Annotated in this window: 61 protein-coding genes, 1 pseudogene and 1 other annotated feature (1 of these 63 running past the window's edge); of the genes and pseudogenes, 16 read left to right on the top strand and 46 right to left on the bottom strand. The window is 36.2% G+C overall.

Annotated elements, in window-relative coordinates; translation table 11 throughout:
• The 5 genes in view from ACLRVU_RS13470 to ACLRVU_RS13450 are tightly spaced (at most 13 nt apart) and all read left to right on the top strand, a layout consistent with a single transcriptional unit that may run on beyond the window.
• On the top strand, positions 1-144 hold the 3' portion of the coding sequence (locus tag ACLRVU_RS13470) for a (2Fe-2S) ferredoxin domain-containing protein (protein WP_041138930.1). Its footprint begins 225 nt before the window's first position; 144 of the gene's 369 nt are visible here — the last part of the coding sequence; the start codon falls outside the window, past its left edge; its stop codon occupies positions 142-144.
• Positions 145-157: 13 nt separating this feature from the next.
• Entirely contained in the window at positions 158-1,951 is a 1,794-nt protein-coding gene (locus ACLRVU_RS13465; protein ID WP_412892241.1) for an NADH-ubiquinone oxidoreductase-F iron-sulfur binding region domain-containing protein, read from the top strand.
• A 12-nt stretch (positions 1,952-1,963) separates the two neighbouring features.
• Positions 1,964-3,721, top strand: a complete 1,758-nt coding sequence (locus ACLRVU_RS13460) for an NADH-dependent [FeFe] hydrogenase, group A6 (protein ID WP_412892240.1) — start codon at positions 1,964-1,966, stop codon at positions 3,719-3,721.
• Positions 3,722-3,734: 13 nt separating this feature from the next.
• Positions 3,735-4,622, top strand: coding sequence for a hypothetical protein (locus ACLRVU_RS13455; protein WP_412892239.1), 888 nt, complete (start codon positions 3,735-3,737; stop codon positions 4,620-4,622).
• Positions 4,615-5,328, top strand: a complete 714-nt coding sequence (locus tag ACLRVU_RS13450) for an ABC transporter permease (RefSeq protein ID WP_412892238.1) — start codon at positions 4,615-4,617, stop codon at positions 5,326-5,328. Before ACLRVU_RS13455 ends, ACLRVU_RS13450 begins: the two co-directional genes overlap by 8 nt.
• 6 nt (positions 5,329-5,334) lie before the next feature.
• Here ACLRVU_RS13450 and ACLRVU_RS13445 read toward each other — a convergent pair whose 3' ends face one another.
• The 14 genes from ACLRVU_RS13445 to groES form a co-directional block, all read right to left on the bottom strand.
• The gene (locus ACLRVU_RS13445) at positions 5,335-5,682 is read right to left on the bottom strand and encodes a hypothetical protein (protein ID WP_412892237.1); all 348 of its coding nucleotides are present in this window, start codon (positions 5,680-5,682) and stop codon (positions 5,335-5,337) included.
• Positions 5,683-5,818: 136 nt separating this feature from the next.
• On the bottom strand, positions 5,819-6,043 hold the full coding sequence (locus tag ACLRVU_RS13440; RefSeq protein WP_412892236.1) for an acyl carrier protein: 225 nt from the start codon (positions 6,041-6,043) through the stop codon (positions 5,819-5,821).
• Positions 6,044-6,069: 26 nt separating this feature from the next.
• Positions 6,070-6,468: an MG284/MPN403 family protein gene (locus ACLRVU_RS13435; RefSeq protein ID WP_147550755.1), complete on the bottom strand. Its 399-nt coding sequence runs from the start codon at positions 6,466-6,468 to the stop codon at positions 6,070-6,072.
• 51 nt (positions 6,469-6,519) lie between these two features.
• Entirely contained in the window at positions 6,520-7,251 is a 732-nt protein-coding gene (locus tag ACLRVU_RS13430) for a tyrosine-protein phosphatase (protein ID WP_412892235.1), read from the bottom strand.
• A 425-nt stretch (positions 7,252-7,676) separates the two neighbouring features.
• Positions 7,677-9,113 carry a proline--tRNA ligase gene (gene proS / locus ACLRVU_RS13425; RefSeq protein ID WP_412892234.1) on the bottom strand — a complete coding sequence of 479 codons (1,437 nt, stop codon included), beginning with the start codon at positions 9,111-9,113 and terminating at the stop codon, positions 7,677-7,679.
• A gap of 106 nt (positions 9,114-9,219) precedes the next feature.
• Complete coding sequence (locus tag ACLRVU_RS13420; RefSeq protein ID WP_412892233.1) at positions 9,220-10,185, bottom strand: TPM domain-containing protein; 966 nt, start codon at positions 10,183-10,185, stop codon at positions 9,220-9,222.
• 11 nt (positions 10,186-10,196) lie between these two features.
• A complete protein-coding gene (locus ACLRVU_RS13415) occupies positions 10,197-10,724 on the bottom strand; it encodes a hypothetical protein (protein WP_412892232.1) in 528 nt (175 codons plus the stop codon).
• Positions 10,725-10,741: 17 nt separating this feature from the next.
• Positions 10,742-11,890 (bottom strand): toxic anion resistance protein, encoded by a 1,149-nt coding sequence (locus ACLRVU_RS13410; RefSeq protein WP_412892231.1) that lies wholly within the window; start codon positions 11,888-11,890, stop codon positions 10,742-10,744.
• The gene (locus ACLRVU_RS13405; protein ID WP_412892230.1) at positions 11,891-12,556 is read right to left on the bottom strand and encodes a 5-bromo-4-chloroindolyl phosphate hydrolysis family protein; all 666 of its coding nucleotides are present in this window, start codon (positions 12,554-12,556) and stop codon (positions 11,891-11,893) included.
• A gap of 51 nt (positions 12,557-12,607) precedes the next feature.
• Positions 12,608-13,105, bottom strand: coding sequence for a GNAT family N-acetyltransferase (locus ACLRVU_RS13400; protein ID WP_412892229.1), 498 nt, complete (start codon positions 13,103-13,105; stop codon positions 12,608-12,610).
• A gap of 37 nt (positions 13,106-13,142) precedes the next feature.
• Complete coding sequence (locus tag ACLRVU_RS13395) at positions 13,143-13,799, bottom strand: 5-bromo-4-chloroindolyl phosphate hydrolysis family protein (RefSeq protein WP_412892228.1); 657 nt, start codon at positions 13,797-13,799, stop codon at positions 13,143-13,145.
• Positions 13,792-14,997 carry a 5-bromo-4-chloroindolyl phosphate hydrolysis family protein gene (locus ACLRVU_RS13390; RefSeq protein ID WP_412892227.1) on the bottom strand — a complete coding sequence of 402 codons (1,206 nt, stop codon included), beginning with the start codon at positions 14,995-14,997 and terminating at the stop codon, positions 13,792-13,794. Before ACLRVU_RS13390 ends, ACLRVU_RS13395 begins: the two co-directional genes overlap by 8 nt.
• Before the next feature lie 98 nt (positions 14,998-15,095).
• Complete coding sequence (groL, locus tag ACLRVU_RS13385; protein ID WP_412892226.1) at positions 15,096-16,709, bottom strand: chaperonin GroEL; 1,614 nt, start codon at positions 16,707-16,709, stop codon at positions 15,096-15,098.
• Between the two features lie 11 nt (positions 16,710-16,720).
• Complete coding sequence (groES, locus tag ACLRVU_RS13380; protein WP_147550777.1) at positions 16,721-17,002, bottom strand: co-chaperone GroES; 282 nt, start codon at positions 17,000-17,002, stop codon at positions 16,721-16,723.
• A 256-nt stretch (positions 17,003-17,258) separates the two neighbouring features.
• Here groES and ACLRVU_RS13375 point away from each other — a divergent pair, with 256 nt between their 5' ends.
• Positions 17,259-17,600, top strand: a complete 342-nt coding sequence (locus tag ACLRVU_RS13375) for a hypothetical protein (RefSeq protein ID WP_412892225.1) — start codon at positions 17,259-17,261, stop codon at positions 17,598-17,600.
• Between the two features lie 93 nt (positions 17,601-17,693).
• Entirely contained in the window at positions 17,694-18,563 is an 870-nt protein-coding gene (locus tag ACLRVU_RS13370; RefSeq protein WP_412892224.1) for a YitT family protein, read from the top strand.
• 256 nt (positions 18,564-18,819) lie between these two features.
• Here the strand turns inward: ACLRVU_RS13370 and ACLRVU_RS13365 are convergent, their stop codons facing one another.
• Genes ACLRVU_RS13365 through ACLRVU_RS13320 form a run of 10 tightly spaced genes read right to left on the bottom strand, consistent with a single transcriptional unit; the run spans position 18,820 to position 28,934 of the window.
• On the bottom strand, positions 18,820-19,446 hold the full coding sequence (locus ACLRVU_RS13365) for a V-type ATP synthase subunit D (protein ID WP_147550783.1): 627 nt from the start codon (positions 19,444-19,446) through the stop codon (positions 18,820-18,822).
• 2 nt (positions 19,447-19,448) lie between these two features.
• On the bottom strand, positions 19,449-20,900 hold the full coding sequence (locus ACLRVU_RS13360; protein WP_412096844.1) for a V-type ATP synthase subunit B: 1,452 nt from the start codon (positions 20,898-20,900) through the stop codon (positions 19,449-19,451).
• Positions 20,901-20,914: 14 nt separating this feature from the next.
• Positions 20,915-22,666 (bottom strand): V-type ATP synthase subunit A, encoded by a 1,752-nt coding sequence (locus ACLRVU_RS13355; RefSeq protein ID WP_147550787.1) that lies wholly within the window; start codon positions 22,664-22,666, stop codon positions 20,915-20,917.
• A 32-nt stretch (positions 22,667-22,698) separates the two neighbouring features.
• On the bottom strand, positions 22,699-23,292 hold the full coding sequence (locus ACLRVU_RS13350) for a V-type ATP synthase subunit E (protein WP_147550789.1): 594 nt from the start codon (positions 23,290-23,292) through the stop codon (positions 22,699-22,701).
• A gap of 12 nt (positions 23,293-23,304) precedes the next feature.
• Positions 23,305-23,613 (bottom strand): V-type ATP synthase subunit F, encoded by a 309-nt coding sequence (locus ACLRVU_RS13345; protein WP_147550791.1) that lies wholly within the window; start codon positions 23,611-23,613, stop codon positions 23,305-23,307.
• 21 nt (positions 23,614-23,634) lie between these two features.
• The gene (locus tag ACLRVU_RS13340; RefSeq protein ID WP_147550793.1) at positions 23,635-24,063 is read right to left on the bottom strand and encodes an ATP synthase subunit C; all 429 of its coding nucleotides are present in this window, start codon (positions 24,061-24,063) and stop codon (positions 23,635-23,637) included.
• Between the two features lie 19 nt (positions 24,064-24,082).
• Positions 24,083-25,975: a V-type ATPase 116kDa subunit family protein gene (locus tag ACLRVU_RS13335; RefSeq protein ID WP_147550796.1), complete on the bottom strand. Its 1,893-nt coding sequence runs from the start codon at positions 25,973-25,975 to the stop codon at positions 24,083-24,085.
• Between the two features lie 24 nt (positions 25,976-25,999).
• Positions 26,000-27,553 carry a hypothetical protein gene (locus tag ACLRVU_RS13330; RefSeq protein WP_412892223.1) on the bottom strand — a complete coding sequence of 518 codons (1,554 nt, stop codon included), beginning with the start codon at positions 27,551-27,553 and terminating at the stop codon, positions 26,000-26,002.
• A gap of 16 nt (positions 27,554-27,569) precedes the next feature.
• Positions 27,570-28,607: a V0D/AC39 family V-type ATPase subunit gene (locus ACLRVU_RS13325; protein WP_041138966.1), complete on the bottom strand. Its 1,038-nt coding sequence runs from the start codon at positions 28,605-28,607 to the stop codon at positions 27,570-27,572.
• A 15-nt stretch (positions 28,608-28,622) separates the two neighbouring features.
• Positions 28,623-28,934: a hypothetical protein gene (locus ACLRVU_RS13320; RefSeq protein WP_041138967.1), complete on the bottom strand. Its 312-nt coding sequence runs from the start codon at positions 28,932-28,934 to the stop codon at positions 28,623-28,625.
• A gap of 883 nt (positions 28,935-29,817) precedes the next feature.
• Between ACLRVU_RS13320 and ACLRVU_RS13315 the strand changes: the two genes are divergently transcribed.
• On the top strand, positions 29,818-30,654 hold the full coding sequence (locus tag ACLRVU_RS13315; RefSeq protein ID WP_412892222.1) for an alpha/beta hydrolase: 837 nt from the start codon (positions 29,818-29,820) through the stop codon (positions 30,652-30,654).
• A gap of 11 nt (positions 30,655-30,665) precedes the next feature.
• On the top strand, positions 30,666-32,426 hold the full coding sequence (locus ACLRVU_RS13310; RefSeq protein ID WP_412892221.1) for a putative glycoside hydrolase: 1,761 nt from the start codon (positions 30,666-30,668) through the stop codon (positions 32,424-32,426).
• Between the two features lie 27 nt (positions 32,427-32,453).
• Here ACLRVU_RS13310 and ACLRVU_RS13305 read toward each other — a convergent pair whose 3' ends face one another.
• From ACLRVU_RS13305 to aroF, 8 genes are read right to left on the bottom strand one after another with little or no spacing between them, the layout of a single operon-like run.
• Positions 32,454-33,218: a formate/nitrite transporter family protein gene (locus tag ACLRVU_RS13305; protein ID WP_412892220.1), complete on the bottom strand. Its 765-nt coding sequence runs from the start codon at positions 33,216-33,218 to the stop codon at positions 32,454-32,456.
• Between the two features lie 36 nt (positions 33,219-33,254).
• The gene (locus tag ACLRVU_RS13300) at positions 33,255-33,698 is read right to left on the bottom strand and encodes a GNAT family N-acetyltransferase (protein ID WP_412892219.1); all 444 of its coding nucleotides are present in this window, start codon (positions 33,696-33,698) and stop codon (positions 33,255-33,257) included.
• A gap of 28 nt (positions 33,699-33,726) precedes the next feature.
• Positions 33,727-34,221: a shikimate kinase gene (locus ACLRVU_RS13295; protein WP_412892218.1), complete on the bottom strand. Its 495-nt coding sequence runs from the start codon at positions 34,219-34,221 to the stop codon at positions 33,727-33,729.
• An 8-nt stretch (positions 34,222-34,229) separates the two neighbouring features.
• Entirely contained in the window at positions 34,230-35,357 is a 1,128-nt protein-coding gene (pheA, locus tag ACLRVU_RS13290) for a prephenate dehydratase (protein ID WP_412892217.1), read from the bottom strand.
• Entirely contained in the window at positions 35,354-36,433 is a 1,080-nt protein-coding gene (gene aroC, locus ACLRVU_RS13285; RefSeq protein WP_412892216.1) for a chorismate synthase, read from the bottom strand. The genes pheA and aroC overlap by 4 nt, the downstream gene beginning before the upstream one ends.
• Positions 36,423-37,691, bottom strand: a complete 1,269-nt coding sequence (gene aroA / locus ACLRVU_RS13280) for a 3-phosphoshikimate 1-carboxyvinyltransferase (RefSeq protein WP_412892215.1) — start codon at positions 37,689-37,691, stop codon at positions 36,423-36,425. The genes aroC and aroA overlap by 11 nt, the downstream gene beginning before the upstream one ends.
• Before the next feature lies 1 nt (position 37,692).
• Complete coding sequence (gene aroB / locus ACLRVU_RS13275) at positions 37,693-38,751, bottom strand: 3-dehydroquinate synthase (protein ID WP_412892214.1); 1,059 nt, start codon at positions 38,749-38,751, stop codon at positions 37,693-37,695.
• 11 nt (positions 38,752-38,762) lie between these two features.
• Positions 38,763-39,776 carry a 3-deoxy-7-phosphoheptulonate synthase gene (aroF, locus tag ACLRVU_RS13270; protein WP_412892213.1) on the bottom strand — a complete coding sequence of 338 codons (1,014 nt, stop codon included), beginning with the start codon at positions 39,774-39,776 and terminating at the stop codon, positions 38,763-38,765.
• Between the two features lie 67 nt (positions 39,777-39,843).
• Positions 39,844-40,093: a binding site (T-box leader), on the bottom strand.
• Between the two features lie 239 nt (positions 40,094-40,332).
• Here aroF and ACLRVU_RS13265 point away from each other — a divergent pair.
• Positions 40,333-41,247, top strand: a complete 915-nt coding sequence (locus tag ACLRVU_RS13265) for a diacylglycerol/lipid kinase family protein (protein ID WP_412892212.1) — start codon at positions 40,333-40,335, stop codon at positions 41,245-41,247.
• A 125-nt stretch (positions 41,248-41,372) separates the two neighbouring features.
• On the opposite strand, the gene trxA is transcribed toward ACLRVU_RS13265, so the two are convergent.
• The 3 genes from trxA to ACLRVU_RS13250 are packed head-to-tail and all read right to left on the bottom strand — an operon-like array spanning position 41,373 to position 43,442.
• Entirely contained in the window at positions 41,373-41,675 is a 303-nt protein-coding gene (trxA, locus tag ACLRVU_RS13260) for a thioredoxin (RefSeq protein ID WP_147550841.1), read from the bottom strand.
• Between the two features lie 49 nt (positions 41,676-41,724).
• Positions 41,725-42,531, bottom strand: a complete 807-nt coding sequence (locus ACLRVU_RS13255) for a mechanosensitive ion channel domain-containing protein (protein ID WP_147550843.1) — start codon at positions 42,529-42,531, stop codon at positions 41,725-41,727.
• 35 nt (positions 42,532-42,566) lie between these two features.
• Positions 42,567-43,442, bottom strand: coding sequence for a hypothetical protein (locus ACLRVU_RS13250; RefSeq protein ID WP_412892211.1), 876 nt, complete (start codon positions 43,440-43,442; stop codon positions 42,567-42,569).
• A 141-nt stretch (positions 43,443-43,583) separates the two neighbouring features.
• On the opposite strand from ACLRVU_RS13250, the gene ACLRVU_RS13245 reads away from it, so the two are divergent.
• From ACLRVU_RS13245 to ACLRVU_RS13235, 3 genes are all read left to right on the top strand, one after another.
• The gene (locus ACLRVU_RS13245; RefSeq protein ID WP_412892210.1) at positions 43,584-44,450 is read left to right on the top strand and encodes a DegV family protein; all 867 of its coding nucleotides are present in this window, start codon (positions 43,584-43,586) and stop codon (positions 44,448-44,450) included.
• Positions 44,451-44,546: 96 nt separating this feature from the next.
• Positions 44,547-46,304 (top strand): ribonuclease J1, encoded by a 1,758-nt coding sequence (gene rnjA / locus ACLRVU_RS13240; RefSeq protein ID WP_412892209.1) that lies wholly within the window; start codon positions 44,547-44,549, stop codon positions 46,302-46,304.
• Positions 46,304-47,122: a metallophosphoesterase gene (locus tag ACLRVU_RS13235; RefSeq protein ID WP_412892208.1), complete on the top strand. Its 819-nt coding sequence runs from the start codon at positions 46,304-46,306 to the stop codon at positions 47,120-47,122. The genes rnjA and ACLRVU_RS13235 overlap by 1 nt, the downstream gene beginning before the upstream one ends.
• A gap of 11 nt (positions 47,123-47,133) precedes the next feature.
• Here ACLRVU_RS13235 and pflA read toward each other — a convergent pair whose 3' ends face one another.
• The 5 genes and pseudogenes from pflA to ACLRVU_RS13210 form a co-directional block, all read right to left on the bottom strand.
• A complete protein-coding gene (gene pflA / locus ACLRVU_RS13230) occupies positions 47,134-47,895 on the bottom strand; it encodes a pyruvate formate-lyase-activating protein (protein WP_412892207.1) in 762 nt (253 codons plus the stop codon).
• 78 nt (positions 47,896-47,973) lie between these two features.
• Positions 47,974-48,198: pseudogene (gene grcA3, locus ACLRVU_RS13225) on the bottom strand (autonomous glycyl radical cofactor GrcA3); the annotation flags it as partial.
• Positions 48,199-48,228: 30 nt separating this feature from the next.
• Positions 48,229-48,435, bottom strand: a complete 207-nt coding sequence (locus ACLRVU_RS13220; RefSeq protein ID WP_147550855.1) for a hypothetical protein — start codon at positions 48,433-48,435, stop codon at positions 48,229-48,231.
• Positions 48,436-48,452: 17 nt separating this feature from the next.
• Positions 48,453-50,510 (bottom strand): formate C-acetyltransferase, encoded by a 2,058-nt coding sequence (pflB, locus tag ACLRVU_RS13215; protein ID WP_412892206.1) that lies wholly within the window; start codon positions 50,508-50,510, stop codon positions 48,453-48,455.
• Positions 50,511-50,845: 335 nt separating this feature from the next.
• On the bottom strand, positions 50,846-51,196 hold the full coding sequence (locus tag ACLRVU_RS13210; protein WP_412892205.1) for a hypothetical protein: 351 nt from the start codon (positions 51,194-51,196) through the stop codon (positions 50,846-50,848).
• Between the two features lie 116 nt (positions 51,197-51,312).
• On the opposite strand from ACLRVU_RS13210, the gene ACLRVU_RS13205 reads away from it, so the two are divergent.
• Complete coding sequence (locus ACLRVU_RS13205) at positions 51,313-52,497, top strand: FtsW/RodA/SpoVE family cell cycle protein (RefSeq protein WP_412892204.1); 1,185 nt, start codon at positions 51,313-51,315, stop codon at positions 52,495-52,497.
• Between the two features lie 74 nt (positions 52,498-52,571).
• On the opposite strand, the gene ACLRVU_RS13200 is transcribed toward ACLRVU_RS13205, so the two are convergent.
• Both ACLRVU_RS13200 and ACLRVU_RS13195 read right to left on the bottom strand, forming a co-directional pair.
• Entirely contained in the window at positions 52,572-53,420 is an 849-nt protein-coding gene (locus ACLRVU_RS13200) for an RluA family pseudouridine synthase (RefSeq protein ID WP_412892203.1), read from the bottom strand.
• Positions 53,420-54,208 carry an NAD kinase gene (locus ACLRVU_RS13195; protein WP_412892202.1) on the bottom strand — a complete coding sequence of 263 codons (789 nt, stop codon included), beginning with the start codon at positions 54,206-54,208 and terminating at the stop codon, positions 53,420-53,422. Before ACLRVU_RS13195 ends, ACLRVU_RS13200 begins: the two co-directional genes overlap by 1 nt.
• Positions 54,209-54,295: 87 nt before the next feature.
• Here ACLRVU_RS13195 and ACLRVU_RS13190 point away from each other — a divergent pair, with 87 nt between their 5' ends.
• Positions 54,296-54,871, top strand: a complete 576-nt coding sequence (locus ACLRVU_RS13190; protein ID WP_147550863.1) for a CYTH domain-containing protein — start codon at positions 54,296-54,298, stop codon at positions 54,869-54,871.
• Between the two features lies 1 nt (position 54,872).
• On the opposite strand, the gene spx is transcribed toward ACLRVU_RS13190, so the two are convergent.
• From spx to ACLRVU_RS13170, 4 genes are all read right to left on the bottom strand, one after another.
• A complete protein-coding gene (gene spx / locus ACLRVU_RS13185) occupies positions 54,873-55,316 on the bottom strand; it encodes a transcriptional regulator Spx (RefSeq protein ID WP_041139002.1) in 444 nt (147 codons plus the stop codon).
• Between the two features lie 119 nt (positions 55,317-55,435).
• The gene (locus ACLRVU_RS13180) at positions 55,436-56,020 is read right to left on the bottom strand and encodes a hypothetical protein (RefSeq protein WP_412892201.1); all 585 of its coding nucleotides are present in this window, start codon (positions 56,018-56,020) and stop codon (positions 55,436-55,438) included.
• 108 nt (positions 56,021-56,128) lie between these two features.
• Positions 56,129-56,596: a competence protein ComK gene (locus ACLRVU_RS13175; protein WP_147550866.1), complete on the bottom strand. Its 468-nt coding sequence runs from the start codon at positions 56,594-56,596 to the stop codon at positions 56,129-56,131.
• A gap of 29 nt (positions 56,597-56,625) precedes the next feature.
• On the bottom strand, positions 56,626-57,006 hold the full coding sequence (locus ACLRVU_RS13170) for a RidA family protein (RefSeq protein WP_412892200.1): 381 nt from the start codon (positions 57,004-57,006) through the stop codon (positions 56,626-56,628).
• A gap of 133 nt (positions 57,007-57,139) precedes the next feature.
• On the opposite strand from ACLRVU_RS13170, the gene ACLRVU_RS13165 reads away from it, so the two are divergent.
• Positions 57,140-57,619 carry a hypothetical protein gene (locus ACLRVU_RS13165; RefSeq protein ID WP_412892199.1) on the top strand — a complete coding sequence of 160 codons (480 nt, stop codon included), beginning with the start codon at positions 57,140-57,142 and terminating at the stop codon, positions 57,617-57,619.
• The last annotated feature ends 52 nt before the right edge of the window (positions 57,620-57,671 follow it).

Below are 57,671 nucleotides of genomic sequence, written 5' to 3'. Positions count from 1 at the left end.
CCAATTGTCGAAGTGTTTGATAAAGAAGGAAATAAAACAACCTATGTCTTAATGGATGCAGAAAAAGCGGCAGAAGTTGTAACCCGCCATTTAATCGAGGGACAAGTTGTAACGGAATATACCGTTGGAAAGTATAAGCAATAGGGGAGGACGAAACATGGAAAGAATTCAAGTCATGGTCTGTGCCGGTACAGGATGTACGATCGGGAATTCCGGGGAATTGATCGAGCTATTTAAAGAAGAAATCCGCAGTATCGGCTTGCAGGATGAAGTTTCCGTTTTAAAAACAGGATGCTTAGGTCTGTGTGGTTTCGGACCGAATATCTGTATTTATCCGGATAATATCATTTATAAATCAGTAAAGCCGGAAGACGTTAAGGAAATTGTCATGGAACATTTCTATAAAGGACGTCCGGTTACACGATTAATGCTTAATGAAAGTGATGAAGTCAGCAAAGAAATCTTGGATATCAATCACACTAAATTCTACGAAAAGCAAAAAAGAATCGCTTTGCATAACTGTGGTGTCATCGATCCTGAAAATATTGAAGAATATATTGGTAAAGATGGCTATGCCGCTTTAGGAAAAGCTTTGACTGAAATGAGTCCGCAAGAAGTTGTGGATGAAATCAAAGCCAGCGGTCTGCGCGGACGTGGGGGCGGTGGTTTCCCTACTGGTGTGAAATGGCAGGCTGCATTAAATCAGCCGGGCGATGAAAAATATGTCATTTGTAATGCTGATGAAGGTGATCCCGGGGCTTTCATGGACCGTTCCATTTTGGAAGGAAATCCCCACAGTATTTTAGAAGCAATGGCAATTGCCGGCTATGCGATCGGCGCTCATCATGGATATATTTATATTCGTGCCGAATATCCGATTGCTGTTGAACGTCTGGAAACTGCGATTTCACAGGCAAAAGAATTGGGATTACTAGGAGATAATATTTTTGGTACCGGATTTAATTTTGATCTGGAAATTCGTTTAGGAGCCGGAGCCTTTGTCTGCGGTGAAGAAACAGCCTTGATTCAATCGATTCAAGGAGAACGAGGAATGCCAATCCCTAAACCGCCATTTCCTGCCGAACGCGGTGTTTGGGGTAAACCTACTATCATAAATAACGTAGAAACTTATGCTAATCTTACTCAAATCATATTGAACGGAGCTGACTGGTTTAAATCGATCGGTACAGAAACCTCTCCGGGAACAAAAGTATTCGCGCTTGGTGGAAAGATTACCAATACCGGATTAGTCGAAGTACCTATGGGAACAACGTTAAGAGAAATTATTTATGAAATCGGTGGCGGATGTCCTAACCGTAAGGAATTTAAAGCAGTTCAGACCGGTGGCCCAAGTGGAGGCTGCTTAACCGAAGAACAATTAGATACACCGATTGGCTTTGATGAACTCATTAAATTAGGTTCCATGATGGGATCTGGAGGAATGATCGTTCTTGATGAAGATAACTGTATGGTAGATGTCGCTCGTTTCTATATGGATTTCATTGTTGACGAATCATGCGGTAAATGTACGCCTTGCCGTGTCGGAACAAAACGTTTGTTGGAAATCTTAGAAAAAATCTGCAATGGTGAAGGAACTCTGGATTTACTAGATGAACTGGAAACCTTGTCTCATACAATTAAAGATACGGCATTATGCGGTTTAGGACAATCTGCCCCTAACCCAGTCTTATCTACTTTAGAACATTTTAAAGATGAATATATAGCCCATGTAGTGGATAAAAAATGTCCTGCAGGAATCTGTAAAGCTTTATTGGAATATAAAGTTAATCCAGAAAAATGCAGAAAATGCGGATTATGTGCGCGTCAATGTCCGGTTAGTGCTATCAGTGGTGCCGTGGGTAAAGAAACATATCATATTGATATGGAAAAATGTATCAAATGCGGTAACTGTATCAAAGCTTGTCACTTTGAAGCTATAGAAAGAAAGTAGGAGATGAGAATAATGGGAAAAATAAAACTAACAATCAATAATCGTGTAGTTGAAGCCGAAGATGGTCAGACTGTTTTAGAAGTTGCTAGAGAAAATGGTATTCACATCCCTACTCTTTGCTACTTAAAAGATTTGACTGGAACCGGAGCCTGTCGTGTATGTCAGGTAGAAATTGAAGGCGCTCGTACATTATGTGCAGCCTGTGTTTATCCGGTAAGAGAAGGACTCGTTGTAAAAACACATTCTGTTCGTGCTTTAGAAGCAAGAAAAAATGTGGTAGAATTAATCGTATCTAATCACTCTAAAGACTGCTTGTCTTGCATTCGCAACACAAACTGTGAATTGCAGCGCTTATGCCAGGAATTAGGGGTGCGTGAAGATGCCTATGCAGGAAATAAAACACCGTCTACTTTTGATGAAGTGTCACCGGGAATTGTCCGTGATACATCAAAATGTGTCTTATGTGGCCGCTGTGTCGCAGCCTGCAGAAAAATTCAGGGATTAGGTATTCTTGGATTTATGGATCGTGGTTTTAAAACTAAAGTCGGTCCTGTTTATGATCGCAGTTTCAATGATGTCAACTGTATGCAGTGCGGTCAGTGTATCAATGTATGTCCGGTTGGAGCACTTCATGAAAAAGAAGAAATTCATGATGTGATCAACGCCATCAATGATCCACATAAACATGTAATTGTTCAGACAGCGCCGGCTGTACGTGCCAGCCTGGGAGAAGAATTTGGTATGCCGATTGGTACACGTGTTACGGGTAAAATGGTGGCAGCTTTAAAAATGATGGGATTTGACCGTGTTTATGATACCAACTTTGCAGCCGATTTAACGATTATGGAAGAAGGCTATGAATTCATTCATCGTGTAAAAGAAGCAGGTGTTCTGCCAATGATTACCTCTTGTTCACCGGGATGGGTTAACTATGTAGAAACTCAGTATCCGGAGATTTTAGATCATCTATCAAGCTGTAAATCTCCACACATGATGTTTGGTGCCATGGCAAAATCTTATTACGCTAAACAGCAGCGCTTAGATCCAAAAGATATCTATGTTGTCAGCGTTATGCCTTGTGTCGCTAAAAAAGGTGAAAAAGAACGTGAACAAATGATTAACGGCGGAATCAAAGATGTAGATGCTGTTATCACAACTCGCGAACTTGGCAAGATGATTAAAATGTTCGGTATTAACTTCAAAGATTTAGCCGATGAGCAATTCGATCAGGATTTCTTTGGCGAATACAGTGGTGCCGGAGTTATCTTTGGTGCCAGCGGAGGCGTTATGGAAGCCGCATTGAGAACCGTTGCCGATGTTTTAACAGATCAGGATATCGAAGAGATCGAATATCAGCAAGTACGTGGTATCGAAGGACTTAAAGAAGCCACTTTAACGATCGGTGACTTAGAAGTAAAAGTCGCTGTTGCTCAGTCCATGAGCGTTGCTCGCCCGCTGTTAGAAGAAATCAAGAAAGGAACATCACCTTATCATTTTATTGAAATCATGGGATGCCCTGGCGGATGTGTCAATGGCGGAGGACAGTCTTATATCAATGCGTTAGTACGAAACAGCGGTTTCAATTATAAACTGGCGCGTGCCAAAGTCCTTTACGAAGAAGATGAATCACTGCCGATAAGAAAATCACATAAAAACAAACAGATCCAAGAATTGTATAATAATTTCTTAGGAGCTCCAAATTCACACTTGGCTCATGAATTATTACACACCACTTACAGTAAGAGGGAGAAATATCCGGATAAGGATTAACGGGGGAAGTCATATGAAGTTTATTAAATATCTATTATGTTGTACACTTTTATTAATAGGAGGATGCAGCAGTCCAAAAACTGAAAATAAAAAGTTAAATATCCTTTGTCCTAGTGGTGCGCCATCATTGGCGCTCACTAGCATTTATGGAGATCATAACGTCACTATCGTAGAAGGAACAGACCTTTTGATTGCCGAACTTTCTAAAAAAGACAGTGAATATGATCTCATTGTCGCACCAATCAATCTTGGCGGAAAATTGATTGCCACTAATCAAACTGATTATCGTTTAGACAGTATCATTACCTGGGGAAACCTTTATTTAGTCGGAACCAGTCAAGAAGCATTGAACGAACAAGGTGAGATCGCTTTATTTGGTCAGGGTGCCGTACCGGAAAAAATCTATAACGCTGCCAATGTTGATACTGCCCTAACAGCTAATTACTATAATGCCGGAAATTATGTACAGGCGCAGCTATTAAGCGGTCAAAACAAAGTAGGACTGCTCGCCGAACCATTAGCTACCGCAACTATCGCCAAAGCAAAAAGCGAGGGCATTGAACTGCAAGTATTAATGGATCTTCAGCAAGCTTACGCAGATGCTAAAGGAACGGAATATGGATATCCGCAAGCCGCTATTTTTGCTAAAGACAGTAAAACGGTTGAAGAAGTCACTAAAAAGATTCAGGAATATTGTGACGGCGGTTTCAGTGGCATTGACGGTTATTTAGACACTATCGGTGTAGATACATTAAAATTACCTAGCAAAGAAATTACTTTAAAATCTTTAGACAAACAAAACATTAAATATAAGAAAGCAAAAGAAGTTACAAACGATATCACAACTTTCTTAAAAGAATTTAATATTGATTTTGATAACAGCATGTTATTGAATGAATAAAAAATGCTTATCGATCATTTTATTGATCGGTATATGGCAGCTTCTATCGATGCTGACAGCCAGAGAAGTTCTGCTGCCTCAGCCCATCCATGTTTTTACGAGAATCTACGAAATGCTGTTATCAGGTAAATTTTATGGAGCGGTGGCAACAACCCTTCTCCGTGCAAATTTAAGTTTTCTGATTGCACTTATACTGGGAATCAGCTTAGGATTGCTTGCCTCTTTCCATTCACAGATCGAGGCTTTCCTAAATCCTATTCTTTCCTTTCTGCAAACCATTCCGCAGATTTCCTACATGATTATTCTGCTTGTCTGGTTTGATCAGTTTATGTGTATTCTCATCATTATTCTTCTAATGACATTTCCGATCGTCTATCATAACATTCTGACGGGAATGAAAAACATTGATGCCAGTCTGATCGATATCATTCGTCAATACCAACACCCGATGCCGTTTTTGATCTTTAAAGTATACCTGCCGCTCATTAAGCCTTATATTTATTCAGCGATTGATGCGATTCTGCCTTTAAGCCTTAAAATCGGCGTGATGGCAGAGGTATTGATTCAAACACGAACCGGAATTGGTGCACAGCTTTACTTAGCACGCTTAAACATTGATATGATAGGTGTCTTTGCCTGGACAATCTGTCTTGTGATCTTACTGATGCTGGAAGTTAAAATTGTTCATCTAGGACTACGAAAGTAGTCCTTTTTATGTTCCGAAATATTTTTGATAGGCACTTTCCATCTCTTCATCACTCAGCTTTCTTTTTACAAACTGATCTAATTCTTTAAAGGTGTAGTTTTCAAAAAGACAGCGTAAAATCAGATGTCGCTGAAAATAGGTAAAATCCCGACAATGATAATGGTGTAGTTTTAAATATTTTAAGAAATGCTGCTTTATTATATAAAAATCACTAAAGTAATCAGGCTGTTGATAAACATCACTCATGAATGCCGCATATTCCATCAAATCCTCTTTCAGAAGATTTAAATCCTGATATTTGCTTAATGTAAGTGAAAGCTGATTTAATAAAAAGTCTAATGTTTCTCTCTCCAAATTTATCACCTCAGTTTACTTATTCCAAGCAATTAAGGTATTTCCTTTAAAAAAGAGAGGATTGACTATTTCATGAATAATTATTTATATTTTATCGCTCATAAAAAAACACCTATCTCAAGATAGGTATTCATGATTATTGTCTTTTTGCTTCTACTAAATGAATTAAATCACCGACTGTTTTAATTGTTAACAACTCTTCATCTTCAAACTGTACATCTAAAGCTTCTTCCATTTGGAACACTAAGTCCACTAAATCTAATGAATCAATTCCAAGATCTTTAAAGTTTGATTCTTCTGTTAATGTTTTTCCTTTTAACTTTGGTTCCAAAACTTCTGTAATTTTTACTAAATAATCCATTATTTTCACCTCTTAGACTTATTATATCATTTTATTAAATAAAATAAAACATCATCTAGTGCCTTCTTGCGTAAACGATAATAAGTAGAACGTGAATAGTATTCATTCCACCACTCCCTTTTATTCGGGTTTAAATAATCCTTTTCGATCAGCTGATAGATTTCTTTAGGCAATGAAGCTAAAATTCCATCAATAAAAGTGACAACCGTTTCTAAGTTTTCTTTCTTTTCTATATAATTGATCATAGATGTTTCTAAATGGTTATATGGGGCATGACGATCCTTGATGACGTTATATTGAAGCTGTGGATAAAATTCTTTCTCATTAATGACTCTTAGCTGCAATTGTGCTTTCTGATATTCTCGAATAATTCCCCTTAATAACTTATCTTTCTCTTTTAAACTCATTTTATCTAAATCTGTCATAAAAATAATCCTCCTAACGTAAATATTCTATACATTAGGAGGAATTACTCATTAAAATGTAAAATTTTCTTTTAATTCGTCGATTTCTTCGTTGGTTAACCCAATCTCTACTAAATATTCCTGACTGCTTCCATAATGATCACGCAAATGATTCAGCATTTTCATTATATATAATGGTTCTGAATACAGATAACGAACCTGTCCAGGTTCAAGCATCTTCTCTAATTTTTCATTAATCTCCATATTATTTTCATAAGATTCAGAGTAATCTTTCACAATATCATATTCATGACATCCAGCTAAATCAAGCAGCAATGCGGCAATAACTCCGGTACGGTCTTTTCCTGCTGAACAATGAAAAATAACACCATCATAAGGATATTGCACGAATGTCTTGAATACCTCTTTAATTGCCGGCTGAGCTTGATCTAATAAGACACAGTATAAATCTCCCATGTCTTTAAAATCCATGTTCTGAGGAACTAATACGGCATCTCCGCCACCAAACAGATCAATACTGTAATATTTAATGATATCGTCATCTATCAGGACATTAGGTTCCTTTTGACGTTCTGCTGCACTTCTCAGATCAATTACTGCACGCATTCCATAATCAATTAAATATTGGCGATCTACTTCTGTTAAATTATCCATTCCCGCACAACGCACATATTTATGTGATTTTGTATAAGCCCCGCTCTGTGTTTCATATCCGCCTAAATCACGTGTATTTCTTACAGACGTGATAGGCAGTAATCGCTCTTCTCTACTCATATATTGCATATGTTTCACCTCAACATTCATTATACTATAAACACGAATAAAAAACGATGACAAAATCACCGTTTTATATCTCTCATCCTGCCTCTAATTATCATTTATTTCTGTTTGCCCTCAATAAAAACATCCAATATACCCTATCACTCAAAACAGCATTCCCTGTTATATGTCCATACATATCATTAATATCCCTATGAATATTATAGTTTTCTTCACTTTATATTATATATATAATTAGGAGCATATATCTCTTTATTATACTTCCGATATGATGAACAATTTTAATAGCATTGCCAATAAAAAAAACACAGCCCTATCTTATGATATACTTCCTTTAAAGCAGACAACACAAATTAAATGTCGTATATAGAAGGTATACTCATATCATTATAAAGCTGTGTTAATTTTTTATTTATTCATACTATATTCTAATATGCTTTCGCAAAATAAACGATCTTCTTTGCTTCTTTTCCACAGTAGATACATTTATCAGAATGTGCTTTGCCTTCAACGATACAGCGTGTAGAAGCTCCGGTTTCATCCTTGATCTTCTTTTCACACTCTTCATCGCCGCACCACATCGCTTTGATATATCCGCCTTTTGTTTCCAAGACTTCCTTAAATTCAGGATAAGTAGAAACAGTATGCGTATTACTGTCACGATGTTTCAAGGCACGATCATACATTTCATCGTGAATCTGATCCATTAAATCTTGAACGATCTGTACTAAGTCCTCTGATAATGATCTCGTCTGCTTAACTCCATCATTACGTTTAGCAATGACACACTGATTCGCTTCAATATCTTTTGGCCCTAATTCAATTCGCAATGGAATACCACGCATTTCTGCCTCTGAAAATTTCCATCCCGGTGATTTATCACTATCATCAACTACCACGCGAATACCAGCAGCCTTTAACTGATCTGCTACTTCGTTAGCTTTTTCCAATACCCCCGGCTTTTGCTGTTGAATTGGCACGATGATAACTTGTGTAGGGGCAATGCGCGGCGGTAATACTAATCCATTATTATCTCCATGAACCATGATAATCGCCCCTAATAAACGTGTTGAAACACCCCAAGATGTTTGATAGATATATTTTTGCTTTCCATCTTTATCTAAGAACTTAATATTAAAGGCTTTCGCAAATCCCTGTCCAAAATAATGAGAAGTTCCAGACTGCAATGCTTTTCCGTCATGCATCAGAGCTTCAATTGTATAGGTTTCCTCTGCTCCGGCAAATTTTTCTTTTTCGGTTTTACGCCCAGTGACCATCGGAATCGCCAAAAGATCTCTTGCTAGTTCATCATAAATATCTAAAATAGCTAACGTTTCTTCACGTGCTTCTTCTCTGCTGGCATGAATAGTATGTCCTTCCTGCCATAAGAATTCTGATCCACGTAAGAAAGGACGTGTCGTTTTTTCCCATCTGACAACAGAACACCACTGATTATATTTTTTTGGTAAATCACGATATGAGTTTACTATTTTTGCGTAGTGTTCACAGAATAATGTTTCTGAAGTCGGTCGTACAATAAGTGGTTCTTCTAATTCATCCAAACCACCTTTTGTAACTACTGCACATTCCGGTGCAAACCCTTCTACGTGATCTGCTTCTTTTTGCAATAGTGACTGTGGGATCAACATCGGCATATAGACATTTTCATGTCCGGTCTGCTTGAAACGCTGATCTAAATAGCTTTGAATTCTTTCCCATAATGCATACCCATAAGGACGATAAATGATAAAACCTTTGATACTTGAATAATCCATTAATTCTGCTTTGCGGCAGACATCGGTGTACCATTGAGCAAAATCAACTTCCATTGCGGTTATTGCATCGTTTTTCTTATTGTTTGCCATACTTTCTCTCCTTTAATAATACATGTTATATCTTACCAAAAATCCTATTAAGATACAATATCCTTTCTATTCCCCATAACAAAACATGAGGATCACCTCATGTTTATTAGTGTCTGCCTACTCCACCCCCGCTGGAACGTCCGCCGCCGCTGCCTCTTGATCGACTTACTGAGGAAGAAGATGGTGAGCTTGGCTTAGAGACAGGTCTGGAAATCGGTGAAGAAACTCTGGTGCTGCTGCGCTTATGCGTCGTTGAACTCGATGACTTGACTACTGGTTTAGAGGTATAGCGTGGTGTTTCTTCATAAATGATCGTTGTGGGTGTAACTGGCGGTGGGGTTTGTTTCTCACTCACTGGTCTTTTAGGTTCGCTCTTCTTGACTGGTGGTGCTTTTTCTTTCTCTGTAGAAATCACCGAAAGTTTTTTAGGCTCCACCAAGATTTCAGCACCTTCTAATTCCTTTAATGCTTTCTTATTTTTTTTAATACGATATGCCAATAAAATGACGATACCGCTCCATATTGCACTCAAAAACACTTTGATCGGATAGGTAAGCTGAACCGTTTCCTTAGAAATAGAATAATAATAAGCGTCCAGTTTAGAACAAATGCTGTTATAGGCTCCCTCTATTCGGGTATCATAATTATTGCCATAATCCACCATATCATTAAACTCATAGTTATATACGACATTGGAGAGGAATAAATCGGAAACAATCGACTTAATTCCATCCCCCTGCATAATCCAATAATCTTTTTGCTTAGTTACTATAAGAATCAATACTCCATTATTCTTCTTTTCATCTCCAAGTCCCCAACTGTTAAATAACTGATAAGCATAATCTGAGACAGACAAACCTTCAGTTGTTTCAACCGTCACAACAACTACCTGTGCACCACTTTGTCTTTCTAATCTTCTGCCCTTCGCATTAATTTGTGAGATCGTAGAAGAAGATAAAATACCTGCACTATCATTGCAGTATTGTCCATTATCCTCAACAATTGCGTGGATGGGGATTATTGTGACGATAAAAATGAATAAACTGATTAGAATAATCACATATTTTTTCATTATCTTATCCATCATGCAAATAATTCTGCATTCCCTTTCCCAACAATTTCTTTAAATATGGAAATCGGAAAATGAGTCAGTTCCTCGTTCCATTTCTTTGCCGCTTGATTATAATTCTCCTTTGAACGTGAAATCAGATCATAGGCTGAATAAAAGTTTTGATAAATCTGATTCAGCAAGCGATCATTTTCCACTACTGACATTTGTCCTACCATACTGATTTTAAGAGCGTCAAACGAAGATTGCAGCTTAACAAAAGCAATGTATAATTCATGTTTAGCTGTGGTCTCATTAAAGATTTTTAAATCTGCTTCCAATTGTTCGATTAAGTTCTTATCCTTATTCTCATTCTTCGCTAAAACAATCAGGCTCGCCGCATACTGGGACTGACGTTCCAATTCCGGCTGGAGCTGCTGAACATAGATGGATTCAATTTGATCACTTTTTTGTATAACGGCTTTGCTTCCGCCTAAAAAGACAGCCGCCGCGATCATTAATCCCATGATCATGGCGGCTGTTTTATAATTTTTAAAGTTCATTCGTGTTCACCTGCTTACTATGCACGAATATCTAATAATTTCTGTTTCAATTCTCCCTCAATACGCTGTAATTCTTTTTCAGCTTCAATACGTTTCTGTTTACCTTCGTCTTGAATTTTCACTACTTCATCCAACGTTTCGATTAAAGATTGATTTGTATGCTTTAATGTTTCTATATCAATGATACCACGTTCAGATTCTTTCGCTGTTTCAATCGTTCCCATTTTCAATGTATCTGCATTTTTCTTCAATAAGTCGTTTGTCATTTCCGTTACACTTCTTTGTGCTTCCATTGCTTCACGTGAATGCTGAATCCCTAATGCCAATACCATTTGTGATTTCCATAACGGTATTGTATTGACGATGACAGACTGAATCTTTTCCGCCATCAGCGTATCATTATTTTGAACTAAACGAATCTGCGGTGCCATTTGAATTGCTACAATTCGAGTCAGTTCCAAATCATGAATCTTCTTTTCAAAACGGTTGATTAAACTGGCATAGTCATTAGCTGCCTGTGAATCTTCCGGTGTTTGAGTCTGCTGAGCCTTTGCCACCAATTTAGGCAGTTCTTCTGCTTTTGCTTTTTCCAGTTTTTTCTTACCCGCTAAAATATAAAGTGTTAATTCTTTATAGTTTGTCATGTTTAATTCATACATCTGATCTAACATGGCAATATCTTTTAATAATGTCACCTGATGATTTTCTAAGTTACGTGTAATCTTATCTACATTTGATCCCACTTTAGAATATCTGGCTTTAATTTCTTCTGTCTTGCTTCTTGCTTTTTTGAACATTCCGAAGAACCCTTTGTTTTCTTCCGTTCCCATGTCCATTTCTTTTAATTCTCCGACTAAAGAAGACACCATATCTCCTATTTCGCCAAGGTCTTTTGTACGCACTTTATCCAAAGTAGATTCTGAAAATCCGGAAATCTTATTTTGAGCTGCTGCCCCATACTGTAAAACTAACTGAGAATTTGTAATATCAATTTTTTCTGAAAAGTCTTCTACTAATTTCTTTTCTTCCGGTGTTAATTTTGATTCTTCCAAATCAGATTCCGGCAGTGCTTCCTCCACAGGTTTGATTTTAGGTTCTTCAACCGCCGCACTTTCTCCTAACGGGTCTAATGTCAAAGTTGGCATTTTTACTTCTTTTTCTTCCATTTAGTTTCTCTCCTCTTTCATTTCATCTAACAATAAACCATCTTGATGCAGCATTGTCTTTAGCACTTCAATCTCTGCATTGGTATCAATCATCTGATTTTGATATAACTCCTCATACTTATGATGAATGGCTTGTTTCATCATTTCTACTGCTCCCTCGATTTCTCCAGCTGTATCTTTTACTTTTCCTTTTGGTTCACTCAGCGTTTCATAGTGAGCATAGGTTTCAAGTAATTCGATTAAAACCGGTAAATAATAAGCTAACAGTTTTCTTATACTTGTTGTATCCTCTGGATGTTCGCGCAAATATTTGAATATCTGCTTAATCGTACTGACAATTTCATTAAGATCCTGACTAATCTTTTCATCTGCAATCCCTTGGTTCAGCTCATTTAAAGCCTGCAATTGTGTCGCCGCTTCTTTTTCCATCTCAACTAAAGTCAAGGTATTTTCAACAGAATCAGAATTCACCGTTTTTTGTGTTGTTACATCGTGAAAAAAAACACTTTTTAACACTACATATACCACTATCCCAAGTCCTGTCAAAATAAAATAATCGGTTATCCGATACAGATCAAATACGAAAGCATAGATTAAGCAAAAAATACCTACTCCATAAAATGGATACGGTGAGCGAATTTTATTTTTAATTGTCATTTGCCCCATTTTTTGCACATCCTTTAATTAACATTATACATGGTTTTCGTTTATTTTCAATTAGGACTTTTTGATCCTTCCCATCATATATTCATCTACATATGCTCCGTTTCTAATAGATGCTTTACGTTGTGTTCCTTCGATTTCAAATCCATATTTCTTATATAAATTAATAGCTTTCTCGTTATCTACAAAAACATTTAATTCCACTCTTACAAGCATCAGCCAATTATCCGCAATATCCAATGCTGCTTCCATCAGACTGCTGCCGATATGCTGATTCTGATAGCGATGATCAACCATAATACCAATCGTTCCGCAGTGGCGGCGACGTGGACTTCCTTCGACACTTAATCCAATGTCACCGATGATCTCTCCATCTTCACTCACGGCAACAAAACGGTGATCATTCACACCTAAATTTTCTATGCCTTCACGATTTCTTTCCAGTCGTTCAGAGGGTATACCGAGGATATTCTCAAATACTCCCGGCATCCTGCGCAAACGATTGATCCCTACTTCATCTCCTTGTTGAATCGGACGTATTGTATATTTCATTTTCTTTCTCTCCCTATCTTATTTAATATTTTTATCATTATTGCTGTTTCAGCATCGTTTCTAAAGCCGCAATATCTGCTGTCACATCTGTAATTTTATCACTGTAGAAACCCTGTATTTTTTCTTCTAATTCTTCCCTTACAAAACGACTGCTTTTTTCGATCTCCTGCAGTCCTTCTTGCATGTCTTTGCAGATCATTGGATCTCTTTCATATTTGATATACATCGTCAATAGCTCCATAAAAGGAGACATATAGGATTCAAACAGTTTTTGCAATGATTCTATTTGATCGGGATTATCAATTGCATACTGCAGCATGATTTTAATGATCACGATCATTTTTTCCAGTTCATCATTTAAACGATCTGACTCAATGTTTTCCTTATCCTCTTTTAAAGTGGTGATATACTGATTCATTTCTTTCTTCATTTGTTCCAAAGACTCTTTCTGATTCTCTTTTAAAAATTTCCCCAACCGATTTCCAACAACTCTTGCCCGCACTCTTTTGCCATTGCTGAAAAGACGAGCTACTCCATAAATGACTGAGCAAATAAAAATATCTGCCGGGATATTATATAAAAGTGATTTAGGGGCTGTGAAATAAAAGAAAGTCCAGAAAACAAGCAGGATGACTGCTGGTGCAAATGAAGGAATATACACACTGTAGACTAAATCGACATTATCTTCACTCATCTGTTATTCCTCCTTTTAATTCATCCAGTGGATCATCAAGCAGCCCATCTTGATGAAGCAAGGTATTCAGCATTGCAATGTTCGCTCCTGTAACCATTGATTCTTCCTGATAAAACTGTTCTATTTTCTTATTCAGAGCTTGTTTCATACTTTCCAATGAATCTTCTATCCTTATTAATGTTGCTTTCATATCTTCACTTAAATTAGGTATTTCATCATATAGCTGATATACTTCTAAAAGTTTCATGACAGTTGGCAGATAGTAATCTAAAAACTTATTCATCGAACTAGCCTGACTTGGATATTTTTCAAGATACTCCATGATGGCTTCTACTAAATGAATAATCGCCTCAATATCCTGACTCACTTTCTCATCCGGAATCTTTTCATTATAATCTTTCAATAACACGATCTGCTTCTTAGCTTTATTATCCATTGCTTTCTGATCTATCTTTAACTCCTGTTCAATAATCAGTTGGTTACCCTTTGGTGTATCCTCTGTTTTTTCAACGTTAATATAGCGTTTTATGCAGAAATGAAATATGACATAAAGAATTAAGCCAACAGCTGCATTGATGAACAGATTATCCGTATATTTACTAGGCCAAAGCACGATGAAAGAAAACCAGCATATCACGCTGCCCACTATAGCTTCAAAAGAAAACTTAAAAATAGAATGCGTTCTTTTGACTTTTTTTTCTGAGACTATATCGTTTCGTAAATTTAGCGTTTTAGCCTGTTTTAATAAAGCTAAAGTTTTTTTAATCTGTTTAAGATCTTTTTCCTGCTGGAAAGGAGAGTTATCCTTTATTTCGATGACCTTGCGGAAGGCTGAAATTATATGTTTTATACAGAGTTTCCGCACTTCAATATCAATCGATTGGCATAATTCTTGAATTGGCGTCTCAATATGGATCGGAATATTTTGATTACCCTCTGCATTATATTTCTTTTCAAGATTTAATAAATCTAAAGCTGCCGATATATAATTGCTGATCACCATGAACGATCCTTTAGATATACATGCCTGTTTACTATAAAAATCAAATAAAGCACTTAAATCATCTGTCATCACTTTTAAATGATTCTTTACTGTATTATTAGTTGTTTCTTTATAAAAGTTTTCCAACGCTTCCATCGCATTCAAAATATTTTCCTGATAAAACTGGAGAGAATTTAAGTGTGATTCATTTTCCATTGTTCTTTTCCTCCCCATCAATTATTTTATCCTTAACTATCATTATATATGTTTTCATGTGAATTGAAAATAAAAAAAGGAGCCTAAGCTCCTAATTATTAATACATTGGCATTTGTGGCATTGCTGGTGCTTCGGCTTCTTTGATTGTTCCGACTGCAGCTTCGGTCGTAATAAATAATCCGGAAATAGACCCTGCATTCAAGATTGCACTTCTTGTTACTTTGGTTGGGTCTACAATGCCTGTATCAAACATATCTACCCATTGACCGGTTTTAGCGTCAAATCCAACATTCTCTGCTTTGACTAACTGTTCACGAACAATGTCATCTCCATCATATCCGGCATTTTCGGCAATTTGATATAATGGGATGCTCAATGAATCTAAAACGACATTGATTCCCTTCTGAACATCTAATACATCTGATTTTAATTCATCTCTGATTTCTTTATAAATTTCAATTAAAGCTGCACCACCGCCAATTACGATTCCTTCACTGACTGCAGCTTTTGTTGCATTTAAGGCATCTTCGATTCTTAATTTCTTTTCTTTTAATTCAGTTTCAGTCGTTGCACCTACTTTAATTAAAGCAATACCATTCGTTAATTTTCCTAAACGTTCCTGATAACGTTTTTTATCATAGTCACTGCTGCTGTTTTCAATCTGAGAACGGATTTCATCAATACGGGCTTTCATTTCCTCTTCAGCACCCGCTCCGCCAATCAGTGTTGTATGATCTTTATCTACAATGATTTTCTTTACTGTTCCAAGATCTTCTAACTGAATATCTTTAATATCCATATTTAAATCTTTAGCGAAGAATTTAGCGCCTGATAAAGTAGCAATATCATTCAAAATATCTTTTTGGTTATCCCCAAAGCCAGGTGCTTTTGTTGCGACAACATTGAAAGTTCCTCTTAATTTATTTACAACGATCGTTGAGACAACTTCATTTTCAATATCATCTGCAATGATCAACAATGGTTTGTTAGCTTGCATTACTTTTTCTAAAATAGGCAGGATTTCCTGAATTGTACTGATTTTTTGATCTGTCACCAACAGATATGAATTTTCCATTTCAATTTCCATCTTTTCACGGTTGCTTACCATGTAAGGTGAAATAAATCCTTTATCATACTGCATTCCTTCACTGATTTCTAATGATGTATCAAAACCTTTTGATTCATCCACATTGATAACACCATCTTTTCCTACTTTATCCATCGCTTCGGCAATGATGTCTCCGATTTCTTTGCTTCCTGATGAGATTGTCGCTACCGAAGCAATGTCATTGCCTGTTTCAATCTTACGTGATTTATCTAACAGTTTTTTAGCGACAGCATTGCTGGCAAGTTCAATCCCTTCACGCATTAAAACCGGGTTGCTTCCTTTTTCTACAGCCTTTAATCCTTTTTGAATCATTGACTGAGCTAAAATTGTAGCGGTTGTTGTTCCATCCCCGGCTGCATCATTTGTATTGTTAGCAACTTCATAAACAAGTTTAGCACCCATGTTTTCAAATGTATCTTCTAATTCAATTTCTTTTGCGATACTGACCCCATCGTTTGTGATTAACGGAGATCCATATCCTTTATCTAATACAACATTACGTCCTTTTGGTCCTAATGTCACTTTTACGGCATCAGCTAGTAAGTTGACTCCCTTCAACATGGAAGTTCTTGCATCTTTTGAATAACGTATTTCTTTACTCATTGTTCTTCCTCCTATTCAACAATTGCTAGAATATCCTTTTGTGAGACAATCAGATAATCCTGATCATCAATTGTGACTTCTGTTCCGCCATAGCGCTTAAAGATGACCTTGTCACCAACGCTGACGTGCATTGGAATCACCTTTCCATCAACGACTTCTCCTTCGCCTACTGCGATTACTTTCGCAACTGATGGCTGTTCCTTTGGTTTGTCACTTAATATAATGCCACTTGCAGTCTTATTTTCTACCTTTTCTTTTTCCAGGATGACATTATCATGTAGTGGTTTCAACATATTAATTCCTCCTTCTGGCACTTGATACTTTCTAGTGCTAAGACTATTATAGCTCATTTTAGCAGTTTGTCAATATGAGTGCTAAAACTTTTTTAATATAATTTTAGTCATCTTTTCTCTTCAATTTCTGTCTAAATATGATACAATAGATAAGTAAAATAACTAAAAAGATTATCGTGGTTACTCGCTTTAGGCGGGTTATCTTTAGAGGCTATATAAAAGCCCTTACAATATGATTATAAAGGAGATTAGAGATATGGTTGTCGTTATTGTTTCACCTGTTACTCACAAGATTGTCAATGCATTAAATACTGTGAAAGATTATCATTTCATAAAATCAAAAGGCCCACGCTGTTTTTATTATACGGAGGGTAAAGAGGGCGATGCTGCTACGATCTATAAAACTAAGAAACTGATTGTTCAATTAATCGGGGCGGTTTATGTATTTGAGGCGTATGGCATTTATAATGGGATGATTGATTTATTTAGTTATCTGCCGTCAGAAAAGAAAGATAATAATAAATATTATAACCAAACAAAAAAAGATATCAGTGATGAAGAACTGCAGGCATGGAAAAAGGAAAATAATATTGTTTAATATAAAATATGGGAACCATATAGTTGATAATATCTGAGGTTCCTTTTAAAATGCTTTATTAAAGCTTGTAAACTCAATAGAAAGTAGGATAATATGAAACGATTAAATTCTAAGAAAAATAAAGAATATATGTGGATGTTTATTGGCTCATTACTATTTTGTGCCGGATTAAACTGGTTTATCGTTCCGGTTGGTCTTTATAATGGCGGTACTGTGGGTATCTCACAGATCATCCGATCATTACTGCAAGATTATATTCATTTACCGGTAGGATTTGATATAGCGGGGATTATTAACTTTCTTATCAATATTCCCCTGTTATTCTTAGCCTACTCTAAATTTGGGAAAGATTTATTTTTAAAAACAGTTTTCAGTGTCATTACTCAAACGATATTATTTTCAATATTGGCGATTCCTCAGATTCCGATCATTGATGAACAAATTACTGCCTGTCTGATTGGTGGATTAATGGCAGGAGCAGGTGTCGGTCTTACCTTGCGAGCAGGTGGTTCAGGCGGAGGAGCAGATGTATTGGGATTATATTTTACCCAAAGATTTAAAGATTTTAGTGTTGGAAAGATGACTTTAATCATCAATGCTATCGTTTATAGCACCTGTGCACTTTTATTTGATCTTCAAGTCGCTATTTATTCTATTATTTATTCTGCTGTTTATTCCATTGTTGTGGATAAGATTCATTTACAAAACATTAATTCCAGTGTCATGATTTTCACAAAACAAGAGAATTTATATAAAAAGATTATTGAGAATCTGCGACGCGGTACTACTTATTGGAAAGGGACTGGCGGATATACACAAACAGATACCTATGTCATCGTGACAGTATTATCTAAATATGAAATCCAGCAGCTAAAACAGTTACTGACCGCTGAGGACCCTCATGCGTTTATCATTGTCAACAATGATTTGGAAATTATCGGAAATTACGAATTAAGATTATAAAATAGATTTTTATTTACAGAATACTTTAGTTCTCCCCCTTTATTCTCACACCAAGTATATAAAAAGGAATCCTAAATGTGCGGTCCCACTTTTGTGGCTGCTGCTCCATAGATTCCTTTTCTTGTTAAATTTTACATTTATAAATATAGATCATTGATGCTTTTAAAAGTTTTATTAAAAGTATTTGAACAATTGTCTCTTCACTATTATTAAATTCACTGTTTAATGATCTCCCGTATTAAATTTAAAAAACAGCTTAGCTGCTTTGTGCTAAACTGTCTTTTTGATTCTTAATTACTTTTTGTCTCGTAAATTCTTCACGATCTTTTTCTTCTAAGGCCTCAGTAATGAACTTAACTGTATTGGTAAATTCAGGAATAGAAATATTCTTTAAAGCATTCGCTCTTTTTTGTGTTTTACGAATGGCATTTGCCAGACGGTAAACACTGTTTTCTACTTCTGCCAAAATGACAGTTAATTCTTTAACGTGATAGAAGCAGCGATAAGCATAATCCACTTTTGAATTGGCTCTTTCAAATCCATATCCTAAACGGATTGGCTGTTTATCGTATTTTACTGTTGGCAGTTCGACTCCCATGACACTTCGATAGCTGACACTTAATCCCGTATCAATCGGTACTGCTTCAACGATATCGGTAATAACCCCTAGTGAGATATTAGCTTCCTGCAAAGCGTAGTAAGCTCTTTGATAAGAACTCGTAATTTCATCACGAATCTTTTTTACATCGTCCAACAGGTTCATCATTTCGCGAATCAGGACATTTCTTTTTTTATCAAGCAAATCATAACCAAGGTTCGCCAGTTCCAAGGATTTCTTAGTTGCAATCAGATTCCCTTTTGTTGGGAAAACTTGCGCTGCCATAATTAATTACCTGCCGCGTTTGCGTTGTGCAATTCTTTAATAATCGTATCTTCGCTTAGTCCGAAATCTTTTATAGCTTTTTCATGATCATAATGCTGATCTACAACAGCGTTATCGATACGGTCTAATTCCCCTTTAGGCAAGACAGAAAGTAAATTCCATCCTAAATCCAAAGTTTCTACGATACTACGATTGACATCGAATCCCTGGTTAATAAAGTGTTGTTCAAATAATTTTCCAAATTCCATATATTTTTTATCAGTAGGAGATAATTCATCTTCTCCGATAACAGATGTTAATGAACGTACTTCCTGTACATGGTTGTAGCAGGCAAATAACTGGTTTGAAACATCTGAATGATCCGCTCTTGTATAGCCTTCACCGATACCATCTTTCATCAGACGGCTAAGTGATGGTAAGACTCCAATTGGCGGATATATTCCCATCGCATTCAATTCTGAATCCAACGTAATCTGACCTTCCGTAATATATCCGGTTAAGTCAGGTACCGGGTGAGTAATATCGTTGTTAGGCATAGTCAGGATTGGAATTTGAGTAACTGATCCTTCTGCCCCTTTGATAATTCCGGCTCTTTCATATAATGAAGCTAAATCAGAATACAAGTATCCTGGATAACCTTTACGCCCTGGAATTTCACCTTTACTTGATGAGAACTCACGTAAAGCTTCACAATATGAAGTAACATCAGTATAAATAACCAATACATGCATGTTGTGTTCAAAGGCTAAGTATTCTGCAGCTGTTAAAGCACAGCGAGGTGTTAAGATACGTTCGATGATTGGATCGTTTGATAAGTTCAAGAACATAACCACTCTTTCCATAACACCGGCTTCTTCGAATGAACGACGGAAATAATCCGCAACGTCATTCGTTACCCCCATTGCAGCAAAGACAACGGCAAATCCCTTACCGTTATCATCGGCAACTTTGGCTTGCTTAACGATTTGTACAGCTAATTGATTGTGAGGCATCCCAGATCCTGAGAAGATCGGTAATTTCTGTCCACGAATCAAAGTCATCAAACAGTCGATTGAAGAAATCCCTGTATTGATATAGTTTCTTGGATAAACACGCCCAACCGGATTTAATGGCTGACCATTAATATCAGCAGTTTTAACAGCATAAATATCCCCTAGTCCATCGATTGGCTTTCCAGCTCCACTAAATACTCTTCCTAGAATTTCCCTAGATAGAGCTAATTCCATTGGATGTCCAACTAATTTTGTTTTCGTATTTGATAATGAAAGATCGTTCGTTCCTTCAAATACCTGAACAACGACACGTTCTCCTTCGATCTGAACAATACGTCCTAAACGGGTAGTTCCATTATCTAATTGTAATTCAACCATTTCATCATAAGATGCACCCTGTACGTGATCCAGTACGACTAATGATCCATTAATTTCACTAAGACCTATATATTGAAGACTCATAGTAATACTCCTTTCTACGCAATACTAGCAATCGCTTCATCGATATCATTCATATAATCATCTAATAAAGCAATATTACTATTAGGCACATCATATTTCATTTTTACTACTTTTTCAAAGATTCCTGTTTCTACTAATAAACGAATCGGTTTACCAGAAGAAACGAATTCTTTTCCTCGCTTATTCAAGTAAAGAATAACTTCCATCATCTTTAACTGTTTTTCTAGCGGCACATAAGTATCATCCGGATGGAATGCATTTTGCTGCAAGTATCCAACACGCACTACTTTAGCTACTTCAATAATTAATTTTTGGTCATCTGGCAATACATCAGATCCCATTAATTTAACGATTTCCATCAGCTTGCTTTCTTCGGCTAAAATAGAAGCTAAATCTTGACGGTCACGAACAAATTTTGGACCTACATTTTTATTAAACCATCTTTCCAAATCCGGTACATATTCACTATAACTTTGATTCCAGTTAATCGCGAAGTAATGTCTTGCATAAGCTAATGCTTTATCTAATGCCCAGAAGCAACGAACGAAACGTTTTGTATTCTGAGTTACAGGTTCAGAGAAGTCCGCTCCCTGAGGAGATACAGCTCCGATAATTGTTACTGAACCTTCTTTATTGTTTAATGTTTCCATATACCCCGCACGTTCATAGAACTGTGACAGTCTTGACGGCAAGTAAGCAGGGAACCCTTCTTCAGCGGGCATTTCTTCCAAACGCCCTGAAATTTCACGCAATGCTTCAGCCCAACGAGAAGTTGAATCTGCCATGATCGCCACGTGATATCCCATGTCACGATAATATTCAGCTAATGTTACCCCAGTATAAATACTTGCTTCACGAGCCGCAACGGGCATGTTTGACGTATTGGCAATCAATACTGTTCTGTCTGTTAACGGACGGTTTGACTTAGGGTCAATCAACTCACTAAATTCTTCCAATACCTGTGTCATTTCGTTTCCACGTTCTCCACACCCTACATAAACGATAACGTCTGCATCACACCATTTTGCTAACTGGTGCTGAGTCATGGTTTTCCCTGTACCGAATCCACCAGGGATCGCTGCTGCTCCCCCTTTAGCGATTGGAAACAGAGTATCAATAACACGCTGTCCGGTTACTAATGGACGAGAAATCGGTAAACGCTTTGCTACTGGTCTTGATTTTTTGATTGGCCATTTTTGGCAAAGGCTGCATTCATGAATGTTGCCTTCTTTATCTTCTACTTTCATCACAACATCATTGACACGATATAACCCACTTGGTTTTACTTCAATGACTTTACCGCTGATGAACGGACTAACCATACAACGATGTTCAATTAAATCCGTTTCCGGACATGTCGCATAAATGAACCCGCCAGATACTTCATCGCCAACTTTAGCGATCATTGTTACATCCCATTGTTTTTCTTCATCTAGTGGCGCAACGTTACTTCCTGTTGCAATGAAAGCACCAGATTCTTTTGCCATTTCTTGCAATGGTCTTTCGATACCATCAAAAATATTTCTTAAAATCCCTGGCCCTAAAGTAACTGAAATAGGATTTCCAGTACTGTATACTGGTTCTCCCGGTTTTAATCCTGTTGTTGTTTCATAAACTTGGATCGTAGTAAAGTCTTTATTAACAGAGATAACTTCTCCCATTAAACGTGCTTCTCCTACATATACCATTTCCAACATTGAGAATTCAGTTGCTTGTTTTACTTTAACGACGGGACCATTGATTGAATAAATTACACTATTACTCACATTGTCACCTCCAGCAGGACAACGCCTGCATCCTACTTAATAATTAAACCAGAGTTTTTATAGAACCAATCTTTTTGGCCTTCCAAAGCACTGTCCAGTGATTCATTGATCACCAATTTATCTGCTTTATTTTCAATGATAAAACCACCGATTGTGATATCTTCACTTGTTTGTACGGTAATATCCTTTCCATAAGCAGCCACTAATTTATCTTTCAAAGCTAAATCAGCTTCTCTTACATACATCACTGAATTTTCTAATCCATAAGTCGCTGCTTTTTTCACTTTTTCAATTAAGAAATCGCTGTAATCAGCACTCTTGGTAAATTCAACTAATTTATCTTTTGCTTGAGTAAATACGTTATTGACATATTCATCTCTTTTTTCAATCAGTTTTTTTGTTCTTTCGCTATGACTTTCAGAAATCTCAGCAGAAGCTGTAGAAGAAATTTCAGCTAATTCCTGACTCATTTGCAAGTCAGCATCTCTTTTTGCTTCTTCTTTCATTTGTTGATCCGCTTGTTCTTCAAGTTTTTTCACTTCTTCAAGAATAGCCTGACGTTCTTTGCTTGCTACTGATGTGATTTCATCTTTCATATAGAGAAATACTTGTTCGATATTCTGCATAACACATATCTCCTATAGTTTAACCCCAATTGCTTCAGATACATATCTGTCAATCGTCTCACCGATCTTAGATTCGCCATGACGATCCGGTATTTCAACAATTAAAGGCTTGGGTTGTTTTAATTTGACTTCAGATATAATATCTGGACACAGCTCGATGAGCTTTGTAGTAACTAAAATTACAGCGATTGAAGGATCTTTCATCTTCTCTTCAAGCTTCACTAAAAACTCGTGACGTTCATGAAGTACGACCCCTTCAATCCCTACTAATCTTAATCCCATTAGTGTGTCTGTATTATCGCTGATTAAGAAAAATTTCATATAATCAGACACCTTTCATTTTTATAATTTGTTGATAATTAAGATAGAGATTAATAATCCGTAGATCGCAACCCCTTCACCTAAGGCAACGAAGATCAATGATTTACCAAAGTTCTTTTCGTTTTCAGAGAAAGCTCCGATAGCAGCAGGAGCAGCAGCAGCAACGGCAATCCCTGCACCTAATGCTGAGAAACCAGTGGCAGCAGCAGCACCAACAAATCCTAAACCTTGAGCGATTGTTCCGGCGATGCTAGCGGCACCTTCAGCAGCAAATACACCGTTAGCTTGGAATAAGAATACTCCACATACAACAGCTAAGAAACTACAGATATGAGTAGTTAAACGCCATTTAGCTGATTTAGCGTTCACTTTTCCTGTAAACATTTTTACTAATGGTAATGAAATTAAAGCAATGATTAAAGCTGGTAAAATAAATTCTAATACTGTCATTTTATAAATCCTCCAATAATTATTTATCCTTTATAGTTGTAAACGGAATACCATTTCCTTCATAGTAACGGCTGAACATTTCATAGAATTCCAAACGCAATACTTGGATTCCGACGATAAGTCCTTCCAAACACATAACAAAGATATTCCCAATGACTAATACGATCCAATATCCTATACCACCGACCATGTTTGCCAGCGTATAAACAACAAGCATCATTCCGGCATGGGACAAGATGAATCCACCAACACGCAAGTAAGACATGGTATTGGCAACAAATGTTAACACAACTTCAAATAGTTCAAAGAACCCTTCTGTAAAGAATGCCCCAAACCCTTCCGGGAACAATGGTTCATTTTCAAAACATTTTCTAGTTAACGGTTCTTTTAAGAAGATGGCAAACAATGGAATTACGATAAAGATGATGATTGTAACTGGATTAAGCACATTCATTCCTAAAACAGTTAACAAAGCTAATACTAAGATAGATCCGTAGAATAATAATCCGGCAATCCCATTTTGTGAGAACAGCGTTTCTCCATAGTTCTTCTTCTTTAAGTTTGTATAAATATTAATCAGCATTGAAATAATCGTTAAACAAATCCCAATACTAATTGCACCAATTAATAAAGTCATAGTCGTTTCTTCTGCCATTGGATGCACCAATGGTGAAATCAGTTCTTCATAACCAAAGACAGATCCAAACACAAATCCAAAGATCGTACTTGAGAACCCTAAACGAATTCCTACTGCCCCTAATTCCATATGAAATTTTTTATAGGCGATAAATCCAACTAAAGACAGCAATAAGCCTTGCCCAACATCCCCAAACATGATCCCAAACAGCAATGTGTAAGTTAATGCTACAAACGGTGTTGGATCAATATCGGTATAGGCAGGTACACCATACATTTCAACGAACATTTTAAATGGTCTTGAGAACCATCCGTTAGATAATTTACTTGGCGGTGTCAAACGTGAATCACCTGTACCAGGACGAACATTAACTTCAACGCCCTCAATGCTTTCAAAATCTTTTTTAATCTTTTCTGCATCTTTCTTAGCCGCAAATCCCATAATTGCTGATTTGCCACCCAATACGATAACATATTTTTGTGCTTCATATGTTTTATTCAAATGAAGAGCAATCGTATAAATACGATCTAATTCAGCTTTATTATCAGCAAATAGCTTGACGATACGTCCTGCCAAATCATCTGACATCTTTTGTGCTGCATTTGTTTCTTCTTGAATTTCTGAAATCGCTAATTCAGGAGTCCCATGAACGAATTCCGGAATATGCACTCTTTCAAAATACAGTGATGAGAAAATATTGTCGATTTCCGGTGCTTTAGACGGTGTTGTGATATACATACACCATGTATATTGGAAATCATCATGGAATCTTTTTAAGATAAACGGTTGTCCTTCGTAATATTGCAGTTTATCCACATTGCTGATCGGCAAACGACCAAAACGCACCTGCAAGTATTTACAAGAGAACAAGTCATCAAAATCGACTTCCATTCCTGCGACATGGTTCAACTGCACCATGGCATCATTATTTTCTTCAACTACGATATCCAACTCTTTCTTTACACGATTGAATGCATCGGCTTGCTCTGCAATATCGCAAAAGAATGAATCAGCTTTAATTACATTCATTACATTATTTTCTACTTTGACCTCATCCAGTTTAAACCCGTATTGTTCACTGGCTTGAGTCATACGTGATAATAAATCAGCATATGGATTTTCACGATTTAATACCGACAGTCCATGTACTGAATCTACAAATTTAGATGCTGGCTCCGGATGGAGGTTATCTTGTTCAATTAATTTCAATAAAACTTCATCATATTGTTCTTGATTGAACTCGATATCCAAAAGCATCATCTTTGCAATTGCCATATTCTTTCTCCCTTCATTGTTACATTAAGCTGTATTTTGTTTTCCAAAAATAGTTTTAATTTTATTTTTGAAAATAGTTAGTACAACTGCTACCGCAACAACTAGTTCCAATGGTAAGTTCAGAATGTTTTGACCAAATTGTACTTCTTCAAACGCTGCAACAGCGACGATAAGTAAAATAATCAGACCGGTTACTCCACAGAAGCCAAAGATCACATCACTCATTTTTTTTAAACGAATATTCTTGATGATCGCACATAGACATCCTGTTAGCCAATATCCCAATACTAATGTTCCTGCCAGATAGGCAAAACGCATTGGCAAAGAGATCGGCAGGGAAATGATCGCCGGATAGACAAGTGAATAGGCCGCACTACCATAAAGCAAACCAAATATTAAAGTGGCTATACCGATACGGTTAATGATCTTCCATGTATCTGATTTCTTGGCAAATAAGAATCCAGCTACACTTAATACTGCTCCTAAAGCAATATCCCCTAAACAGATACCAAATGACAACATCCAAAGTACAGCAATAAAAGGTGCTGAATCCACATCTCCATATTGTTTTACCTTTGCCAATTTTTCAAATGGTTTGATTATCTTATTGTTTTTACGAATGATTGGTGGGTAAACTTTTTGACTTTGATAAATATTGCTCGGCAAAGTCAAAGCCTGTACCCCATCAATTTGTTCAAATTCTTTTCTAATCGAATCTAGTTTATCTGTCTCTACAAATCCAATGACAGCCGCAGAATTACTGTAATCGATAATACATTCATGAATCGAATATAAATCCTGCAGACAAATAGCTTTGGTATAAAGCTCATTCAGCTGCAAACGATGCTGTTCTTTCAGCACACTGATTCTCTGATCCATTTTTGCAATGTACCCATCCATTGCTTTGCTTTCCTGTTTCACTTCTTCAAGCGCTTCTTTAGCCGTTCCATGCACGAATGCTGGTACTCTAATTCTTTCGAATCCGATTGAAGAAAAGATATTATCGATTTCTAATACATCTTTATTTACAGCAATATAAGCGCACCAAGTATACTGTGATGTTTCCTTATATACACGAAGTATAAACGGATATCCATCATAGTATTCTAATTTAGCCACATCCCTTGTAGGGATACGACCAACTCTCACTTTTAAATAATGGCTGTTGAATAAGTGATCTAGATTTAATTCATGACCCTCAATATTTTCCAATATTACTTGAGTCGCATCATTTTCATCTTTTTCAGCTACTAATTCTTTCTTAACTTTTTCAATCTTGTCAAGTGCCGCTTCAATTTCATCAAGATATTGATTTTCTTTTTCAACATTGATTCTTTCATTATGGTAAGGTAGTTTTTCTAAATTCAATCCTAAGCGTACACTCAGTTCATTGACTCTAGTCAAAATCTTATCATAAGAATCATCTTTAGGCATCACTTCAACATGTTTGACATCTTTAATTAAACTAGTTGCTTTCTGAGGATGAAAAGCAGTCATATTTTTTATTTTCACCAACATGTCAAATGTATTTTCATGCTGAAAGGTTACATTCAACAGGTTCATTTTTTCTATAGCCATAATACATCCCCCTCTGCTAATAAATTAGCATCTTCTCAATGCTTGATGCTGGTTCTTCATAACGAATACCCTCAATGATATGTTTTAAATTATCGACCTCAATATTTAAGATAATACTGTAAGTCATATAAACAAGTGAGGCATCTGTAGAAAAGCGCATATAACGTTTTGCAAGGTTATACTTGATTTTCTCTGTATAATATTCGATATAAACAAAATCCTGATCGTCAACAAATAGCCTGTAACTTGACTCGGCTAATTTTCTCAGGAAAGTAGCAGCATCTGGTGTCGCAATCAATTCTTCCAAGAATGATCGTGGCATACGTGAATATTCCATAAATAATGTTGATTTAATATGTTGTGGTGTAGCATGGAAATATTTCTTCAAACGATAGATTTTAGTAATATTCTGAAGTTCAATCATCGTATATAGAACGGTTAATAGATCCTTCTGCTTTTTCCCCCGATAAAGCTTCTTCACTACACTGACGTATGTGCTAAAGTAGACACGTTTTAATTCAATTTCCAAAATATTGTAATCCATTGGTTCATCATCTTTAGGTCGTAATGAAGCCAATACATCATAGTACTTTGTTTTTTTAACGAGTTCTAAAATATCATCATACGTACTGGCATTGATCAGTCCATAAATATTAAAGCTTGCTTGGCTAGCCAAATATTCCGGGATATCTAAATCAAAGCCTGTATAAATTTCAGAATTTAAAATTCTAATTTTATTAAGAAGCAGCTCGATTTCTCCTGAAACCACACCGATCTTATAGAATTCCATTTCTGATTTAGAAGCATAACGAATCAAACGACTAGTTCTTTCATAGTACTCTTTATTCAGTAACGCTTCCAATTGTCCACGATGAACAGTATTTTCCTTGATATCAGATAACACGTTCGCATATTCAGTGTCACTTTTTAAATAAGCAACCATATCGGAAATGTTTCTTCTTTTTAGGAGTTCATCATAATCATTTTGCGTAAGCTTTTTAGCATACATTGATCTCGCTTTCGCAGAGACCGCATTTGATGATAAAGATCCCATTCTCTCACCTCTATCCTAAACTTCTTTACAACGACTTACGATAGTTTCAACCCAAGTGTCCTTCTTTGTCTCGTAAAGATTCAAAAGTGAAGCAAGAGATGCTTTAAACTCTTCTTCATTTCGAGTTTTTGTTGCTTCGATTTCAGCTTGCAGTTTTGCTTTATGCTCAGCAATGATCGCTTGTTGTTCTTTCATGAATGTATCATAGATTTCTTTCTTTTTCGCATTCATGTTGGTTTGAACATCATTTCTCTTTTGCTTAGCATCTTCAACGCTCTTTGCACAGTCACGATCGATTTCAACAATGTCTTGAATAAATTTGTCCAATTTATTACCTCCCAACTATACTTTAACAATTGAATTACATCTAATTCTCTAAAAGTACTCTGTTAGTATACACCTAATAGTTTTTTTTTCAAGGATTTTTTAATAATTGAACGCAATTTTTATACCGATAAACTAACTCTGTAAATATGCCGATTTCATGGGAATTTATGGGCTTTTTTTCACAAAGCGGTTTCAATACTTAGGCTACCTAACAATTCCCATTGGACAATTTTAGATAATATAAAAAACATAACCCCTGTACAGCCATAAAAAAGAGACAAGAATTATGCTTTTAGAATCATTATTTTTTAATTCTCGATAAGCGATAACGATCATTTATTAAATATACTAACCCTATATTCTATGAAGCAGTTTTCCATTTGTGAACCGTTATTAAGATTTCTTAACACATGGGATGTTGGGGTTAAACTGAAACACCTTTAGTAGAGTAAATTTGATTTCCTAAATATTTAAGTTGTGTTTCACTTGTTCGGTAAGTTGATCGCTTTCTTGTTCGCTTTCTGCAATGGCTCTTAGCCCATTATGAATAATATTCAATGAAAAGTTCAACCACAACATCCCATGTATTTAAATATGGTCAGGGTGTATCGCTCCCAAATTGGTATATCGTTTAACCCTAACATTCCATGTCTCTAAATAACTGCCCTATTTTCTCTAGTCCAAATAAGCTATTCATTTTAATATCACATTCTGCACAAAGAAATCCCCTAATCCGTTAGAATTCATTCTACCTTTTTAAGGGATTTTTCTAATGTCATCGCTTCTTTTGTATTGCAAATTAATCCGCCTAAAATGTAACCGAATACATAGAATAATAAAATAATCTGTGATAAAATAGTAAAAGCAAGGAGGAATTAAATTTATGGCTTTAATTAAAGTAGACTTTATTTCAGAATCATTAATGCGTACAGTAACAATCAATGCAATTGTTCCCATTGATAAGTTAAGCATGCCGGGGATGCCGGTTAGAGAGAAAAAACCATTTAAAACACTATACTTATTACATGGAATCTTTGGAAACTATACAGACTGGGTAACCGGTACACGTATTCAGGCTTGGGCACAGGAACGTAACCTAGTGGTGATTATGCCTTCAGGTGAAAACAAATTCTATGTAGACAATCCATTATCAGGAGATATGTTCAGTCAATTTATTGGGAAAGAATTAGTACAGGTCACACGTGATTTATTCCCATTATCTGATAAACGTGAAGATACATTTATTGCCGGATTATCTATGGGAGGATATGGTGCCTTGATAAATGGACTTCGTTTCCATGAAACATTCAGCCACATCGGAGCATTATCATCTGGATTGATCCTTGATCGTGTGCTTCATTCAACCAATGACGAGGTTATGCCTACCAACCGTCGCAGCTATTATGAATCTATTTTTGGTGATCTTGACCAATTAATCGGAAGTGAAAAGGATTATAAAGCCTTGATTACTAAACTGAAGAAAGAAAAAGCAGACCTTCCTAAAATTTATATGGCTTGTGGTACAGAAGACTTTTTACTTGAAGCAAACCGTGATTATCATGAATTTTTAGTGGATAATCAAGTTGATGTCACTTATGTAGAAGGACCTGGAGCACATACGTGGGAATTTTGGGATACTTACATCTATAAAGTATTGGAATGGCTGCCACTGGAAAACTCATCTGAAGGGGTTCACAGCGGAAACGTTGGAAAGAAATAATTCATATTAAAATGAAACATTATAAAATCAGAAAAGGGCGTCTCGGTATCGTAGTCGCCCTTGCTCTTATATTGGTGGCATCCGGAGTTTTAATCTTTATTAAAACATCAAAAAAAGCAACTGTAACCTACTACATTGCTTCGGATCAGCCCTCCATAACGATAAATGCTGACAATGAAGAAATCCATTTAATCAGAGGAACCAAAGTCATTGGTATTAAAGCTTCAGATAAAAATAAAGAAAACATGATCATTAAAACAGATCAAAATAGTAAAGAATTTGAGATTGATAAAAAGTATTTAGTTGAAACAATAGAAGAATGTGTAACGAATCAAACCATATATCCACGTCTGATGGTGAATCTTCGAAAAGATAAAGGGGAACCTTTGGAAAAGTCAGTAGGAAATAAGGGAGAAGCCCTGCCTATCAAGAGAATTAACTATGAACGTGATTTTAATAAGGATACTGGTGAAGTCAGCGGCTATATGATTGAAAAAGAAGGACAGATATATTATGTAGATTCAATGTATGTTGAGCCTACTCTTGAAGAAGCGACTAAAGCCTATCCGCAACATGTGATCCATTCTGCTTATTGGGATTACTACTTTGGCGATGGTTATTCACAAACGGCATATATAGCCAGTTTAGATTATAAACCATTTAATAAAAAGCAATATACAAATAATCCTTTAAGATCAGATATTAACGCTGTACATATTTCGATGAATATTTTTAAACAGGAATTTGATTATTTATTAGGACTATGCAAGGAAACAGGGATTAATGCATTAGTTGTGGAAGTAAAAAGTGATATCGGGGATATTGCTTTTGAAAGTGAGCAGTGCAAGCCTTATCTAAACGATTCCAATCGAGCAATTAAAGATGCCGTTGTTACCAAAAGTGACCTACAATCATTGATCGATCGCTGTCATCAAGAAGGCATCTATTTGATTGCCCGTATCGTTACCTTTAAAGACCAAATCTTTGCACAGCAGAACAGTGAAGAAAGTATTCTTTCCAATGATGGTTCTCTGCTTATACATAATGGGGAAAACTGGCCTTCTGCTTACTCTCGAAAATCTTGGATGTATAATGTTGCGATCGCAAAAGAAGTGGCAGTAATGGGATTCAATGAAATCCAGTTTGATTATGTTCGTTTCCCTGATGGTTTAGTCGACGGAGAAATGAATGGCGAAATCAACTTACATAATACCTATGATGAATATAAGACGCAGGCCCTTCAGCGCTTCTTGATGTATGCTTATGAGGAACTGTCTCCTTTAGAAGTGTATGTAGCAGCCGATGTCTTTGCTTGGCCCGCAGTGGCGGAGGATGATCAGAATATCGGGCAGTTTATCCCCGCTTTAGCGAATGTTGTTGATGTCATTTCCCCTATGCCTTACCCGGATCACTTTGGTCCCGGCAATATGGGATCTGATCAGCCTTGGCAAAACCCTGAAACCACTTTGCAGAATTATAGTGAAATAATGAAAGAAGTTTTAAACAGTATCCCTACCCCGGCAATCTATCGTACATGGATTCAAGGCTATGCCTGCATGGGACATGTCTGCAAGGGAACTCCGGGGAATCCGCAAAGAGATTATGGCAGTCAGGAAATGATGGATCAAATCCATGGAATTAATAATGCCGGATTTGAAGGCTATATGGTATGGTCAGGTTATGGCGGAAGCGGAATGTTTGAAGAACGTAAAGCTGGCTTTATTTCCAGTACATTACCAGAGAATAAAAAATGGAAGCACAGCTTCCAATGACACCTAAAAATAGGTGTCTTTTTTATCTTAATATTTTGTTTTAAACATTAAATAGACAGGGATCCCTGCAACAATCGAACCACCGATGATGTTGCCTAAAGTTGCAATCAGCATATGAATCCCCATCAAAGCAAAAGGAGAATCGCCAATTCCAAACTGGGTGACACACATCGCAAAGAATCCGCTATTAGCAATACAGTGTTCAAATCCAGGTAATACAAACGCCGCTACAAAAAACATAATCATAACTAAACGTACCATATCATCTTTCACTTTGATTCCTGCGTAACCGGCAATACACACAAGAAAGTTACATAAGATTCCTTTAATCAATAACTGCATTGGTTCAAATGCCAACTTCGCATCCATTAATGATTGTAAATAGGTTGGAAAAATCGTATTAAAAGATCCGCTTAATATAAATAATGCCCCTACTGCAAACAAACCTAGAATATTTCCGACAAAACAGATCCACCAAGCTGGAATAATATCTAAAAAATGCATCTTTTTATCATAAACCGGAATAATTGTCGTTAAACAGTTCCCGGTAAATAACTCTGCCCCTAAAAAACAGATCGCAACCAGTCCGATTCCAAATGTCACAGCAACAGCGATCTTAGAAAATTCCGGATAATTGGTTGAAAGCAAAGCTCCGGCTGAATAAGATAAAATAACGGCTCCCCCTAAATATAACCCAGCCATGATAGATCGCATGAAATAGCGCATCGGGTCATCTTTCGCCATGAGTATTTTATTGATGCCTACACTATTTAATAATTCAATGTCGTTCATTTTATTCCTCCCACGCAAAACTTACAAAATTATAAACTATTTTATCTCTTTTTGCAATTGCCAATAGTAGATTCGCTTATGTGTTTCACTCACTGTAAATTCTTTCCGCAGATCACTGGGTATTGCTTTTGTTTCAACAAATTCTGCTCCCAGTTTTTCGATCGTTTTTTTAGAAGCAATATTATCTGGCGAACAGGTAATTAAGACATGATCGTAACCTAAAGAAAGAATAAATTCCTCTAATGCCTTGCACGCCTGATAGGCATAATAACGTCCTCTGTAAGGCTCATCAACGCTATATCCGATATGTCCGGCAAATTCATGTTCCATATCATTCCCACAGCGAAATACAATGCGGCCGACTGGTTCACTGATTGAATCCCCATAAATATCAAATATATAATAAGGTGACCAGCCATCGACGTCTTCTATATATTCATTTAGTTTTAATATAACATGTTGATAGTTTAATTGTTTCATATGCTTTCTCCATAAAAAAGGAGACAATTTACATTGACTCCACGTAGTCTGTGATCTGTTTTAAAGTATACTCGATATCTCTGTTATTATCAATAATGACATCGGCACTTTGATGATATAATGCATTTCTTTCCTGATAAAGAGTATATAAGCGCTCTTTTCCCTCTTTTAATAATGGGCGAGTACTGGTCTCAATATCTTGAATAATATTTTCAACGTCTCGATCCAACAAGAAAATAATCCCATTCTTTTTTAAAGCAGTAATATTTTCTTGGTTTTTAATAACGCCGCCACCTGTAGATAAGATATATCCTGATAACTGTGAAACTTCCTGACAGCAGAGAGTCTCTCTTTCTCTAAAATAAGCTTCACTGATTGCAAACATATCATCAATCGATTGTTTAAATTTATTAACTAAGTATTCATCGATATCAATCAGTGGAAAATGCAATCGTTCGGAGAGCTGCTGTGAGATAGTCGTCTTACCGCTTCCCGGCATTCCAATCAATACTATATTTTTCATATTTCCTCCTAGGATTGTTGATAGGTGCCTAACACTCGTAACAGTTCGGTGTTGTACTGCATCTTTGTTAATGCTTTAATAACGTTAGGATCTTTAATATTTCCCTCAAAATCAATATAGAAATAATATTGCCAAGGTTTTGAATGAATCGGTCTTGATTCGATTCTGACCATATTCAAATGATGATTGCGAATAATATTTAGAATAGTAGCCAACGCTCCTACCTCATGCTTTAAGGAGCACATAATACTGATTCGATTATAATCCTCATTTGACTCCATTTGTTTTCCAATCACGATAAAACGTGTATGGTTGGTTTTATCCGTATGAATATTTTCTTTCAAAATATGGAGTCCGTAAAGTTCAGCCGCTTTTTTAGAAGCAATCGCAGCTTTGGTTTTATCGTTAGTTTCCATGACCATTTTCGCAGCCATCGCCGTATTAGGATATGGAAATCTGCGAATGTTTGGACAGGTATCTAAAAATTGAATGGATTGAGCTAATCCCTGAGGATGAGAATACACCTCCTGAATATCTGATAATTCAGCGCCTGGCAATGCCAATAAATGCTGAGCAATAGAGATACTTTGTTCTCCTACTATATAGAATCCATAATTACGGATTAGGTCATAAACATCATTAATAGCGCCGGTTGATGAGTTTTCAATCGGAACCACACCATACTGAATCTCATGGTGATCCAAGGCTTTAAATACGTCTTCAAACTGATCATAATGTTTAACGTCTACTTTCGATGAAAAGTACATTTCCAATGCTTCTTGTCCGAAAGCCCCCTCTACTCCTTGATAGCCAACTTTCAGCATTTCATTTTTTGATAAAGGTGCATGAGCTTCAATCTCAAATTTTTCCGGTATAAATTCTGCTTGATAATCTTTAGATAAATCCATTATCGATTGAATAAGCTGAGCTCCATATTCTTTAAGATTTTCCTGTTGTATCTTTTGCTTACTTTTTTCAATCACTAGCTTTTCTCTTTCGGGCTGAAAAATTTCCATATCATGAGCAAGTTTATATAAGATAACGTCTTTAGAGACTTGCATTCGGGCTTCAAATAAGCTCAGTAATTTTGTATCAATTTCATCAATTTCCTGACGGCATTCTTCTAATGTTTTCATTGATTTCCCCCCATAGCTTCATAAATAGCGATAGCACACATCGCTTCTACAACGGCAACCGCACGAAATACGATACAGGGATCGTGTCTTCCTTTAATCTCAATCTCTGTATTTTCTTTCGTTTCCACATTGATTGTTTCTTGTTTTTGGGCAATCGATGGAGTCGGTTTAATGCCTACCGTAAAGGTGATCGGCATCCCATTGCTGATGCCACCGACAATTCCCCCATTATGATTTGTTTTTGTTTTCACTTTATTATCTTCATAATAATAAGAATCGTTTGCCTCGCTTCCCAGCATTTTGCATAAATCAAAGCCATCACCAAATTCTAATCCCTTTACTGCGGGGATCGAGAACATCAAATGGGCAATCGTACTTTCTAACGAATCAAAGAAGGGTTCACCAATACCTGCCGGTAAGCCAATGACTCCGCATTCAATCTGTCCGCCTACAGAATCACATTGAGAACGGGCTGCATCTACAGCTGCTTCCATCTGCGTGAACACGGCTTTATCTAAAACTGGATAGAGCTGCTGACCTAATTGGTCAAGTACATTTTTATCTAATGTCGCATCAAAGACCTGATCCTGAACAGATTGGATACTTTTTATATGTGCCCCAATATAAATCTTTTGCTGTGCTAATATTTGTTTGATTACCGCTCCGGCAAAAACAATCGGGGCAGTAATTCTTCCAGAGAAGTGTCCTCCTCCGCGAACATCATTATATCCATGATATTTCACGTATGCAGCAAAGTCACTGTGACCTGGACGCATATGTGTCTCTAATAAGGAATAGTCTTTTGAATGCTGATCCGCATTATGGATCATAGCACATAACGGTGCTCCTGTCGTAATCCCATCTTGAATCCCGCTCATGATTTCTATCTGATCTTTTTCCTTACGTGCCGTTGATAATTTATTATTTCCGGGAGCACGACGAAGCATTTCCTTTTCTACCAAAGCCATATCAATTTTTAAGCCGGCTGGCAGTTTACCTAAGTTAATCCCAATCGCTTTTCCATGACTTTCCCCAAAAATAGATAATTCAATATTTTTTCCCCAATTAGCACTCACTTGTCATTCCTCCTAATTGTTCAAAATCCTGCCAAAAGCTTGGATATGATTTCTTCACACATTCCTTATTATCGATGATCATTTCTGTTTGTGCACATGTTGAAGCAATGGCTAAAGTCATCGCAATACGGTGATCTGCCCAGGCACTCACCTGTCCCCCTTGTAATTGACAAACGCCTTCAATGATCAATCCTTCTGTGGTTTCAGTAATCTTTGCTCCTAATTTTGTCAATTCGCTGGCTACTGCAGCTAAACGGTCACATTCTTTAATACGTAAGCGTTCAGCATGTTCAATTTTAGTGGTTCCCTCGGCAAGACACGCAGCTAAAGCTAACACCGGAATGACATCCGGACACTGACTGCCATCAATCGTTGTTGCTTTTAATACTTTAGCTTCTACTTTAATTAAGTCATCCGTTTGAGTTAATACAGCTCCCATTCTTTTTAGGATATCAATTGCTTCTTTATCTCCCTGTAAAGAATCTAAATTTAAGCCTTTTAATGCAACCGAATTCCCCAATGCTCCGGCAACTAGATAAAAAGCTGCCTGTGAATAATCCGCTTCGACATAGTAGTCATGAGCCTGATAGCTTTGCCCTCCGGCAATATGGAATTCCTGATAATGATCATGAGTGATGACAATACCAAACGTTTCCAGCATCTGTAAAGTAAGATCAATATAGCCAATCGATTCGAGTTTAGACGTAATAATAATTTTTGAATCTCCCTCTAATAATGGCAAGGCAAACAGCAAGCCGCTAATAAACTGTGAACTGACATTGCCAGGTACTTTGAATTCACCGGCTTTCAATTGACCTTGAATCTTTAAATCTAAGATTTCATTTTGATATTGGTAGGATATTCCTTGTTCATCAAAGATATCATAAAAAACATTCAAAGGACGCTTCCCCAAGTTTCCTTCACCGATAAAATGAACATTGTTTTCATGAATCAATGAGACAGGCACCATAAAACGTAAAGTTGAGCCAGATTCCTTACAGTCGACCTGACACTCCTGCATACAGCCTGTAGAACTTCCATCGATCAGCAAATAATCTTCATATGTCTCAATCTGGGCACCAAGAGCCTGCATAGCTGAGATTGTCGCTAAAATATCCTGTGAATATTCAATATGATCAATACGGCTTTTTCCTTTTGCAAGAGCGGCACATATAATTGCACGATGTGCCATGCTTTTTGATGGCGGAATGGCAACGGTTCCGCTTAATTGTGTTGGTGTGATTTTAATCTGACTCATTTTAAACCCTTTCCACCCCATCAAAGAATGTCAGGTCTGTTGGATGCACGAATGCTTCCCCCAAATTCTTTAAAAGGATTAATGATAATTTACTATTAATATTCTTTTTATCTAATTTAATCGTATTTTTAAGAACCACCATCTCTTCCTTGCAAGCCGTTGGAAGTTCATATCTTTCTAATACCGCTTTTATCTTTTCTGCTGTATTTTTTGGTGTCAATCCGCGTTCTTCGGCAATCTTAGTCAACTGATACATACCAATCGCTACGGCTTCTCCATGAGAGTATTTTTCGTAGTGATAATACTGTTCGATCGTATGTGCCAGCGTATGTCCGAAATTCAACACTAATCGGTCGCCAAAGTCTTTTTCATCATTTTCTACTACTCTTCTTTTGATGTCAACACAGCGATAGATAATTTCATCAATATCTTTATATAGATCACCGAAATCCTTATAAGCTGCTAACTGTTTAAACAAAGAGACATCTTTAATGCAACCGTATTTAATGACTTCCCCCATACCATCATGAATAAAGCGTGGTTCTAAAGTCTTTAAAACCAGCGGATCAATGAGTACCATCTTAGGATGATGAAAGGCCCCGACCAGATTTTTTCCCGCAGGCAGATCAACCGCTACTTTCCCGCCTACGCTTGAATCAACCTGAGCAAGCAATGAGGTAGGGATTTGAACAAACGGAATGCCTCTTAAATAGGTGGCTGCCACGAAGCCTGCAAGATCGCCTATTACCCCTCCACCTAAAGCAACAATCAAATCGCTGCGAGTTAAATTAAAATCTAACAATTGTTTGTAGAGTGCTGGTAAAACATCAAAGCTTTTGCTTTTTTCACCATGTGGCATTTCTACAATAGTGACAGCATAATCTTTTTCTAACTGTGATTTAACGATCTCTCCATAATAATGATTCACCTGATCATCTGTAATAATGGCAATCTTTTTCCCCTGATAAATTGCCTTTATTTTTTCTCCCACTTGATGAAGCAATCCCTGTTCAATATAGATGGGATAACTCTTTTCTTTTAAATTTACCAGCATCTCCATAAAACATCCTCCTAAATTTCTTTTCCTATTACTCTTGCGATATCACGTACTTGTTTGATGACTGCTTCAAATTTCTCCGGCTTCAATGACTGTGGTCCATCACATAATGCCTTTTCCGGATTGTTGTGGACTTCGATCATTAAACCATCTGCTCCCGCTGCTACTGCCGCTCTTGCCATGGGTTCAACTAACCACCATTTCCCTCCGGCATGACTTGGATCAATGATAATCGGTAAATGCGTCAGTTTCTTTACTACCGGGATCGCTTGTAAATCCAAGGTATTTCTTGTATATGATTCAAAGGTTCGGATTCCTCTTTCACATAAAATGACATTAGGATTTCCAGCTGCCATGATGTATTCGGCTGACATAATCCATTCTTCAAAGGTAGCAGATAATCCTCTCTTTAATAAGATCGGTCTTTTTGTCTTTCCTAATTGTTTCAATAAATCGAAGTTCTGCATGTTTCTTGCACCAATTTGAATCAAGTCTACTTTTTCATCGAATTCCTCTAAATGATCGGCTGACATTAATTCGGAAACGATCGGCATTCCCACTTCTTTTCCCGCTTTATACAGGATATCCAATCCGCTTGATCCCATTCCTTGGAACGCATATGGACTGGTACGAGGCTTGAAAGCACCGCCGCGAAGCATATTGGCACCGGCTGCTTTTGCCGCTCTGGCAATCTCGATGACTTGCTCTTCTGATTCAATAGAACAAGGACCGGCGATCACTGCTAAATGGTCACCGCCCACTTTAACCCCTGACACATCAATGATAGAATCATCAGGATGGAAAGCACGGTTTGCTTTCTTATAAGGCTCAGAGACCTTCATGACTCTTTCCACCACTTCATCCACTTCTAAACTTCTTGGATCAATCTTTGTAGTATCTCCAATGATCCCAATCACTGTCATTTCTGATCCTACCACTACTTGAGGTTGTCCTCCTCTTTCTTTGACCATTCCTTCAATTCTTTCAATATCCTCTTGTTTTGTTTTTGGTTTTAATACGATAATCATAATATTTCTCTCCTCTTCTTTCTATAATCCCTGGATAAAATATAAAAAGCCCTCGTTCTCTAATTGCTTAGAGGACGAGAGCTATGCTTCGTGTTACCACCTCAGTTTGTAAATATCTCACAATATTTACCTTATCAAGTACGCTAAATAACTTAGTTCATACTCTAACATGATAACGGCATGTAACCGGATATGCCTACTAATTTCAGCACTCAACTCCAAGATGAATTCACTATTTTTCATTTGATCCCATTTCACCAACCTAGGACTCTCTTTACAAATGGCCAATACCTACTATTTCTTTTCACAGTATTTTATCGATAGATTATGCAATAATATTAATACGATTTTTAACCTTTGTCAATTCTTTTATATAAAATAACAACATCATTCTAATAATTATTGAATTTCAGAAAAAACCTATCTTAAAATAAGATTTTTGTATTTTAAGCATGATTCCTTCAGTTAAATCATACTATTTATAGAACAAAATAATGGCATATTCTTAGAACATTCGACAAAATATATGGTATGATAAATAAAAGGGGTGAAGCGTATGAAATGCTTACTGATCGTCAATCCAACGTCAGGGCGCAAAAATATTCAAGCAACACTGCATGAATTAATTGGAAAACTTGTTTTAAAAAAAGTTATTTCTTCTTTTGAGGTTTTTTATACCCAAGGAAACCGTGATGCCTATCAGCTTTTATTAACGCTTGCACCTCATCAGTATGATTTAATTATTTCGGTTGGCGGAGATGGAACACAAAGTGAAGTTATCAACGGAATCATTGACGGAAAATGCGATATCCCGCTGTATATTTTAGCGGCAGGAACCGTTAATGATCTATCCCGTGCCTTGAAGATTCCGGAAAAGCATGACGATGTCGTAAAAACAATAGCGAAGTTTCATCAGATCAAGATGGACGTGGGAAAAGCCAATCATGTTTATTTTGCTAATGTTTTAGCCGGAGGAATGTTTACCGATATTGGCTTTAAAGTGGATAAAAAGAAAAAGGCTATTTTAGGTCCTTTTGCTTATTATTTGAATGCTGTTTTAGATCTGCCTAATCAGCTTAACAGTACGATGGATCTCCACATTGAAATTGACGGAGAAATCATCGATGAAGAAGCCTATATGTTTCTAGTTACCAACTCTCGCTTAGTAGGCGGCTTCTTATTAGCTTCCCAAGCCGATTTATGTGACGGATTGCTTGATTTATTGGTAGTAAAGAAGTGTGACATCACTGATCTGATTGCGTTATCTAAAGATATTCTATTAAACAAGCATTTAGATAGTCCGTTTATTATTTACCGACAAGCAAAGCATATTCATCTTTCTTCTTCTAAATCCATCACCTTAGATATTGATGGAGAACAGGCGAATGAACTGCCTATTGATATTTCCGTAGCACCGCAAGCCATCAAGATCATTACTCCTAAAGTCAAAAAAATAAAAAGTAACCGTTGAACAATATATTTCATTAGGTTACTTTTTGTATTTATCCGTTCATTCATCTTTCTTACTCGTTTTTCATTACTACAGGCATACATAAATATTTTTACATAACAAAAAAAGTGGGAACTCCCACTCTCTTAGTATTTTGATAACATATTTCTTAATTGCGGTTCACCGGTAAAACCAACTTGAGTTTCTACAGGCTGACCATCTTTAAACATCACCAAAGTCGGAATAGATTGTACCCCATAACGTCCTGCAATATCAGGAGATTGGTCAACATCCACTTTGATTATTTTCACATTTGTATACTCACCAGATAATTTTTCTAGTACCGGAGCAATCATTTTGCATGGTCCGCACCATGTTGCAAAAAAATCAACTAATACTGCTCCTGTTGAAATTTCTTGATCAAATTCATTTGAATTCACGATTTTCATGTTTTATCACCTCTATACATATTATGCCAAAGTATCTGAATTTAATCAATTAATTTGCTTTAAGAGTGACATCTAACTGATTAAATGGAATTTTAATACCTTCTTTATCAAAAGCTGCTTTTACTTGTTCCAGCATGTCAAAACGAAAATCAACGAAATCATCGTTTTCACACCACGCTCTTAACAGAACCTGCACACTGCTTTCTTTATAACCGGATACACGGATAAGTGGTTCGGGATTTTTTAAAGCCTTAGGATGTGACAAGATCACATCATGGATAACTGCTTTTACTTTTTCAATGTCGGCATCATAAGCTACATCAAAGATTAATTCTAAACGGCGATGTTCCTCATGAGTACTGTTTACAATGATATTTTGAGTCATTTGCGAGTTTGGAACGACGATGCGTTTATTGTCAATCGTATTGAGAACAGTGAACATCACTTGAATTTCTTTAACCGTTCCAGCAAATTGATTCACTTCAATATAATCGCCTGCCATAAACGGTTTTGTAAATAAAATAATGATGCCACTCACAAAATTACTAAGGTTATCTTTGAACCCCAAAGCCAAAGCGGCGCCAGCTGTTCCAAAAATCGCAAATAATGAAGCAGTAGGAAAGCCTAATGCACCAATAGCACTGATGATGACCACTACTTTTAATCCGCTGCTTACTACCGAACGTACAAATGAAATCAATGTCAGTTCAATCTTAGCTCGGTTCATCGCCTTCACTACAAATTTCGTGACAAACTGTGACAGATAAAGTCCAATGACCAGGACTAAAATCGCTGAAAAACACTTTTCTCCTAATTCTAATCCTTTTGTGATTAAAAAGTCGATAACTTGTTCCATGTTTCCTCCTAGACTAAAAATAAGCGATCAATCGCTTATTTAGCTGCGGCTTCACTCTCTTTTACAACTTGTTTATAAAAGACCGTGATCGCTAATTGTAATTTAACTTTATAGATCATAACAGCAAATGTGATAGAGGCTAATGCAATCAAGATAGTCATTACACAAGCTAAGACAAAACTTAATGATGGCAGCATGCCAATCAATTGTGTAAATCCGTTTGTTAAAGCGATATTTGCTAAAGTGATGGCAATCAATGCGCCAAGATAAGGAATCGCAAAGCGAAGAAGCAATGTGATGTACGCCCATGTTCTACCTTTCATTCCTTTCCAAGATGCAGAAAGTGACTCAAACAATGAATACTCTTTATCTACTGCATAATAATAAGTTAAAGCAAATTTAATTTCTAAGAATAACCCAACGACCATAGCAATCGCAAAGCCAATCAGCATTCCAGCAGGAATCAGCCATTGAATTAAATTATTAGAATCCGTTGTTTTAATAAAATCAATGCTTCCTGTTAATAACGCTCGGATACATGCAAAAACATGTTCAACATCTCCTGAAAAAGCAACCATTGATCCTAAAATGATTAAGATTTGGATAATCACAATGATCAGTCTTTTTCCAACAAACACAGAGAATGCACTCGGATATTCTTTAAGTCCCATTAACGTATATTTTAATGTAGTGACTTCTTTTGCTTTTCTATCATAAGCTTTTAATGATGCACGAATCGTTCCTAATTCCAATGTCTCCATCAGTACAGATAAGATCATAAATGGAATAAAGTAAGAAAATCCTCCAAGGATTCCCAATATTGCACCAACCGCTAAAAATGTTCCTGATATATAATGTGAACTTTTTTGATATAAGAAATTGGCCTGTTCCTTTATTTCTTTTGTATTCAATTCTATTCCCTCCTGCCATTTACACCATATTATATCATAAAATTACAGCGTTTCCACTAAAATAATAATTTTGATAAAAATAAAAAACGTTGTGTAAATATGTTATTTTTGATATGATGATTAAGTTAGGAGGAATCTTCTATGAAAAAAATCGCAATCGTAACCGACAGCAATTCAAGTATTTCTCAAAAAGAAGGAAAGGAGCTTGGAATCTTCATTATTCCAATGCCTTTTACGATTAATGGGAAAGAATATTTTGAAGATATTAATTTAAGTTCAGATGAATTTTTTGAGTTGCTGGAAAATGGAAATAAAGTATTTACATCACAACCCTCTGCTGGAAACATTACGGCTTTATGGGATGAACTTTTAGAAGAATATGACGAGATTTTACATATGCCAATGTCAAGCGGACTAAGTGGTTCTTGTCAAACAGCGATGCTTTTAGCTGAGGAATATAAGGGAAAAGTGTTTGTTGTAAATAATCAGCGTATTTCGATTACTTTAAAGCATGATGTGTTAGAAGCTTTAAAGCTGATCAGTCAAGGAAAAGATGCACAGTATATAAAAGATATATTGGAAGTCAATAAATTTAATTCAACCATTTATATCACGGTACCAACCTTGGAATATTTAAAACGCGGCGGACGTTTAACACCGTTAGCGGCAGCTTTAGGCGGTCTGTTGAAATTGAAGCCTATTTTAACGATTCAAGGAGAAAAGCTTGATGCTTTTGAAAAGACACGTACAATGGCTAAGGCTCATAAGATTATGGCTGAAGCACTTGTAAGAGATATTAATGAAAAATTAGATCCTGAAGGAAAAGGTGCGAATTGTAATATCTATGTCGCATATACTAAAGATGAACAAATCGCTAGAGATATGGTTGAATATTTAAAAGAATATTTTCCAAATAATGTTATTACTTATGCTCCACTGTCGTTATCTATTGCATGTCATACGGGACCTAATGCAATCGGAATCGGTGCTTGTTTGAACATTGACTAGAGGTTAACTCTAGTTTTTTATTCTTTTCTATAAAAGAATGGCCGAAATTATGCTATAATTTATGGAGATGAAAAATTTTAAAAAAGAGGTGAAATCATGCCAACAGAAAAAGTTGCAAATAAAGAAAAAAATAATAAAGCTACACAACATGCGCCTAAAAAGCGCCCTCTTGCTGGCACTAAAGAACCTAGATATACACATGAAACAAAAGTATATGCTTTAGGTGGCTTAGGTGAAGTCGGTAAGAACATGTATTGCATCGAACACGATAATGAAATCATCATTATTGATGCCGGTGTTAAATTTGCTGAGGAAGGATTACCGGGAATTGATTACATCATTCCAGATTATTCTTATCTCGTTAAAAATCAAAAGAAAATCAAAGCCTTGTTGATTACCCATGGACATGAAGATCATATCGGAGGAATCCCTTTCTTACTACAATTAGTGACGGTTCCTTTCATTTATGCTTCTCCATTAGCGAGTGCGTTGATCAAACGTAAATTAGAAGAAAGAAAATTAACAAAAGCTTCTAAGATAATAGAAATTGATGATTCTTCAAGAGTAGAAACGAAGTTCTTCAACATTGGTTTCTTTAGAACGAACCACTCTATTCCGGAATCTGTCGGAATTATTATCAATACACCTAATGGACGTATTGTAACAACCGGTGATTTTAAATTTGATTTAACACCAGTCGGTGAACCGGCTGACTTTCAAAAAATGTCATTCTTAGGTACAACCGGAGTTACCCTTTTGATGAGTGATTCAACAAATGCAGAAGTACCGACTTTCTCACTAAGTGAAAAAGTGGTAGCTAATTCTATCCAGAATGAATTCAGAAAAACGGAAGGACGTATCATTGTCGCAACATTTGCATCTAATGTTGACCGTGTTCAGCAGATCGTTCAGGCAGCTGTAAAATTTGATCGTCGTATTCTTGTTTTCGGACGTTCAATGGAAAATGTTATTCAGACTTCCCGCAAACTGGGACACATTAAATGTCCGGATCGCTATTTTATTAAAAGTGATGAAGCAAAGAAATTTCCTGACAGTCAACTGCTCATCTTGTGTACAGGAAGTCAGGGAGAACCTTTAGCGGCATTGTCACGTATTGCTGCCGGAACCCATAAATTTATCCGTATTAAACCAACTGATACGATTATTTTCTCATCAAGTCCGATTCCCGGAAATGCGGCGAGCATCAATCGTGTCGTAAACAAGCTCTTTAGATTAGGCGCTCGTGTATTAACACATTCTCCGTTAAACAGTCTGCATACATCAGGACATGCTTCTCAGGAAGAACAAAAACTGATGCTGCTGCTAACAAGTCCTAAATATTTTTTCCCAGTCCATGGGGAATACCGTATGCTTAAAATTCATAGTGAATTAGCTCATGATGTTGGTATTCCTAAAGAAAATACTTTCGTTCTTTCAAACGGGGATGTCATTATCTTAAAAGATGGAGAAGCTCGCTTAGGAAATCGTATTCATGCAGATGATATCTATGTCGACGGAAATGATATTACGGGATTATCTACTGCGGTATTAAGAGATCGCCAAATCTTATCTGAAGATGGAATGGTATCTATTCTTATTAGTATGGATTCACGTACTGGCAAGCTGCTGTCTCGTCCGGTTATCGTATCTCGTGGATTTGTTTATATGAAAGACAGTTATCAATTGATTAAAGAAGCCGAACGTTTAGTACAAGACGCTTTAAATAAATTATTAGCAGGAAAGACGACATTTAGTGAAATTAAGAATACGATTCGTGATACTTTAAGTCCATATTTCTATCGTAAAACGAAAAGAAATCCAATGATCATTCCGGTGATCATGAATAAAAAATAATGAAGAAGCTTCATTACTTAAAAGTTATTGTAATATTATTGCTGATCGCAGTGATAGGGGTAACCGCTTATTTAAGCTTTTATCGAACTCCTTATGCGATCAGTCTTTCTAAACACGAAGTCGTTCATACAGATTTACCGGAAGCTTTCAATAATTTTAAAGTAGGTTATTTTTCTGATTTGGATTTAAAAGATAATGATGATATTACACGACTAAAAAAAATAGTAGAAAAAATAAATGCACAGAATTTTGATTTGGTTTTATTTGGCGGTGATATTTACGATGCACAGATTATCAGCCAAGATGATGTCAGTCAGCTTTTAAATCAGATTACAGCTAAATATGGAAAATTTGCCGTGTTAGGTGAAAAAGATTACACCAGTGTCAATGATACTAAAAACATATTGCAGTTAGGCGGATTTGAGGTATTGTCAAATGAGGCACGTTCCATCTACTACAATAACAGTTCGATTACTTTATTCGGTTTGGAATCTGCTGATAATTTAGGTACTTTAATTAATGCCAACAACAGTGGTAATTATAAAATCGCTTTAGTGCATCAGCCTGATTTCTTTACAAATACGGTGGGTAAAGACATTGAATTACAGTTATCAGGACATTCACATGGAGGCTATATCTATCTTCCGTTTTTAGGTCCTTTGATTACTGTTGATGGAGCAAAGGCGTATAACCATGGTCGTTATGATGTTGGAGCTTCGACCTTGATCGTTTCTAATGGTCTGGGAATGGAAAGCGGGCAGTCAGCACGACTGTTCTGTACTCCCGATATCCTGCAAGTCACACTGAAAAATAAATAGAGGAGCAAAATTTATTGCCCCTCTTTTTTTAATTCACTTTTACGGTCTTTATAACCTTTTAAAACAACCTTACGTGCCTGAATTGCTTCTGATTTATCCAATGCAGGAATACCTTCTAATGGATATTCCATTCCTAAGCTTTTATATTTATTGATACCCATTGTATGATAAGGCAGAATATCCAACGCCTTAATATTGTGGAACTGTCCAATGTAGTATCCTAACTGATAAAGATAGTCATCGTTTTGTGTTATTGTCGGAACCACCACATGACGAATCCAGACTTCCTTGCCAATCTCATCAAGATAAGCTAAAAAATCTAAGATGCGGTCATTTTTCTGCTGTGTCAGTTTGATATGCTCCTGAGGATCAATATGCTTTATATCTAACATCACCAGATCAGTCACCACCATTAAACGATTCATCTTTTCCAATGCTTTTTCTTCTCTGGAGAAGGTAATTCCTGATGTATCTAAACAGGTATGAATTCCTTTTTCCTTGGCTGTAGCAAACAGCTCTGTAACAAAATCCATCTGCATCAACGGTTCTCCGCCTGTAACCGTTAAACCGCCTTCTTTATAAAAAGATTTATTTTCATCATAAGCCTCTAAAATTTCTTTTGTCGTCATTTTATTTCCGGTATTTAATTCCCAAGTATCCGGATTATGACAATACAAACAGCGCATTGGACAACCCTGAGTAAACACGACAAAGCGAATCCCCGGTCCGTCTACGGTACCAAATGATTCAGTTGAATGTATATATCCTTCCATTACGCGCCCTCCATTCTTGTTTCACTATACCCATTATAGCATTATTTAATTTAAAAAGGGAGCTAAGCTCCCTTTTAATTACATTGAATCGTGGAAAGTACGTGCGATAACGTCATCTTGTTGTTCTTTTGTAAGTTTAACGAAGTTAACTGCATATCCTGATACACGGATTGTTAATTGTGGATAGTTTTCAGGGTGAGCCTGAGCATCTAATAATGTTTCTTTAGTAAAAACATTAACGTTTAAATGATGTCCACCTTTTTCAACATAACCATCTAATAAAGATACTAAATTATCGATTTGAGCTTGATTTGCCATAGTATTCCCCTCCTATTAAAATTCGTCGTCTTCCTCTGTAAAGAACGTTGGAATCTGGCATGCTGACTGTACGCCGCATGAGTCCAAGCCTTTCTTTACTTCTATTTTATCAACATTGAATTCTTCGCTGTCATCATTGAACTGCACATTCATATGACCACCGCCATCCTCAACAAATTGATCTAACATTTTAATTAATTCTTCTACTTTTTTTTCGTTCAAAAGAATCGCTTCCTTTTTTATTTATCTTCTAAATCAATATCAACATCCAAGTCACCAACAAATACTTGGTCGTCTTTACCTAAAGCACCTGGAATGATTGAGAAAGTGTTAGAAATACCATCTTGTGCATCTTTAAATGGTAATTTTGCTACTGAAGCAAGTGAAGCAACAGCACCATGAGTATCTCTGCGATGCATTGGGTTAGCACCTGGAGCAAATGGTTCCCCTTTCTTTCTTCCATCCGGTGTACTTCCTGTTGCTTTACCATAAACAACATTAGAAGTAATAGTTAAGATAGATGTTGTAGGAACACTGTCACGATAAGTGTGATGAGATCTTACTTTATCCATGAATGTTTTTACTAGCCAGGTTGCAATTTCATCAGCTTTGTCGTCATTGTTACCGTATTTAGGGAAGTCTCCTTCAGTAATGAAATCTGTTACGATACCATCTTCATCTCTGACACATTTAACTTTTGCATATTTAATTGCTGATAATGAATCAGCTACTACTGAAAGACCGGCAATTCCTGTTGCGAAATAACGTTTAACATCTCTGTCATGTAATGCCATTTGAATTCTTTCATAGCAGTATTTATCATGCATATAGTGGATGATATTTAATGAGTTAACATAAACTCCAGCCAACCAGTCCATCATATCTTCATACTTAGACACTACATCGTTGAAATCTAAATATTCTCCTTCAACAGGTCTGAATTTAGGACCAACCTGTTTTTTGGAAACTTCATCGATACCACCGTTGATTGCATATAATAAACATTTAGCTAAGTTAGCACGAGCTCCGAAGAACTGCATTTCTTTACCAACAACCATTGAAGATACACAGCATGCGATAGCGTAGTCATCACCATGAGTAACTCTCATTAAGTCATCGTTTTCATATTGAATTGATGATGATTTGATTGACATGCTTGCACAATATGCTTTGAAGTTAGCAGGTAAGCGAGTTGACCATAAAACAGTTAAGTTTGGTTCCGGTGCTGCGCCTAAGTTGTCTAATGTGTGTAAATATCTGAATGAAGTTCTAGTGACCATTGGACGTCCATCGATACCAACACCACCGATTGATTCAGTTACCCATTGTGGATCTCCTGAGAACAATGCATTGTAATCTGGAGTACGAGCAAATTTAATCAATCTTAATTTCATGATGAAATGATCAACTAATTCCTGTGCTTCTTCTTCAGTTAAGACACCATTTTTAATATCTCTTTCGATATAGATATCAATAAATGTTGAAGTTCTTCCTAAAGACATTGCAGCCCCGTTTTGTTCCTTAACTGATGCTAAGTAACCGAAATATAACCATTGAATAGCTTCTTTAGCTGTTGTAGCTGGTTTTGAGATATCTAAACCATAGATTTTTCCTAATTCTTTCAATTCTCCTAAAGCTCTGATTTGTTCACTTAATTCTTCACGTAAACGAATGTTTTTACTATTCATACGTGCAACATGTGATGTAGCGAATTGTTCTTTTTTATCTTCAATTAAGCGATCTACTCCATATAATGCAACACGTCTATAATCTCCGATGATACGTCCACGTCCGTAAGCATCAGGTAATCCAGTAATGATATGAGAAGATCTGCATGCTCTCATTTCTGGAGTATAAACATCGAATACACCTTGGTTATGTGTTTTTCTGTATTTTGTAAAGATATTTACGATTTCAGGATCTACTTCGTATCCATTATCTGCACATGCTTGCTGTGCCATACGAATTCCACCAAAAGGCTGTAAAGATCTTTTAAACGGTTTTTCTGTTTGGAAACCAACGATCTTTTCCTTTGATTTATCTAAATAACCTGCTTCATGTGATGTGATGGTAGATACTACTTTAGTATCCATATCTAAGACACCACCGGCATCTCTTTCCTTAGCAGTTAAATCCATAACTTGATCCCATAATTCTAAAGTAGCTTTAGTAGGTCCGGCTAAGAATGATTCATCTCCTGTGTAAGGTGTGTAGTTTAATTGGATGAAATCTCTTAAGTTGATTTCAGAAGTCCATTTACCTTCTACAAACCCTTCCCATGCATTTGTTAAACTCATGTGTTTAAACCCCCTGTTTGATTTTTTATTTTTCCTAGTCAATTATAGCACCGCCAAAATATGAATACAACAAATTTATTACAATTTTAAAAAATTATTAGTATTTCATAAAAGTGTACTAGAAATGATAAATAAAACGCTGTAAAAGAAGATAATTAAAAGTGATCACACTCTTAATGTATCAGATAATAATTCCTATTACCACTTATTTGCTTAATTATTTTTAATATCAAATTCTACTCTTTTCAACATGTTAATTATATCACAATAGACTTATATCGACAATTAAAAGCATTTAAAACTGTATAAAAAAACTGCCTAGAATGGCAGTATATTTAAACTTTCGCTTTCATTTCATTTTCAATTGCCTGAGAGATTTTTCCAAAAATCATCGAAACTTTATTTTCATTTTGAACAATTCCACTGGCACCTAGAGCTTTTATTTTTTCTGCTTCGATTACTTTAGGTTCTTTAAGCTCAACTGTTACTTTTGACATTGAGCTGCTGATCTCTTTAATATTGCCGCTGCCGCCAAGTGCTGATAATAAATGTTCAATATCAACACCGGATTTAGCTAATACTTTCTGTTTTGGCTTTTTATTCTTTAAATAAAAACGAATTCCTAATAGAAGCACTGCAATCGCAATCACTCCTAAAGCTATATATAAATAAAGTTCATTTCCCATTTTCGCATATCCTTTCTTACGGTATTCTTTGTATTTTCTTCAATTTATAGTATACTATAGTCTAGAGGTGAAGGAAACATGAAAATAGAGAATTTTGAGTTAAGAGGAAGAGATTCGTGGATGTAGAAAAGAAGCAATATTTTCATATGCCGCTGCTAGTGATCATGATTATTGTTGCTATTATAAGCTGTATTGCGATCGCCTCCGCAAAGCCTCTCATTACCTATCCAAATCCTGGCGGGTATTGGTCAAAACAATTGCAATGGTACATTATTGGTTTTGTTGCCATGTATGCTGTATATAAATTTGGAAGTGACAGGATTTATTCTTGTATATGGATCATTTATTGGCTGTTGATGATTTCACTGTTGTTATTAGCCCTTAAGCATCGTTTCGGACTGCCGGTTCCTTTTGCTCAAGAAGTAAACGGGGCAACAAGCTGGTTTCAATTTCCCGGTGTTGGCGGAGTACAGCCAAGTGAATTTATGAAGATGGCAATCATTATCGCACTATCTAAGGTTGTTCAAGAACACAATGAGCTTTACACACTGCACACTTTTGAAACAGATTGTAAGCTTTTAGCTAAAGTAGCTGCAGTGTCCTTGCCGCCATGCCTGTTGATTTATCTGCAAAACGATGCCGGGGTAACGATGATCATTGCAGTATCTGTAATTTTCTTATTATTTGCCAGTGGTCTGCAGATGCGTTGGTTTATCGTTGGAGTAAGTATTCTTCTAGTCGGAATATTAGTGATCGTTTATATCTTCTTATATAATCAGGAATTATTTAAATCAATCTTCAGCGGACATAAAGCCGGGCGTTTCTATGGCTGGCTGGATCCCGAAGGCACCTATGGACAAGAAGGCTACCAGCTCTTTAATGCGTTGTTATCCTATGGAACTGCCTCCGTTTTCGGACATGGTTTTCAATCCGTCGTTATGAACTTCCCTGAAGCACATACAGACTTTATTTTTGCCGTAATATGTCAAGGGGGCGGACTGTTTGCCGGAGTTACTGTACTAACCGCAATCGTTTCTTTAGACATTACCATTCTAAAAATTGGGATTCAAGCTGATGAAAAAGGGCGCTGTCTAACAACCGGTTTATTTGGCTTACTGTTTATACAGCAGATCTGGAATATCTTTATGATTACTGGTTTATTGCCTATCACAGGAATCACGCTTCCATTTATTTCTTATGGCGGATCTTCGCTTTTATCCTATATGCTGATTATCGGAATGATCTTTGATATTGAAAAGCAGAATAGAATTAAACACAGTAAACTTCATAATTATGAATAAAACCGCTAAACAGCGGCTTTTTATTATACTCTTAATTTTTATAATCTTTAAGTATTCTATTCCTACAACCTATTCTACATGCTGCAAAAATATGTTTCATCGATTTTACGCTCTTTGGCAAACCGCAATGTCTGCTTTGTAATCGGATGAACAAAGCTTAACTGATAACTATGAAGAAAGTAGGTATCAGCTAAATTTTTTATATCACCATATAAATGATCTCCGATCAAAGGATGCCCGACAGCGGATAAATGCACACGGATTTGATGTGTTCTTCCAGTCTCCAACTGACATTCCACAATACTAAAGTTTTCGCCCTGTTTTAATACATGGCAATGTGTGACAGATGGTTTACCGGTAGGCAGAATTTCTCTGCGAACGTTTTTGTTTATTCGACCAATAGGTAAGTCAATCGTTTGATCGACGACATGCCCATAAGCCAATGCAACATATTTTCTTTCGATATGCTCTTTGCTTAACAGATAATGAATATAGCGATATTTCGCAACAATCAAAAGTCCGCTGGTCTCTCGGTCAAGTCTGTTCACAAAATGAATTGTGCTGTTTAATCCGATGGATTCATAATAAGCAATAAGACCGTTTGCTAAAGTCTGATCATGATAGCGATGATCGGGAATACAGGGCATCATAGCCGGTTTATTCACCACTAATAAGTAATCATCTTCGTAAATGATATCAAGCTCCATTTTTGATGGAGTCAGTTGTTTTCCACGTTTTTCTTGCGGAAAAATAATTTCCAGTACATCGTTTTTTCTGAGCAAACATCGAATCGTCACATGAATGCCATTCACTCGCATATCCCCATTTGTTTTTACTGCTGATAAAAGCTTATCCGAAATAGCATGTTCAGCAATAAAATCACGCAGCGATTGATCTTGTTCAATCTTAAACTTTAGTTTCATTAACTAATGAACGACCTTTTAATACGGCTGATAAATGTGAGTGGACGATACTGTATACATTGTACAGAATGTGAAGATAAAGAAACATTAATCTTTTCAAATGGTTTCAAATTATAAGAATATTGATCAATGCCAATAAAAACACCATCAAAGCGATCACAGGTCAATGTAACCAGCTGTTCTTTTCCCAGCACGATGCTTGATCCTAATGAACGATAGGCATTATGCTGTATCCCAGCTACCTCTGACAGCTGCATTACTTCTAAATCGGGATGGATTACTGCTCCTCCCAGTGATTTATTATAGGCCGTCGATCCTGAGGGAGTGCTGATGCAAAGTCCATTCCCACGGAATGTTTCCAAATGCTCTTCATTAATATAAACATGAAGCACCTGAGTATAATGAGGATTTTCAATGCGCATCTCATTTAGTGCATAGTACTGAGAGATTCCATTTTGATCCACAACCTGCACATCCAGCACAGCACGCTTATTAATCGTGTACTCTCCTTTTTTAATATCTGCCACAAGCTCATCAATTTCATCAGCCTGATAATCCGTATAAAAACCTAAAGTTCCGGTATGAACCCCTATGAAATAGACTTGATCTACTAAATGGAAATATTCATGCAGAGCATACAGCATCGTTCCATCTCCGCCAATGCTAATGATTAAGTCAGGCTCACTCTCATTATATTCTAATATCCCCTTCAATTTTTCTTTTAATGTATTTGAAATTTTTTTTGATTTTTCATCCTGCTTTACGACCATTAAATAACTCTTTATCATTCTATCACCGCCATTTAGTCATATTATATACTATCTTACTTTAAAATCCTAGCTTTCTTCTATATAATATAAGGAGAGGTGAAGCGTATGAATAAAAACATTGAAATTGAATATAAACTGCTTTTAACTAAGGAACAGTATGATATCTTAAAGCCTTTATTTAAAGGTCCTGCCTATCAGCAGACGAACTATTATTTTGATACTAAAGAAGAGAAGCTAAGATTAGCCCGCATTACTTTGCGTGTTCGTTTAAAAGATGATCATTATGAATTTACTTTAAAACGCTCTGGAGCTGTTGGTTTGGATGAATTCAATGAAAATATTTCAAAAGAAGATTTTCAGCATTTAATTCACAATGAAGAAATTGACAGTGAAATTTTAGAATTACTCAAAGAATATCATATCACTTTAAAAGATCTCTGCCAAATTTATACATTACAAACATATCGCTATGACCTTCCTTATAAAAACGGTCTCCTATCTTTAGATAAAAGCGAGTATCTAGGTGTAACAGATTATGAAATAGAATATGAAGTCACTAAAACCGAAAATGCGATAGAAGATTTCAATGCCTTTTTAAAGACAGCTGATGTCAAATACGTTCAAAACTGCAAAGGAAAAAGACACCGCCTATGCGATGTCTTATATGGAACACCACAGTAGGTTACTGCTGTGGTATTATTTTAGGTTGAACTCGTAATTTAGGATCACTGAACTGAGGGCAAGCCACATGTTCACATTCTGCCAACTTTCTCAATTCTCGAGGTATAAACGCTCTGATTTCCTCACTGTTGAATCCTACCTGGAAACGTCTTTCATCCATGATGATCGGTCTTTTTAAGACAGATGGATTATTTTGAATGAATTCTATCAACTCATTGGTCGTCATATCATTGACATCCACTCTATTTTCCTTAATAATCTTAGAACGCTTTGAAATAATATCATCTGTTCCGTTCTCAGAACGTTCAAGCAGTTCTCTCAATTCATTTTTTCTCAATAATGTAGAAAATATATTTTTTTCCACATAAGGTATGTTTTGTTCTTTCAGCCAAGATTTTACCTTACGACAAGAGGCACAACTTGGAGCCGTATATATTCTAATCATAATTTCAACTCCTTTGCTTTAGTTAATAATACATCAAATCCTATCATTTGACTATGATTATTTTCAGCTTCTGCATTAATACTACATTACAATTATAAACTGAAAATGAATTAAATAAACTAAATTAAGTATAATAATTTATAAAGATATTCGTGAAAATTCAAATAACCGCTTTTTAACTGCTTTAAAATACGTTTATAGGCCCTATTGGGATCACTTTCTTCTATTAAATAAAGCTGTGTATAAATGCTGAGGAGTTTTCTTGGCTGATATTGATACAATAACTCTATCTTTTGCAAGAGATATTGTTTTTTTATTCTTTCGGCTCTGGTTAGGCCATATTCTTTGTTTTCACAATAATCCTGAACAGTATAATGCAGAGAATGGGCAGGCATAGTTTTAACAATTTCACCGATCTCATTGCGCTTGTCATATGTGAGAACACTGCGATATTTTAAGTGCCCGTTATGATCTAATTCAATAGCGATTGCGTAGGTTTCATTTGCGACAATAAATTCATTGCTTGTTCGTTCCATAGAAATGGTTACGATGTTGTTGAAAAGATCATTTAAACATAATTCATCCACACGAATTAAATTGATTTCATCAATTAACTCTAAATCATCGTCTTCTTTCCATTCATATGGTTCTAAGAGTTCTTCATCATATAGAGACCAATTGACTAAGACATTTTTTATTTTCATTTTCATCACCCGTACTCATGTATATGCCTTCTTTCTATAAATATTCTATGAACTCCTTATTTGCTTTAGAAAGCGACACTTTCAGACAATAAAAAAGATTATCCGCAGCTAGGAATAATCTTTCAATATTGATTGCATTTTTTCTACAGTAATTTCATTCCCGAATACTGGTATTTCCGGTTTTAAATCAAACATATTCTTATAAGCAATAGCACTGCTTAAAAGCTTGCTCCATTGAAACGCCGTGATGTTTTCGTCAAGTAAAGAATTAAATTCTTCCCGAACATGATGTAAGCAATAATGAAGTGAAACCCAAATACATTTTTGATTGCGATATGAACCGGTCGGAATTAAAATATTCAATCCCTGTTCAGTATAATAGCTGATAGGCTTTTTATAACGACTTTCACCCAAAATTCCTTTACTGGATTGCTGAATGGATGAAAACGACAGCAGCAGCGGCTTTAAATAATTGTCCATCACTTTTTCTACCGGCTGTTCATAATAAAAAATTTGGTTTTCTGATGTCACAACGATGCAATGCGTAGAATTCACTTTAAATAAAATATCAATCATTTTAACTCCCCTTTTGAGGCAGTCAGCAATTAACCTTTATAAGCAATAACTTCCACTTCTACTAAAGCGTCTTTTGGCAGCTTATCTACAGCTACTGCACTTCGAGCAGGAAATGGTGCAACAAAGTAGTTCGAATAAACTTCATTCATTGCTGCAAAGTCATCCATATTATCAAGGAAGACTGTTGTTTTCACTACATTTGAAAAATCTAATCCTTGATCATTTAATAGTGCTTTCACGTTTTCTAATGATTGTTTCGTCTGCACTTTAATATCATTTTCAACCATGTCCCCTGTTTTAGGATCTAATGGAATCTGACCAGAAAAAAAGATAAAATCTCCAATATTTACTCCTTGACTGTATGGACCAATTGCTGATGGTGCCATTTCTGTATTAACTATATTTTTCATTTAGCAAATCCCCCTTTTACTCCTCTATTATAGCATAATCCTGCCAGAGATAGAAAGAGCTAAAATTCATTGACTCAGAGGTTGTGAAGTTATAATAATTATGATAAAATGGATTGAACGAAGGAGGCTAAGTATGGATAAACTTAAAAAGTTCGCTAAAGAAATTAGTGTCTTTGGTATCGTTATTGTCATCGTTGGGGCACTATTAATTTATAAACAATTCAATATGAATGATTATACTATAATTTCAGCTGATAAGGCTGTTTCTATGATTCAGGCTGATAAGGATTTTATTGTAGTATTTGGTACCGTCAAAACAACGACAACATCAAGCTCTACAACAGAGGAACAAAATAATGATCCTGCTAACCTAACAGCAGAACAGGCAACATATGTAAAAAAATACATTAAGAAACATCGCCAAAAAGTTTATTATGTAAATGCTGATAAAATTGAAGATTTAGCGACATATATGAAAGATAACTTCAATAGTGATTCTACTCTACCACAGACATTCTTTATTAAGAATGGAGAGATTACTTCAAATAAGAGCGGTGCGATTAAATATGTAGAGTTCTCTAAATTAGTTACCGAATGGAAAGAAGCCGAATAATAAAACGAAAACATAACCACAGTTGAGGTTATGTTTTTTTATGCTCTTTTTC

It is taken from the genome of Beduini sp., assembly GCF_047239305.1.
Lineage (GTDB): Bacteria > Bacillota_I > Bacilli_A > Erysipelotrichales > Coprobacillaceae > Beduini.
The sequence above is the reverse complement of the archived record's forward strand: the minus strand, read 5'-3'. Positions and strand labels throughout refer to the sequence as shown.

Bases quoted from the DNA above. Each gene is read 5' to 3' on its own strand.
- ACLRVU_RS13465 (WP_412892241.1), top strand. From the start codon at position 158: ATGGAAAGAATTCAAGTCATGGTCTGTGCCGGTACAGGATGTACGATC.
- ACLRVU_RS13460 (WP_412892240.1), top strand. From the start codon at position 1,964: ATGGGAAAAATAAAACTAACAATCAATAATCGTGTAGTTGAAGCCGAA.
- ACLRVU_RS13455 (WP_412892239.1), top strand. From the start codon at position 3,735: ATGAAGTTTATTAAATATCTATTATGTTGTACACTTTTATTAATAGGA.
- ACLRVU_RS13450 (WP_412892238.1), top strand. From the start codon at position 4,615: ATGAATAAAAAATGCTTATCGATCATTTTATTGATCGGTATATGGCAG.
- ACLRVU_RS13440 (WP_412892236.1), bottom strand. From the start codon at position 6,043: ATGGATTATTTAGTAAAAATTACAGAAGTTTTGGAACCAAAGTTAAAA.
- ACLRVU_RS13435 (WP_147550755.1), bottom strand. From the start codon at position 6,468: ATGACAGATTTAGATAAAATGAGTTTAAAAGAGAAAGATAAGTTATTA.
- ACLRVU_RS13430 (WP_412892235.1), bottom strand. From the start codon at position 7,251: ATGCAATATATGAGTAGAGAAGAGCGATTACTGCCTATCACGTCTGTA.
- proS (WP_412892234.1), bottom strand. From the start codon at position 9,113: ATGGCAAACAATAAGAAAAACGATGCAATAACCGCAATGGAAGTTGAT.
- ACLRVU_RS13420 (WP_412892233.1), bottom strand. From the start codon at position 10,185: ATGAAAAAATATGTGATTATTCTAATCAGTTTATTCATTTTTATCGTC.
- ACLRVU_RS13415 (WP_412892232.1), bottom strand. From the start codon at position 10,724: ATGAACTTTAAAAATTATAAAACAGCCGCCATGATCATGGGATTAATG.
- ACLRVU_RS13410 (WP_412892231.1), bottom strand. From the start codon at position 11,890: ATGGAAGAAAAAGAAGTAAAAATGCCAACTTTGACATTAGACCCGTTA.
- ACLRVU_RS13405 (WP_412892230.1), bottom strand. From the start codon at position 12,556: ATGGGGCAAATGACAATTAAAAATAAAATTCGCTCACCGTATCCATTT.
- ACLRVU_RS13400 (WP_412892229.1), bottom strand. From the start codon at position 13,105: ATGAAATATACAATACGTCCGATTCAACAAGGAGATGAAGTAGGGATC.
- ACLRVU_RS13395 (WP_412892228.1), bottom strand. From the start codon at position 13,799: ATGAGTGAAGATAATGTCGATTTAGTCTACAGTGTGTATATTCCTTCA.
- ACLRVU_RS13390 (WP_412892227.1), bottom strand. From the start codon at position 14,997: ATGGAAAATGAATCACACTTAAATTCTCTCCAGTTTTATCAGGAAAAT.
- groL (WP_412892226.1), bottom strand. From the start codon at position 16,709: ATGAGTAAAGAAATACGTTATTCAAAAGATGCAAGAACTTCCATGTTG.
- groES (WP_147550777.1), bottom strand. From the start codon at position 17,002: ATGTTGAAACCACTACATGATAATGTCATCCTGGAAAAAGAAAAGGTA.
- ACLRVU_RS13375 (WP_412892225.1), top strand. From the start codon at position 17,259: ATGGTTGTCGTTATTGTTTCACCTGTTACTCACAAGATTGTCAATGCA.
- ACLRVU_RS13370 (WP_412892224.1), top strand. From the start codon at position 17,694: ATGAAACGATTAAATTCTAAGAAAAATAAAGAATATATGTGGATGTTT.
- ACLRVU_RS13365 (WP_147550783.1), bottom strand. From the start codon at position 19,446: ATGGCAGCGCAAGTTTTCCCAACAAAAGGGAATCTGATTGCAACTAAG.
- ACLRVU_RS13360 (WP_412096844.1), bottom strand. From the start codon at position 20,900: ATGAGTCTTCAATATATAGGTCTTAGTGAAATTAATGGATCATTAGTC.
- ACLRVU_RS13350 (WP_147550789.1), bottom strand. From the start codon at position 23,292: ATGCAGAATATCGAACAAGTATTTCTCTATATGAAAGATGAAATCACA.
- ACLRVU_RS13345 (WP_147550791.1), bottom strand. From the start codon at position 23,613: ATGAAATTTTTCTTAATCAGCGATAATACAGACACACTAATGGGATTA.
- ACLRVU_RS13340 (WP_147550793.1), bottom strand. From the start codon at position 24,063: ATGACAGTATTAGAATTTATTTTACCAGCTTTAATCATTGCTTTAATT.
- ACLRVU_RS13335 (WP_147550796.1), bottom strand. From the start codon at position 25,975: ATGGCAATTGCAAAGATGATGCTTTTGGATATCGAGTTCAATCAAGAA.
- ACLRVU_RS13330 (WP_412892223.1), bottom strand. From the start codon at position 27,553: ATGGCTATAGAAAAAATGAACCTGTTGAATGTAACCTTTCAGCATGAA.
- ACLRVU_RS13325 (WP_041138966.1), bottom strand. From the start codon at position 28,607: ATGGGATCTTTATCATCAAATGCGGTCTCTGCGAAAGCGAGATCAATG.
- ACLRVU_RS13315 (WP_412892222.1), top strand. From the start codon at position 29,818: ATGGCTTTAATTAAAGTAGACTTTATTTCAGAATCATTAATGCGTACA.
- ACLRVU_RS13310 (WP_412892221.1), top strand. From the start codon at position 30,666: ATGAAACATTATAAAATCAGAAAAGGGCGTCTCGGTATCGTAGTCGCC.
- ACLRVU_RS13305 (WP_412892220.1), bottom strand. From the start codon at position 33,218: ATGAACGACATTGAATTATTAAATAGTGTAGGCATCAATAAAATACTC.
- ACLRVU_RS13300 (WP_412892219.1), bottom strand. From the start codon at position 33,698: ATGAAACAATTAAACTATCAACATGTTATATTAAAACTAAATGAATAT.
- ACLRVU_RS13295 (WP_412892218.1), bottom strand. From the start codon at position 34,221: ATGAAAAATATAGTATTGATTGGAATGCCGGGAAGCGGTAAGACGACT.
- pheA (WP_412892217.1), bottom strand. From the start codon at position 35,357: ATGAAAACATTAGAAGAATGCCGTCAGGAAATTGATGAAATTGATACA.
- aroA (WP_412892215.1), bottom strand. From the start codon at position 37,691: ATGAGTCAGATTAAAATCACACCAACACAATTAAGCGGAACCGTTGCC.
- aroB (WP_412892214.1), bottom strand. From the start codon at position 38,751: ATGGAGATGCTGGTAAATTTAAAAGAAAAGAGTTATCCCATCTATATT.
- aroF (WP_412892213.1), bottom strand. From the start codon at position 39,776: ATGATTATCGTATTAAAACCAAAAACAAAACAAGAGGATATTGAAAGA.
- ACLRVU_RS13265 (WP_412892212.1), top strand. From the start codon at position 40,333: ATGAAATGCTTACTGATCGTCAATCCAACGTCAGGGCGCAAAAATATT.
- trxA (WP_147550841.1), bottom strand. From the start codon at position 41,675: ATGAAAATCGTGAATTCAAATGAATTTGATCAAGAAATTTCAACAGGA.
- ACLRVU_RS13255 (WP_147550843.1), bottom strand. From the start codon at position 42,531: ATGGAACAAGTTATCGACTTTTTAATCACAAAAGGATTAGAATTAGGA.
- ACLRVU_RS13245 (WP_412892210.1), top strand. From the start codon at position 43,584: ATGAAAAAAATCGCAATCGTAACCGACAGCAATTCAAGTATTTCTCAA.
- rnjA (WP_412892209.1), top strand. From the start codon at position 44,547: ATGCCAACAGAAAAAGTTGCAAATAAAGAAAAAAATAATAAAGCTACA.
- ACLRVU_RS13235 (WP_412892208.1), top strand. From the start codon at position 46,304: ATGAAGAAGCTTCATTACTTAAAAGTTATTGTAATATTATTGCTGATC.
- pflA (WP_412892207.1), bottom strand. From the start codon at position 47,895: ATGGAAGGATATATACATTCAACTGAATCATTTGGTACCGTAGACGGA.
- pflB (WP_412892206.1), bottom strand. From the start codon at position 50,510: ATGAGTTTAACAAATGCATGGGAAGGGTTTGTAGAAGGTAAATGGACT.
- ACLRVU_RS13210 (WP_412892205.1), bottom strand. From the start codon at position 51,196: ATGGGAAATGAACTTTATTTATATATAGCTTTAGGAGTGATTGCGATT.
- ACLRVU_RS13200 (WP_412892203.1), bottom strand. From the start codon at position 53,420: ATGAAACTAAAGTTTAAGATTGAACAAGATCAATCGCTGCGTGATTTT.
- ACLRVU_RS13195 (WP_412892202.1), bottom strand. From the start codon at position 54,208: ATGATAAAGAGTTATTTAATGGTCGTAAAGCAGGATGAAAAATCAAAA.
- ACLRVU_RS13190 (WP_147550863.1), top strand. From the start codon at position 54,296: ATGAATAAAAACATTGAAATTGAATATAAACTGCTTTTAACTAAGGAA.
- spx (WP_041139002.1), bottom strand. From the start codon at position 55,316: ATGATTAGAATATATACGGCTCCAAGTTGTGCCTCTTGTCGTAAGGTA.
- ACLRVU_RS13180 (WP_412892201.1), bottom strand. From the start codon at position 56,020: ATGAAAATAAAAAATGTCTTAGTCAATTGGTCTCTATATGATGAAGAA.
- ACLRVU_RS13175 (WP_147550866.1), bottom strand. From the start codon at position 56,596: ATGATTGATATTTTATTTAAAGTGAATTCTACGCATTGCATCGTTGTG.
- ACLRVU_RS13170 (WP_412892200.1), bottom strand. From the start codon at position 57,006: ATGAAAAATATAGTTAATACAGAAATGGCACCATCAGCAATTGGTCCA.
- ACLRVU_RS13165 (WP_412892199.1), top strand. From the start codon at position 57,140: ATGGATAAACTTAAAAAGTTCGCTAAAGAAATTAGTGTCTTTGGTATC.